Consider the following 57,671-nt stretch of genomic DNA (forward strand, 5'->3'; position numbering starts at 1 on the left):
GAGCGGTGAACGGACAGCATCTGCAGCCTGATAGCATAACTGGCGGGCACCTGGCCGAGCAAAGTGTGGAAGAGCGGCATGTAAAACCCGGCAGTATCACCCTTGAGCATCTGGCAGAGGAAGTATACACGTCCGATCTCTTGCCTGACGGCAGCATAACAGGAGCGAAACTGGCTGAGCAAAGTGTGGAAGAGCGGCATTTGCGTCCTGGTATTATTAAGCTTGAGCATCTGGCAGAGGAGACAAATATCAGCGAACTGCTGCAGGCTGGTAGCATACCGGGGAACAAGCTGCTGCCAGGCAGTGTAGGAACACTGCAATTGTCGACCGATGCCGTCGGGACTACAGAGCTGCAGGATGAAGCAGTGGATTCCGGCAAAATTGCCCCATTCTCCGTACAGTCCCGCCATCTGGTGGAAGAGAGTGTACAGGGCTATCATCTTGCGCCGGGCGCGGTTAGCGCAGAGCATCTGGTCCCCGGCACGGTCAATCCGGAGCATCTTTCCTTCAGACCGGTGCAGACTGCTGGGTCGCGCGAAGCCTTTCAGCAATTTGGCATGACAGCCTTCATGTTCAATGGAGATGCGGAAAGTGTAGAAGTGACGGTGACCTTCGATGAGAGCTTTGGGCACACCGGCTATGTCCTTGTGGCGATGACGAATCAACCTTTCTTTCATGCCTCTCTCAAGAGCCGGTCCTTGCATGAAGCTGTAATCGAGATAGTTAGGCTGCGTGAGAACAGTCAGTTCTACGGCGTCGTTTCCTGGATTGCTATAGGTTCTCCACAGGCTAAACCCGCAGTGAATCAGGTTCCTTTCGATTAATGGATCGATGCATAAGCGCACCAATGACTAGCGCGGCCTCAGGCCGCGCTTTTTTTCATCATCACAGGAGATTCAGGTTCCGTGGCTTTGCCGGAGGATATGGCCCTTTGTCAGTAACGGCATTTGTCCTGTTTTCTGTGCGGATGAGACATTGGCCGTTACCCTGCACGGCGGATGACATAAACTGTGATGTAACCCTCAGCCCGGATAATCAGCCCTGCAAGAAAGGTGGATGTGATATGAAGCCCAAACGTACCTCTGCCCGTCGCCAGTTGCGACCGGCTTCCAAAGCTCGCCGGCGGACGGCCCGCCCGGTGCAGCAAGCTGCAGCAATACCTCCTGTTAATCATCCCGAGCCTTATGTGTCCGTTATCATTCCTGCCATGAATGAAGAGCGGACCATCCGTGGTGTGATTGCTGAGGCCAGGGGGGTTCATTCGCGTTGTGAGGTTATTGTGATTGTGAACGGCTCTGCTGATCGTACGGCGGAGATGGCAAGTTCATCAGGTGCCCGCGTAATCTCCTATGAACAGCCGCTTGGACATGACGCCGGACGCAGTGTTGGAGCAGAGGCTGCTATGGGGGAAGTCCTGCTGTTCCTGGATGGAGATTTTGTTATACCGGCTTCAAAATTGCGTCCTTTCGTGCGGGCTGTAAATGAAGGCGCTGATATTGCCCTGAATGGTTATTCCGGTCCGGTCCGCCAGGCAATGCCCCATCCGGTGGTGCTCTCCAAGCATGCGCTGAACCTTCTGCTCGGCCGTCCGGACCTGAAAGGAAGCTCTATGACCGCTGTGCCGCATGCTTTGAGCCGCAGGGCGCTTGCAGTGCTGGGTAGCGGCCTGCTGTCCCGTCCGCCGCTAGCTCATGCGGCTGCTGTTACGACAGACTTGCGGGTGCAGGCGGTCCATACAGTGGAGGTAGGGAAGCTGAACTCGGTCCGCCGCAAGGCGGGCGGAAGTGATCCCCTGCAGCAGCAGATTGTAGAGGATCATCTGGAGGCGGTATCCCTGCTGCTGGAGCGGCGCGGACACCGGGCCGGCTTCGGCGACGGGAGCCGGCGGCGTGAGATCGTGAGGTGACAGATGAAGATAAAGTCGAAACGCAGACGGAAGCTTATCGTGTCCGTGCCTGGCAAGTCCGCCTCTCAGCGAGCGGCAAAAGGTGCAACAGCGGCAGCCAACAGGAGGAGTCCGCGGCGCAGCAGCGGCCGGCCCGCTGTGACCCGCAGACATGGGTCTCGCAAGACGGGGAGATGGCAACGGAACGGCACGCTGTCGGTAATCATCTCGGCACGTAATGAGCAGAAAACGCTGCTGCCTTTGCTCAAGCAGGTATCGCGGCTTCAGCCTATGGAGATCATTGTTGTACTTAACGGGTGCATTGACAACAGCTTCCGGCAAGCCCGCCTTTCCAAGGAGGCGATGATCATCCATCTTCCGGATTCTGCAGGCCATGATGTCGGCCGGGCCATAGGCGCGAAGCTAAGCAGAGGTGACATCCTGTTGTTCCTCGACGGCGACATGGTGATTCCGGCACCGCAACTTGCTCCCTTCCCTGCCGCCGTAGACAAAGGAGTAGATGTTGCCCTTAATGACCTGAATTCGCTGCTGCCGCCGTTCCGGCTGAGCGACGATGTGACCCGTAGCAAGATGTTTCTGAATCTTGCTCTGGGCCGGGGCGATCTGGGCGTTAGCTCTATGACGGCCGTTCCTCATGCGCTCTCCCGGCATGCGCTGGAGAAAATCGGCTTTCAGGAACTAATGGTTCCTCCTAAGGCTCAAGCACTCTCTATCCTGGGAGGTCTCCGGGTGGAGCAGGTGGGAACGGTCGATGTCATCAAGCATAATCGGCTGCGCAGAACCAACATTGGAACGGGCAACGCTGTGGAGCAGCTGATTACCGGAGATCATGCCGAGGCGCTGCATGAGGTGCTCTCCCGTCGGGACCCCGGCAGTCTTGTACCGGAAGAGGTCTTTTGGGAGAAGCGGCGCCAGATGGCGATCTGGAGGAATGGGTTATGACGCGAACAAGTATTATCATTCCGACCTACAACGGACTTGGCCTGCTGCGGACCTGTGTGGAGGCCATCCGGGCCTGGACGGATACTCCTTATGAAATCATTGTCGTAGACAACGCCTCACAGGATGGGACCGCAGAGTACTGCCGATCTCAGAAATTGGCGTTCATCTCTTTGCCCGTCAACCGTGGCTTCCCCGCTGCTTGTAATCTCGGGCTGCAGCTGGCTTCCGGCGATGAAGTACTGCTACTGAATAATGATGTAGTTGTCTCCTCCAGATGGCTGACCAATCTGAAGGCGGCGCTGTACAGTGCGCCGGGTATCGGGATTGTCGGGCCAGTGACGAACTATGCCAGTGGCCGGCAGCAGGTCAAGACGGAGTACACCGACTTGCCGGGGTATCATGAAGCCGCGAAAATCGCGAATGTCCCCGATCCCCGCAAATGGATCAGAACGCAGCGGCTGGTGGGCTTATGCTTTTTGCTGAAGCGAGAGGTGCTGAATTCTGTGGGACTGCTGGATGAGAGATTCTCACCAGGACATTATGAGGACGATGACTACTGCTACCGCGCTCGTCAGCAGGGTTACCGGTTACTGATTGCTGGAGATTGTCTCGTACACCATGAAGGAAGCGCCAGCTTCAAGGAAGTATACGATAGCGGCTGGGGTGATCTGGTGGAACGAAACCGCGGCAAGTTTATAGATAAATGGCAGGTGGATCCTGCGAATTTCATGTGAGGTGCAGACCCGAAGACTAACGACGTAGATAAAGAGGAGGAAAGTAAGTGAAGGGAGTCATACTGGCGGGCGGAACAGGTTCCAGACTTCTACCGCTGACCCGGCTTATGAACAAACATTTGCTTCCGGTCGGCAATTATCCTATGGTGTGCTACGGTATAGACCGGCTGCGCCGAGGGGGGATCACCGATATTCTTCTGGTCATCAGCAAGCAGTCCGCCGGGTTGTATACGGATTTTTTGGGCAGCGGTGCCTCTTTTGGCGTCTCTCTGACTTATAAAATTCAGGAAGCCGCAGGAGGCATCGCGGAAGCCCTGGATCTTGCGGAAGGATTCATTTCTCCGGGAGAACGGTTCGTGGTTCTGCTCGGAGATAATCTGTTTTTGGACGATCTTACCCCTTATGTAGATAGCTTTCTCAAACAGTCCGAAGGGACCGCCAAAGTGCTGCTGACACCAGTGGAGGATGCACGCAGATATGGTGTTCCCGTCTTTGATGATAAGGACCCTTCGTGGATTGCCTACATCGAAGAGAAGCCCAAGCGGCCAAAGACGAATTATTGCGTGACCGGTATTTATATGTACGACTCGGACGTATTTGATATTATCCGGCGGATTGCTCCCTCGGGGAGAGGCGAGCTAGAGATCACTGATGTGAACAACCTGTATGCCGCCGACCGCAAGCTGAGCTATGATGTGCTGAAGGAATGGTGGAGTGATGCGGGAACGTTTCAGTCTCTGCGCGAGGCCGGGGAGAAACTCAAGGATACATTGTAATGAAGCAGTGGAGTGTTCCGGGAAGTTACCGGACACTCCTTTTTTGGTTAAATGTTGCATGGTCGCACATACTATTTTCAATTCATCATCTAGAGGAGGAACAGTATGAAAGCGGCAGTTACCCATGCATTTAAAAAGCCTTTGGAAATCAAGGAAGTCGGATTGCGTGATCCGGACCCCCATGAGGTGGTCGTCAAAATCCATGCCTGCGGCGTATGCCACACTGATCTTCATGCCGCGAACGGGGACTGGCCAGTCAAACCTAAGCTACCTTTGATACCCGGACATGAAGGTGTTGGCGTAATTGTGCAGATCGGCACGGGCGTTCATCATCTGCAAGTAGGGGATCGGGTAGGCATTCCCTGGCTGTATTCTGCTTGCGGTCATTGCGAATTCTGCCTGAGCGGACGTGAGACGCTGTGTTTGCAGCAGCAGAACGCGGGATATTCGGTCGACGGCAGCTATGCCGAATATTGCATTGCCCATGGCGATTATGTCGTGAAAATCCCTGACGCCATCGATTTTGTGCAAGCAGCACCGTTGTTTTGTGCGGGTGTGACCACTTATAAAGCCCTGAAGGTATCCAAAGCCCGTGCGGGGCAATGGGTGTCGATTGTGGGTGTGGGGGGGCTAGGTCATCTGGCTGTTCAATATGCCAAGGCTATGGGCCTCAATGTGGTCGCGGTTGATACTTCTGAAGAGAAGCTGGAGCTCGCAAAGCAACTGGGGGCTGACCTGGCGATCGATCCGAGGAATGATGACCCTGCAGAGGTAATCAAAAATAAATTGGGCGGGGTCCAGGCCAGTATTGTCACGGCTGTGAACAAAAAAGCGTTCGACAGCGCCTATTATTCCCTCAAACGGGGTGGCACGCTAGTTCTGGTGGGATTGCCACCGGAGAAAATGGAGGTGCCTATTTTCAACACGGTGCTGGATGGGACAACGATTGTCGGCTCGATTGTCGGTACGCGACAGGATCTGGAAGAGGCTCTGCAGTTCGCGGCGGAAGGGAAAGTGAAGGCGATCACAGCAGTCAGGAGACTGGAGGAGATCAATGAGGTCTTCTCAGAGCTGGAGCATGGCGAGGTTGACGGGCGAATTGTTCTATCTTTTTAAGATGCGGGATTGTATGACAAGTAGTCAGGATCCGGTCTTTGCTATGTACTATTTACGAGAAACGGGAGTTGTCCTTTTGGGGCAGCTCCCGTTTCTTTTGGTTACCCGCAGCAGTTCTGGCGAAGGATCGAATCTCAATTCTGCGGAGAGTTAAACTCCCCGTTTGCCAGGTATTGCTTGCGGTATTTTAGGGGCGAGGTTCCGGTCATAGCTTTAAACACTCTGCCAAAATGAGTCAGGTTACCAAAACCGGTGTGCTCGGCGATTTCTGAAACGGTTAATGTGGAGTCCTGAAGCAGAGAGCGTGCTGCTTTCAGACGGGTATTATTGACATATTCAATAAAAGTAAAGCCAGTTGTGTCTTTGAACGTTCGGCTTAAATGGGAGGAGCTTATAGAGAACTTGTCCGCCATATACTCCAGAGACAATGGTTTGGTGAAGTTCCCGTTAATGAAGTGGGTGATTTGCGAGATTTTCTTATGGGTCCGGTTCGGCTGTACAAGATGTTCATGGTGACCCGAAAGATTTTTGCGCTGGATGAAGATTAGCAATTCCATTAACAGGAGTCTTCGATAGACGTCGTATCCCGTAGGTTTTTGAGTGTCTTCATGGAGCATTTTGCTGAATAGATTCTCGATAAAGATCTGGTCGGGGCCGCTTAATTTGATCGTATTGGTCTCGGATTGAAAACAGAGAGGACGCCTGGTGGAAGAGAGCCGTTTACGAAAAGATCGTGCAGGAACTCCCTTTGAACAATAAACTCAATCTCTCGTACATCGTATTATGTACATTAACTAATCTGTGCAGGTCATAGACGTTAATGAATAATATAACCCCGCCGACGATTTGATAGGTTCTGTCTTCTATGAAATAGTATAGCTCGCCGGACACTAAGTAGAGTATTTCATAAGCATCGTGATAATGAGTGGTAGGCATACTGGTAACTCTTTTTGACTCACGGCTAATGTAAAAGGGATCTGATTGATAAAAGTTGATTTCCAGGGGTGTCATCTCCAATCCTGCGGGAATGATCGAGAGTAACATCATGATCCATACCTAATTTCATCGTATCACGTTTGTTAAAGGATTGATCAGGATGTAAATTAAATAGCGGTAAAAGTAGAAAATCAATAGCGATATCAAAATATGCAGAGATAGAGTAGAAAACGATGCGCTATAGTACATATGAATCTGAATACAGAAGGGGGAAGAGTAGCAGGTCTGGGCGAAACTGAAAGTTAAAGCGCTTAAACTATTATCTGCGAAAAGAGGGAACGACATTGCAAAAGAAGGGTCATTTGAAAAGAAGACTACACCAAACCATTACTTTATTGCTCGTACTTGTGCTGCTGCCATTCCAGATTGCAGATGCTTCACCTGAACAAGAGGCTGCCGGTTTAGCGGCAGTACCTGGTGTCCAGACCATTGCCGAATGGGCATTTGATAAAGCCACTGACCGTATGGGGGTATTCTCGGCTACGTACGGAATCTATGAGGCGGCGTCTACTTTTCGCAATGTAGGCGGTGTGTCCGAGGCTATGGATACAGGCAAAAAAGCAATTAGTTATCAGGGCTGGGACCAGGGCAACGGGAAAAAGTATTGGCTTGCTACCGTGTCTACAACCGGATTCAAGAATATCACCTTATCCTCTGAGCAGAATTCGTCCGGATCAGGTCCGCGTGATTTCAAAGTGCAGACGAGCCTGGACCTCCAGACGTGGGAGGATGTGCCGAATACGAATCTTAAAATGGTCGTATCCAGTTTTGATTGTCCGGGTGCTACCTGCAAATTGGTGAACAAGCCCCTTCCGAACAGCAATGATCAGGAATTATTATATATTCGCTGGATCGTCAGCGCTGATACCAACACCAAGGAGAATGACGATGGCATAGGGAGCTCAGGCTCCAGCAGAATTAGAAACATCAAGGTATCCGGCGAGCCGATCCCGGGCCAAGAAATCGTCATTCCTACCGTCGATCTTGCCCAGCTGCCGGCCGATGGCGCAAGGAATGTAACTGTTGACGCTCCAATTGAGATCAAATTCAACAAGTCTATTACCCTTGAACCGGGTTATACAGTAGGGCTTGTAGATGAGAACCATCACCAGTTGGACTCAGCGTCCTTGGAAGTTGTGAACAGCGACACTCTGCGGGTTAACCATTCTTCTTTGACGTATGGACAATCTTATACGGTAACGGTTCCTAAGGAGCTTATCAAGGGTAAAACGGATCTGGTACCGCTGGCCCGGGATATTTCTTGGAGTTTTAGTGTACAGGATTCACCATTTGCTCCCAAATCGATCAACATGACGTTTAACGGAGATCCAAAGACAAGTATTGCCTTAGCCTGGTACACGGATGTCATGACAGATACCGTGGTACAGGTGGCAGAAGGTCAGAGTAAATACAGCTATACAATAGAAGATATCAATCCGGCGAAAAAATATGATTTTATCGTCAAAGCGGTCGGTACGAGAATTAATTCCGATCCGGTTGAAGTCAGCACACTTCAAGGTCCGGTCGAGTCGGAACCACCTTCAGCGCCTTCAGAGTTAAAAGGAACTGTGGTTTCTCCTTACCAGATCAACTTGAAATGGACGGCTTCGGCTGGTAATATCCAGGCCTCAGGCTACAACATCTACCGTAATGGCAGCAAGGTAGGTCAGGCGGAGGGAATCACCTATAGCGATACCGGGTTAACGCCGGGTACGGCCTATAGTTACGTTGTAAAGGCCTATAATGCAGAGGGGATGGAGTCGCTGGCGAGTAATGCCATTCAAGTGACGACCAAGCCGGCATCCACTGGAGAGGGTGTCCATAAGGCCTATCCACAGCATACGTCTTATGTGGCAGGTTCGATTAAGCCGAATCATCTGACACAGGCCGAATTGGATGCTACAGTGGGCAGATTATACAACGAGTGGAAGGCAAAATATTTGAAACAAAATCCGTATGATCCAGACCAGTACTATGTGTGGTACAGTGATGGCGACTGGTTTGAGGATAATGAGATCACTGTATCGGAAGCACATGGCTACGGGATGCTGATTACCTCTTTGCTGGCGGGTCATGACCCAGAGGCCAAGAAGTATTTTGATGGATTGTATCGCTATTTCAGAGCACATCCAAGTGAAATTAATCCTGATTTAATGGCCTGGCAGCAGGCGGATACCGGCAAGGAAATTATTGATATTAATGGCGCGGATTCAGCAACCGACGGCGATATGGACATTGCTTACGCCCTCCTGCTTGCCGACAGCCAATGGGGTAGCAGCGGGGAGATTAACTATCTGTCCGAGGCCAAAAAGGTTATCAACGCTATTATGGCCAGCGATGTTAACCATTCCGAGTGGACGTTAAAATTGGCGGATTGGGTTAGCGACAATGACCCCATGTTCGGCAATGCGACACGTCCTTCCGATTTTATGCTGCAGCATCTGAAGGATTTTAAAAATGTGTCCGGTGATGTCAACTGGGACCGTGTTGCGGATAAGACGTACAGCATTATTAATAGTTTGTATGAGAATTACAGTCCGAAAGCCGGGCTGTTGCCGGATTTTGTATACAAAGATGATAAGGCTGGGCAATACAAACCGGTAAGCCAGAAGAAATGGGATACGCCGGATGGATACTTCCTGGAGTTTGAACATGACGGAGATTACAACTATAACTCTTCCCGTATTCCTTGGCGGATCGGTACGGATTATCTCCTGACAGGCGATGCCCGGGCCAAAGGCCAGCTCAGCACACTCAACAGCTGGATTCGGGGGACCACGGATAATGATCCTAAGAAGATTGTTGCGGGATATAAGCTTGACGGCACGGAAGCCATCAATGATTATGCGGATATTTCCTTTTCCGCGCCCCTGATGGTTAGCGCCATGATCGATTCATCCAATCAGAAGTGGCTCAATCAATTATGGGATTACAATGCGGCTGTCTCTACAGAAGATGATTTGTATTTTGGGAATAATCTGCGGCTGCTAAGCATGATTGCGGTATCCGGCAATTGGTGGACACCAACCATCGTGGATACCGAGGCTCCCGTGGAACCGACCATAGAGAGAGCGGAAGCGGTATCCAGCTCGGCCATCGATCTGAAATGGACACCTTCCACGGATAACATGGGAGTGACGGGATACAAGATTTACCGCAATGATGTAGAGATCAAGACGACAACGGCAACAGAGTACAGAGATAGCGGTTTATCCGCAGATACCTCCTACAAATACTATGTTATAGCTGTTGATGCAGCAGGGAATACGTCCAAGATCACAGGCAATAACACCCGTCTATACCGACGATCAGAGCACTAACTTGCGCTGCACCTTCCGGCACCGCTAGGGCTCCTGCCGCATATGTTGTAGCAGGGCGTTTGAGCAAAGGAGACATGAAGGTGCAGAATAAAATAACAAAAGTGCTGCAGCACATGGCCCACACGCACGAACAGATGGCGCGGATCCTCGACGCCGAACGTCACGTGGTTGTCCGTATGTCGCAAATCATCCACGATTTGCCGGATGCAGAGCCTGATTTTGGAGGAACCAGCGGTCTGATCGAAAGCTCGGGTCAGGTCAACAAGAATATCATTTCGTATCTCAATGCCCTGGCTGATCTGGAAGAAGCGATGGCGGAAGGGGTCGGCAGAGTCATCAAGGAAATGAATGGGCAGGAAGAAGAGTAGGCGCAAGGAGTAGGAGGCTGGTGATGAGCAGGGAGAAGGCTTTTCTACAAATGCTGGAGTCGACGGCAGTGATTCAGTGGAACGTCGCCATGATTCTGGAGGCGAAGGCTGTCGAGGCAGAGAAGGTAAAGCAGTGGACACAGCATCATATCCACGCGAGATCGTTCGAAAGCCACGAGGAACAGTTGAAAGAAACCCTCTCCATTCACGAGGTGATCGTTGAGATGGTCGAGGGGCTGACCAAGCTGGAGAACGGACTTTACAGCAATTTGAAGGCTGTGCTGGGCAGTGGTGAGGAAGAAGGCGGCGGAGAAGGGTTCTCGGGCGGCGACGGGTTTGATTTTGGGGACCTGAGCAAATGACCGGGGGCCGTCTATCGGAGCATGCCGTCAAACTGGAGATGATCCGCTCCATTTCCCGTAGCCAGGCTGCGTTGGCCGCCATACTGGAGAGCATCGCCGAATTGACGGGGCATTCCGAACTGACGGCCCGCAAGCTGAGCGACAATATCCGGATCTTAAGCGGGTACCAGAGCGCCATGTGCCGGATGATGTCCGGCATTTCGCTGCACCGGCCTAAACGGGGAACTCCTGCAGCGCCATGGCTGAACAAGACTAAGGCGTGTGTTGGAGGAACCTCCAAAGTACATGGAGTACAGGAGGAATAAAGAGAATGAAGAAAAAGAGCAGCAGAAAAGTGCGTTTAGGCACGACAACCCGCAGACGGCGCAAATTGTTGCTGTCGCGGAAGGTCAAGGTCCGCAAAGGCCTTGCCCGTAAAACCCGCAGAGGACTGATCCGTAAAGGGAAGACCCGCAAAAGTCTTGTGCTGCGCAAAAAAAGAAGACTTCGGCGCCGCCGCATCCTGCGGAGAAGAATCATCATTGCCCCACAAGCTAACGCAGCACCTCCAGTGGGTCCTAACGATGCACCACAGGTGATTCCGCTCCCCCCGGATCTTGGCGTCTCTCCGGAAACGCCGCAGGGAGACGCCTATCAGCAGGGCTACACCGAAGCATACAACGTGGGGTTCGACGCCGGTTTCGCCAAGGGCTTCGAGGACGGGCATAAGCTGGAATTCAAATAACCCAGAAGTGCAGCAATCTGGGGCAAGAAGGAAATAACATCCGGTCGGGAGGAGTCCGTCCGGATGTTTTGCTATGCTCTTTTTTCCGCAAATCCCCTCCTCAAAGTGGACCCGAATATGATAGACTTCTTGTCAGGGTCTCGCTGAAGGGATCGAATTTGGATGGAAGAAAGCAGGTGCACAGGTGAGCAATGGGATTCGAACTGCACATAAGGAAGAGCTGGAAGAAATCATGAAGCTTATTGCCAAATGTGTGAAAGTTATGCAGGATGGCGGAAGTGACCAATGGGATGAGCATTATCCCAATAGAGAAGTTATAGGAACGGACATTGAGCGTGGTACCCTATACGTATACGAAGACAATCATGCCATTGCGGGAATCCTCGTACTGGATGAAAATCAGGCGGAGGCCTATAAAACGATTACTTGGGAGCAAAACCAGGGGCCTCATTTGATCATGCACCGTTTGGCAGTGCATCCCGAGGTGCAGGGTAAGGGGATTGCCCGGCAATTGATTGCTTTTGCAGAAGAGCTGGCATTGCGTAACGGGTATACAAGCATTCGTCTGGATACCTATGCGAAGAATACTAGAGCGTTGGAGATATACCCGCGGCTGGGCTATCAGCTTAGAGGCGAAATCTCTTTCCCGAGCCGTACCGCGAATTTCCCGGTATTTGAGAAGGTGCTGATTGCTACGGAGTAAATCTATGTTAGATATGTTTGATATCATCGTTTGATGGGATCAGATAATGTTATATATGTTATTTAAAATAACATATATAACAGATTTACTCGTTATTTGTAGAATTAGAATATAAGAACCATAAGAAATACGAATGTTTATGTTATTTTAATTAACTTTTAATTGACATGAATCATGTCTTTCTTTTATGATTGGCTTATTCAAGGGACTGAATCGAATAAGCCTTTTTTCGTATATCCTTAATAATGGGTTTAAGGGTCTCTACTGGAAACCGTAAATTTCCGGCTACGAAAATATGCTGCGGCATATTTTTGTGGCCTTTTTGTGTTACAACTGGCTCTCAGGTATTCAGCAATTTAACAAGACAAAGTAACTTGGCTAAAGGGGGAGAATGTAGTGGCAGACATCCTGATCAGAAATGCAGAGATTGTAACCATGAACAGCTCGGAGGACATCATCACCGGTGATATTCGAATCAAGGGCAGCCTGATCGCGGAGATCGGCAGTGGGCTTACACCGCAAGCGGGCGAGACTGTAATTGATGCCACTAACCGTACGGTTATCCCTGGCTTTATTCAAACGCATATTCATCTGTGCCAGACGCTGTTCCGCGGCAAAGGGGATGATCTGGAGCTGATGGATTGGTTGCGCAAGCGAATCTGGCCGCTGGAGGCTGCGCATGATGAGGAATCGTTATATTACTCTGCAATGCTGGGCATTGGCGAGCTGATCTCCAGCGGGACTACGACGATTGTGGATATGGAGACGGTGCATCATACGGATTTTGCTTTTCAGGCCATTGCGGCGAGCGGCATCCGCGCCTTGTCCGGCAAGGTGATGATGGATCAGAAGGGCGGGGATGTGCCCGCTGCCCTGCAAGAGGATACAGCATCCTCCTTACAGGAGAGCGTGGATTTGCTGGAGAAATGGAATGGTTATGGAGGCGGACGGATTCAGTACGCTTTCTCCCCGCGGTTCGTCATTTCCTGTACCGAGCCGTTGCTGACGGAGGTGCGAGACCTGTCTGCCCGTTATGGGGTTAAGGTTCATACTCATGCATCGGAGAATCTGGGAGAGATCGAGATAGTGCAGGCTATGACTGGTATGCGGAACATCGTCTATCTTGATCATTTGGGTCTGGCTAATGAGCGTCTCATTCTGGCGCATTGTATCTGGCTGGATGCCGAGGAGCGGCGGATTTTGCGGGAGCGTGGTGTGCATGTCAGCCATTGCCCCGGCTCTAATCTGAAGCTGGCCTCAGGCATTGCGGATACACCGGGCATGCTGCACGAGCATGTCTCTCTGAGTCTTGGTGCCGACGGTGCTCCTTGCAACAACAACCTGGATATGTTCAATGAGATGCGCCTGGCTGCCATCATTCAGAAGCCACAGCATGGGCCGACGACTATGGATGCGAGAAGCGTGTTCCGCATGGCTACCATTGGCGGGGCTAAGGCAGTAGGGATGGAAAGTAGTATCGGCAGTATTGAGGTGGGTAAAAAAGCTGATCTTGCGCTGCTGAATCTGCGTAATTTTCACACGTTCCCGTCCTATGATGTGGACCCGATCTCCCGGATTGTGTATTCTGCTACCCGTGCGGATGTGGAGACGACTATTATTGACGGCGAGATTGTGATGGAACGTGGGCTTATGAAGACGATGGATAAGGAAATTGTGCTGCAGGAAGCCAATCGTTCTATTAAAAGACTGCTCAGCCGCACACCCCTGGGCTGAGTCTCGCCGGATTGACCTTGATCAATCCCAGCCGCTATAATTTGCGTAGACAAACGCCGGAAATTACGCGCCGCGGATTGTTATAGACTTCGTCCGCGAGGGGCGATGAACAAGGAGTCTTACCAGTGCTCAAAGAAGAACGGCAACAAATCATTCTGGATATGCTTGTCAAGGAAGGGAAGCTGGTGGCGGCCGAGCTCAGCAGCCGTCTGAATGTGTCCGAGGACACCGTGCGCCGCGATTTGCGGGAAATGGACAATGCGGGACTGCTACATCGGGTACACGGCGGTGCGCTGCCTTCATCCCCGACATTGGCCAGCTTCGGAGATCGCGAGCGGCTGGGTGCAGAAGCGAAGATGTCTCTGGCTCAAGGTGCTACTTCGCTGATCCGCAGCGGTCAGGTCATTCTTATGGATGGCAGCACAACTACGCTGCAGATCGCCAAAGCCATCCCAGCGCATATCTCGGCGACTGTGATTACGAATAGCCCTCCGGTAGCTGTGGCCCTGGCTGGTCATCCAGAGATTGAGATTACGATGCTGGGCGGTAAGCTGTTCAAGGACTCCCTGGTGAATCTGGGTCCGGCTGCGATTCAGGAATTACAGCATATCCGTGCTGATCTGTGCTTCCTTGGAGTGTATTGCATTCACCCCGAGTTCGGCATTAGTCTGCCGCACAATGATGAAGCTTTTGTCAAAAGAGCTATGATCGCTGGCTCGTCGGAGGTGGTTGCACTGGTAACGCCTGATAAGCTTGGAACCTCAGCGCCGTTCATCGTCGCCCCAGCCTCGGCATTGACTTGCATGATTACGTCAAATGAGGTGCCGGAGAACATCCTCCTTCCATATAGGGAACAGGGAATTACCGTCATTCAGTATTAGCAAGACCGGGATACTGCGACACTCACAATCTCCAGATTGAACATGCACCTATGGGGTGCTCTGTCTTAACTAAAAACGCCTGCCGGAGACTGCAATCCACAAGGGATGCTGCTTCCGCCAGGCGTTTTCTATGGTTTATTCTGAACTGCGGCGAGTTTCCTGTTGAGAAAATCGCGGCTTCCCGGAACTTCTCGTTCCTCCAGGCCGTGCATAATCAACGGCCCTTGGTATCCGCACCTGAGCAGCAATTCTATATAGTGCTCATAATGTATCAGACCCTGTCCGGCCGCGCCAAAGCGGGTGCCGGCTTCATCCAGCACATCCTTGGCGTGAGCGAGAATAATGTCCTCTCCGAGCAGATGGAAGGCTTCCTCCAAAACAGCCGAAAGTTCCTGTGGCCTTCCGGCCGGGTACAGATTAGCGGCATCCATAATGATTTTGAGCCGGGGGGATTGCATTTCGTCCAGCAGGCGGCGTGCTAGCGGGGCGGAGGCTACAACATTAGCTGGCTCAGGCTCGATGGCAAGCTGAACGCCCTGCTGCTCGGCGAGCAGCAGCGCTTGCTCCAGTGAGGCCGTCAATGCACGCCAGGCTTCGGGCGAAGCATTGCCCGGATGATAAGCCCACATACTGCCAGCGTCCAGTGTGCCGGTACACAGTGTGATTACGGATGTACCCATGTCCCGGCACGCTGCGGCCAGTACGGCGAGAGAGGTCAGACCCTTTTCCCGTTCCAGCGGGTCGGGATGGATCATATTGAAGGTGCCGGATACGGCTGACATCCGTATTCCCCGTTGTTGAAGCTCTTGCCCGATCCTGCGCGCTGTGGCCTGAGAAAGTTCATCCGGCAAGGAGGGCAAGCCGGCACAGGACATGTTGAACTGGATTTCAGTGAAGCCGAAGCTGCGCACAGTATCGAGCACTTCTGGAAGGGTGGCTCGCTGAAAGGTTTTGGCGAATATCCCGGGATTCATTAGACGCCTCCAGTAACATCGGCCAGCAGGATACGTTCTCCGGTCTGGGCGGACCGGGCGATAGCGGCCATGCCTCGCATCGCGGCAATCCCATCCTGGATATCCGCTCCCTGAAGAGGGACTCCGTGGAGAATGGTGTCTGCAAACCCTTCGGTCTGCAGCTTATAGAAATGGGCATCTGCGCCCAGCGGGCGGCGGGTGACGCCATCCCTGGCAGAGAAGACCTCGACATCGCTGGATTTGAACAGCCATGGATTGTAGGTCTTGCCGGTGACGCTGCCGTGCTCCCCATAGATCTGAAAGCCCTCGTGCCAATCCATGCGCACAGCAACGGTAAGATCAAGATGGCCCATGCTGCCCTCGGCGAATTCCACGGCGACGAACCAGCAGTGGGCGCCGTATTTCTGCACATGTCTGGCTTGGACAGCCAGGAGCTCCCCGCCCAGATAGCGGGCGGTGTCCAGCAGATGGCTGCCATGTGTGAGCATGTAATAGCGCTGCTTGTCTTCCTTCGGATTGCCTTGCGGCTTCAGCGCTCCGCTGCCGCTTACAGGCAGCGGCATCACGTTATCCGTGACTGTATAACGGTAAGTAGAATCGCAGTACCAGGCTTTCAGCGCCAGCATCTGGCCCATTTCTTCACGGATGAACTTCCGGGCATAGGCAATGCCGGGGTCAAAACGTTTCATATGGCCGACCTGAAGCAACAGCCCGCTCTCCTCGGCTTGCCGCGCCAGCGCCTGACACTCCTCCACAGTCACGCCAAGCGGTTTTTCCACCAGCACATGCTTGCCTGCAGCCAGCGCTTTAGCGGCCATGGGAACGTGAAACTGATCGGCAATGCCAATGATTACGGCCTCCACCAGGGGATCGGCAAGCATTTCATCATAATTGTAATAGACCTTCCGAGGGGAATGGATAGTAGCCATGGCATCTGCCAGTTCTTGCGAGATATCGCAGATGGCGTATAGCTCTGTATTACGCCCTCTTCGGCAAGCCTCGAAATGAGCAGCCTGGGAGATTGGTCCGCAGCCAAGTACCCCGATGCGCAGCAGCCGTTCTTCTTTGAGCATGAGAATTCCTCCTGATATTGGGAATAGTAGTTACCAAGAAGTATATGTGCAAAAACGTGCAATATCAATTAAAAAAACGCATTGATAACAGCGATCCATTTTGAAATAAAAACAATTATTGCTATACTAGTGAAATCTGCTATTTTCCAAGCGGAAAACAGGAATCGAAATCATGTTCAAGAGTTAGAGGGGATGTTATGTACAAGGAGAAAAACGGGCCGGTATACGCCCAGTTCTATATGGTATCAGGGCTGCTGCTGTTGAAGCTGCTGCTGCTGAGAGTGTTGTTTTTTGACAGGATCGCCTGGGAGTGGGTAGCCGCCGATGCCGCTCCGGTGCTGATGCTGATGGGGGTGCTGGCTGTAGTGATTCCCCGGCGTCTGAAGTCTGGGGTCTTCTGGACATTCAACATTGTGCTGTCACTGTTGTTCTTCGCAAGTAGTGTGTATTTCAACCATTTTGGATCGGTACCCACCTATCTGGCTCTATACGAGCTGAATCAGGTGTTCCAGATTAAGGAGAGCGTGGAGTCGACGATACAGATTATTGACTACCTGTTCTTTCTAGATATCGTGGTGTATGCCCTCTACCGTGGGTTACACAGATGGCTGCGGGGTTCTGCCTATTCCCAGGAAAGATATGTCTCATCTAACGCCCGCAGAGTTCATCTGATTGTGCTTCTGGTATGCGTAATTGGTGGCGCCTGGTTGTCAGGCTATACAATCACGAATGCGAAAGGGATCACGAATGAATTGGTGCAGGCGGAGAGCGCCGGATTCATCAACTATGAGATAGTGGCTGCGATCAAGGCTAATGCTGATAACGGTCTGATCGGAACCGGGGATATCAAGGAGACCGTCGGCAAAATTAAAAACCTGGAAGCTTCCTATCCTTACCGTGATCAACCGCTCGGGACGATCCCTGATCTGTTTGGCTCACAGAAAGGCCGCAATGTCATTGTGATTCAGATGGAAGCCTTTCAAAACTTTCCGCTGCATCAGTCGCTGAATGGTCAGGAACTGACGCCGGTACTGAACAAGCTTGCGGATGAAGGATTTTATTTTCCCCATGTCTATCAGCAAATTGGTCCGGGGAACACGTCCGATGCCGAGTTCATGAGTAATACGTCTATCTATCCCATTGCTACGCTAGCGATGTCGACCGGGTTCGGGGATCGGGTGCTTCCCAGCCTACCCCGTCTTCTGCGCAGCAAGGGCTATGAAGCATATACGTTTCATGTGAACAAGGTTGGCTTCTGGAACCGGAATGAGCTGTATCCGGCATTGGGTTTCAACGGTTACTATGACAAACAGAGTTTCAAGAATGATCACTTTAACGCCTTTGGCGCATCGGACGAGCAGTTGTACATCACCGGCGTGGAGAAGCTTGCTGAACTAAAAGCCAAGGGAACACCTTTTTACGCACAAATGGTTACCGCCTCCAGTCACCACCCATTCAAGATTCCCGATGCCTTCAAAAAAATCAACATCGAAGGTGATTTGAAGGACACTATGCTGGGCGACTACTTGACGGCAATCAATTACACAGACTACGCCATTGGTACGCTGATTGAAGGCCTGAAACAGAACGGACTGTGGGACAATACGGTGCTTGTTATGTACGGGGACCATTTCGGGCTGCAGCCGAAGGATGTCACGCCGGAGCAGGTGGAGCAGGCACTAGGGATCAAATATGACTCTAGGATCAGCCGCTTCAACATCCCGCTTATTGTTCGAGTTCCCGGTATGGAGCAGGGGCAAGTGATCAACCGTACCGGCGGACAGCTCGATATTATGCCGACGATCGCCAATCTGCTGGGTGTCTCTTTGGAGGGAGAGGGCTTTACCGCCTTTGGGCATGATCTTCTGAACATTGACCGCAATGTGGTAGGGATGCGTTATTATCTGCCGACAGGCTCATTTTTTAACGATGACATCATGTTCGTGCCTGGAAAAAGTTTTCAGGACGGCGAGGCCATCTCGCTGGATACACTGGAGCCGGTGACGGACTTCAGCAAATATGAGACCGACTATGATTATATTCTTCAACTAATGGGCTTGTCTGATGAATATGTGAAGCTGCTTCCGCAGCGGTAAGGAGAGATTATGAGAAGATTAGGCCGCCCAGAGACGGTGGTGACGCTGGTCGGACTGGGGATTATTATTTCGCTGTTGTTCTGGGGTCATTTCATTGGAGTGGCTGACAACGGAGATTTCCTGCGCATGATGAGCACTACCGGTCTGAATTACTACGATGCGAACGAGTCGTATGCCGATCGTTTTTTCAGCTTTAGCCATTCCCGGTTCTCGTATGAAAATCTATTTAAGGGCTTCTATCCGTCCTCGCAAATCGTGCTGGTACTGATTCCGCGGCTGCTCGGTGGATTGTTTCACGGAAGCTTCTTCGATATTCGTTTGTTAGGTGCAGTGTACGCTATACTGCTGCTGGCAGCATCCTGGCTACTTGTAAAGCATAACGCCAAGGGCTCATATCTGACAGGGTTGTTGCTGGGTGCCGGTATTCTGTTTGTCTTTTATGACATCGGATATCTGGCGTACTTCAACTCGTTGTATGGCGAGCCGGTATCCCTGGTGTTTATGCTACTGGCCTTTGCGCTGGGTTTAAAGCTGACATCTATGGAAAAGCCGACGCCCAAAGTGCTGACCTTGTTCTTCATCGCCGTCGTTTTTCTTACCTGTTCCAAAATCCAGAACGCGCCGATCGGGATTGCCTTCGCGCTTATTTTTCTACGGTTCTCCTTCCTTAAAGGGGAAGGGAACTGGCGAAAGCTGGCGCTGCGCTTCTCTGCCGCGATCTTCGTGGTATCGGTTGTTCTGTATGTGGCTGCGCCGAAGGATCTGAAGCATATCAACCTGTACCAGACGGTTTTCTTCGGGATTCTTAACGAATCGCCGGATGTGCGAGGTGATTTGCGGGATCTGGGATTACCAGAGCGGCTGGAGGTGCTGGCAGGAACGAATTATTTTCAGAATGATACGGCTATCAAGCAAAATGACCCCTCGCTGGGACCAGACTTTTACGACCGGGTATCCCATAAGGATGTGCTGTTCTTCTATCTTAAGCATCCAGATCGCCTGATTAAGAATATGGAATATGCAGCGAGTAACAGCATGGCCATCCGTCCGTACTACCTCGGGAATTACGAGAAGGCGGAGAACAAACCAGCTGGAGCTTTATCCTACACCTACAGTACGTGGAGCCAATTCAAAAACAAACATATCCCGCACACGCTGACCTTCCTGTCTATATTTTACGCGGTGTACTTCGCCGTGGCGCTGTTACAGTATTTCCGTGCCCGGGAAACCCGGAGCCGGATGGCGGGGGAACTGCTGATGCTGCTGGGGCTGATAGGCATCTTTTGCTTCCTGGTACCGATCTTGGGCGACGGTCGGGCCGATATCGGCAAGCATTTGTTCATGTTCAACGTGAGCTTTGACATGATGGTTGTTGTGATGTTTGGCTGGGTGCTGCACCGGTTGACCCGGTTCTGGAAGCGGAGATAAGGTTAAGTTCGTTCCCCGTAGTTTCAATTGCGAAGAGTAGTTTATTACGCTTAAGTATAAGGTCGCTTACATGCGAAAATAGGTTTATTGGAGACACTTTAAGGGGTGCTGCCCTTTAAGTGTCTTTTTGTTATACGCCCGTCATCTTAACAGTAGAAAATGGATGTATATTCTCAACTAACGGCATTTTTGTACCTTATATTTCTTAATTAAAGGTAATTTAGGGAAATAGGAGCATTATTGTATCTTATTTTTAAAAAAAGTGCCTTGAAAGGCCTATAGTGGAAGATTTAACGTACAATATTGCACTTAATTTCCAAATACCCTTTGACGCAGACTAATTAGGGTACAAAAATGCCGTTAATTTCACTTCGGAGCTTATTATTATAAACTTTTTTTCTAGGCCTCGCCTTATATAGCAATCTATCATTTTCCCGCTTCAAATCCCTCAGCTCAGCTTCAAATCGCTCAGTAGTTTTTAAACTCCATCCGTCTGAAAAAACTTACTCATCATCCACGAGCAGTTCCCGCAGCATTTTCTCGCGGTCGTTCATGAACGCTTTGGTCACAGTGAAATGTTCAGTCTCCTCCAGCGTGACCTTGCGTATTCCCTCACTCTCCAACAGAAAGATATCCGCACCGGGATAGGACATAAGAATGGGTGAATGAGTCGCGATAATAAACTGCGAGTTCAGCTTCACCAGTTCATGCATCCGTGCTATTAGTGACATTTGGCGTACCGGAGAAAGCGCAGCTTCCGGCTCATCGAGGATGTAAAGGCCACGGCCGCCGAAGCGATGAACAAATGTGGCGAAAAAAGACTCGCCATGGGATTGCTCATGCAGTGATTTACCGCCATACGAATCTTTGATCTGCGGCGAGGGAGCCAGTTGCTCGTCCAATTCATCTATATATGAAGCGACATTATAGTAGCTCTCCGCGCGCAGGAAGAACCCGTCTTTAGGACGCCGGACGCCGCGGGCAATTCTAAAAAACTCGTAGAGCGACGAATGCGAAGCGCGGGTATTGAACGAAAAGTTCAGGGTCCCGCCTTCGGGATTAAAGCCCCAGGCAGCAGCGATACCTTCCAGCAGTGTTGATTTTCCGGTCCCGTTTTCCCCTACCAGAAAGGTAACGTGCTTCTCAAACACAAGACGCTCCAGATCACGTATGGCTGGCAAATTGAAGGGGTAAGAGCCGAAAGAAGGAACTTTATCCCGAAGCAGCTCCGCGTGTCGTAAATACAGCATGGTATTGGCGTTATGCATGCATGATTACCTCCCCATAGGCCGAATCAGGCGGCAGCACAGTATTCCTCCTGAATCTGGTGATCCCTTTATTATAGCAGTTTGGCAGGAGTGGATACATTCTGCATTGGTGTGTGCCAAGCCGGGCCAAAGACAGGGGGCATCTGCCAATTTATGCGTGCTACAGACAGATGTCCATGAGGCGGGTGCTGACTCCGCATATAGTACACTGTCTTGAGAATACAACAGGGCAGGGTGAAGGCCGTGACAGCTAAAAATAGAAAGGCGCATAACCCCGAATACCTTGATGGTTACCACGAAGGATATCGTCTAGGGTTATGCCAGGCCGTGCAGCGCTTGAACCCGCCGAAAGCGGAGGCATGCCGGCCATTTAAACTCATGTATGTACCACAGGGTTTCGAAGCTATTGATACTGGTGTGAGGGAAGCTTTGCAGCAGCTCGTCAGCGAATTGGTGGTTAGCACGCCTGAAGCTATGTATGAGACTGCGGCGCGAGAGCGGCCGGAAGCGGTGCTCGTCATGAACGGGCTGCATGTGTTCCCGGAGAACCATCTGGAACAGATTGCCGCCATACGGGGGCTGGGCATTACAGCGGCGATCTGGTTCGTGGATGATCCTTATTTTACAGAGGACACTGCGGTCATTTGGCGGCATTACGATCATGTCTTTACGCATGAACTGGGTGCTGTGGAATTTTATCGCTCCCTTGGAGCGGCATCTGTACATTATGTGCCCTTGTGTGTGAACACCGGCATGTTCCATCCCCGCCGCACCGGGCCTCAGTACAAGTACGATATCGTATTCATCGGCAATGCCTTCCGCAACCGGACAGAGCTGTTCGACCAGCTGGCTCCTTATCTGAGCACCAAGAAGGTATTGATTGCCGGAGGATTTTGGGAACGGCTGGGCCGTTATGATCAATTGGCCCCGTTCATTAAGGATGGGTTTATCCCGCCGGGAGAAACGGCGAATTATTACAGTGGTGCTAAGCTCGTCATCAATATTCACCGGCCGTGGAAGAACGGACAGGATAACCGTAATACGCACCAGCTGCCTTCCCGGTCTATCAATCCGCGCACCTATGAGATCAGCGCCTGCGGAACGATGCAACTGACGGATGTACGGGAGGATCTGGGGCGCTTTTATAGCCCTGGCTATGACATTGAAACGTTCGGCTCCGCAGAGGAACTGCAACGAAAAATGGACTATTATCTGCATCATGAAGAAGAACGCCGTCAAATTGCGTTACGCGGGCTGTATACCACGCTGCGAAATCATACGTTTACTGCCCGCCTGCCGCAGCTGCTGGATGTTATTGCCCCGCGAAAATAAATCTATTTATGAATAAAGGAGCGAGAAGCTGATGAGCAATAATTTTGTACTTCCTACACCCCCGCTGCCTCTTACACCTGCGGAAGAAGAAAAACTGCGGGGGCGGTTAACCGGCTTCAAGACAGGATATGACGAAGGGTATCTGCGGGGCCGGCTGGCAATTCTCCACGGTAGACCGGAGGAACCGCTGCCTGTGCGCGATATTCACGTCATGTATGTAGCCTCAGGCAAGGGTTATCCTTACTCTCCCCTGGACGAAGCCGCAGTTGCAGCTCTGCAAAAGCTGACCACCCGGGTAACAGTGACAGATGTTCGACAGAACCTGGTGGAGCTGGCAGGGGCAGATCACCCGGATCTGGTGATAGTCTTGGACGGAATGGATCTGCCACTAGAGCAGATTAACGTGCTGAGAGGCTCCGGTATCCGCACGGCCATCTGGCTCACAGATGATCCTTATTACACGGACTTTACTTTGAAAATCGTGCTGCATTACGACTACGTGTTCACTTTGGAGCGCAATTGCATCGATTTCTACAAAGGACTGGGCTGCCAGCAGGTTCATTATCTTCCATTTGGGGTTCACCGGGAGCATTATCATCCGACTACGACACGCTCACCGATCCAGCGCGATATCAGCTTTATCGGCTCTGCTTACTGGAACCGGGTCAACTTCTTCCGTGAAATCCTGCCTGATTTAATGCAGTATAACACGGTCATCAACGGAATCTGGTGGGACCGTTTGCCGGAGGCCCCGCAGTATGGAGAACGGATTGAGATCGGTAAGTGGATGTCCCCGCAGGAAACAGCGCTTGCTTACAGCGGCTCCAAAATCGTCATCAACCTGCATCGGTCCCATATCGATGAGGATGTCAACAACAATTCACTGGGTATTAAGGCCGTTTCTCCGAACCCGCGCACCTTTGAAATTGCCGCAAGTGGTACGCTGCAGCTCTGCGATGCGAGGGATGACATGGGGAACTTTTATAAGCCGGGTGAGGAGATCGAGACCTTTGCCAGTCCGAAGGAAATGATGGACAAAATTCGCTTCTACCTTACGCATGAAGAAGAGCGCCAGGAAATTGTACTCCGTGCCTATGAGCGGACACTGAAGGAGCACACGTACACCAAACGTCTGAATCAATTGCTGACCATTATCTACGGCTGAACGAAGTCAGGCGAGGGACAGGAATGTGCTTTTGCCGGGTGAACAAATGCCGGTGCCGGGAGTAGATTTTTATCAATATACTGAATCACCGGATTTGGCATTTGCCTCTGAAGGAATAGCCTGGCTGCTGGATATTGTTGTACAGGGAAGGGTCCGGTCAATGGAAGAACATTGGCCGGACTCCGGATAACTTTTAGGAGGTGAATGGCCGCTCCCAGCCTAAGGTAAAGGAGCGCCAAGACGCCATGGCCGACAAAGCTACAATCGTCCTCTTTTCTCATGTCTCCAATACACGAAGCATTACCGGTGCGGAGAAGCTGCTGCTCTTCTTCGGCCGTGAGCTGTCCCGTTTTTTTGAATGCATCCTGGTTGCGCCGCATGAAGGGAAGCTGACCAGGCAGGCTCGGAGCTTTGGGCTGAATGTACAGCTTATGCCGATCCCTCTTTTGTATGGAATGTACACTCCGTATGCAGGCCTTCCAGCCGATGCCCGTCAGCTGCAGGAGAGCAGAGAATATCGGGAGCTAACCGACTGGCTGGTCGTTCTGCGTCCGGCTTTTATCATCACCAGCACCTGTGTGCATGTACTCCCGGCCATGGCCGCCAAGTCGCTAGGCATTCCCGTAGTATGGAAAATCTCGGAGGCCATAACGGACAATGAATATACAGGAATCAGTGTCGATCTGATACACCGCAACAGTGACGAGATCCTGGCTATCTCGCATACGGCGGCAGCCTGTTTTCCGCACGAGATGATGGTCGACAAGGTCACGCTGCTTCCCCCGTCATGGAATGATGAAGAGATGATGGTAGCATCCTGGAGCAAGCTGCGGAGCGAACGGAGACTGGAGCTGAAGGTGCAGCCGCACCAGAAGCTGGTCGGTTATATATCTTCCTTCATTAATAAGGAAAAGGGACTGGAACATTTCGTAGATATGGCGGTAATCGTAGCAGCCGCACATCGGGATGCCAAGTTTCTCGTCATCGGGACACCGGGGGATAAGAGCTTCTATGACCGCTGTGTCCGTAAGGTGAAAATGGAGGGCCTCCACTCCCGCTTCCAATTTGTTGGCTACGAGAATTGCCTGCCGGCAGCTTATTGTGCGATGGATGTACTTGTTGTACCCAGCCTCATCCGGGAGGGTTTCGGGATGACAGCCCTGGAGGGAATGTCCTTCGGTAAACCCGTCGTAGCCTATGCTTCAGGAGGACTGCAGGAGATTCTGCAAACTGGGGGCTGTGGTGATTTTCTGGTCCCGGTTGAGAATACCGTGGCACTGGCAGATGCGGTAAAAGCGCTGTTGGCGGAGCCTGGTCATGCCGCCGCCATAGGAGGCAGGGCGCGCGAGCTGGCCGAGGCCGCTTACGGCCCGGCGGCGTATCGCATGCGCCTGCATGGACTCGCGGAGAGGTGGAGCCTCCGCTACTGCAGTTCGCCGCCCGCTGCGATCCCCGTGGCAGCGGCGCCTCCGCCCGGACCTGCGGTCCCGGGCGAAAGCGAGCCCCCTGCCGCAGCTGAGCCGCGGCAGGGAACTTCGCGCCGCGTGTCCCTGCGGCGCAGCAAGATCCGGCGCGGCCGTCTGCGCCGCGCCAAGGACCGGGCGCGCCGGCGCGGGCGCCCGTCCGCCATTCGCCGCGCGTCCCGCAAGCGGCGGTCAAAACCCGCCGCCCGGCGGAAGCGGTCCGGCGGCAAGCGTTCCGGCGGCAAGCGCCGCAGCAGCGTCCGCCGGACCAAGGGCCGCCGCAAGGCGGCGTAGGCCGCGCCAGAGGATGCGCGGTCTCTCCGGCCGGCCGCTTCAGATCCTTGGCGGCCGGAACGGAATTATATACAAGGCAGGGGAGTGAACTCATGAAGGTCATGACGATCTTGGGCACACGGCCCGAAATTATCCGTCTCAGCGTAATCATTCCGCTGCTCGATGAGCACGCGGAGCGGCATGTACTGGTGCATACCGGCCAGAACTTTACCTCTAGCCTCAGCGGCATCTTCTTTGCAGAACTGGGCCTGCGGGCACCGGATTATGTGCTGCAGGATAAACAGGCAGGGCTTGGTGGACAAATGGCCGCTATGTTTGGCGGATTGGAGCCGATTCTGCGGAAGGAACGGCCGGACCGTATTCTGCTGCTGGGTGATACCAACAGCGCGTTGTGTGCGATTCTGGCTGAGCGCATGGGAATTCCGGTAGTGCATATGGAGGCGGGTAACCGCTGTTACGATTTGAATGTGCCCGAAGAGAAAAACCGCCGTGTCATCGATGCGGTTTCCACCATTAATATGCCATATACACAACAGAGTAAAAGACATCTTGTCAGTGAAGGTTTCCCCACGAACCGGATCGTGCTGACTGGAAATCCGATCCATGAAGTGATGACACATTATGAAGCCCAGATTGGCGGGAGTGATATTCTAGACCGTTTAAGCCTTACGCCTGGTCAGTATTTCCTGGTCACGGCTCACCGGGCTGAGAATGTTGACGATCCCCACTCGCTTGAACAAATTATGTCTGGTCTGAATGAAGTTGCCGAGCATTTTGGAATTCGCCTGATCTGCAGCATTCATCCCCGCACACGCTCTAGGCTTACAGAGCAACTCTCGTTATCCATGCACCCACTGGTTGAATTTCATGAGCCTTTCGGATTTTTTGACTTTGTTCATTTGGAGCGGCATGCGCTGTGTGCAATCAGCGATAGCGGCACGGTTCAGGAGGAATGCTGCCTGATGGGAGTACCGACCGTTACCATTCGCAAAACCACTGAACGCCCGGAGACGGTGGATTGCGGAAGCAATGTGGTGTCCGGTGTGAATCGGGACAGCATTCTGCGCTGCGTCAAGCTGATGACCTCGCTTCACCGGGAATGGGAGGCACCGGAAGGCTATAAAGCCCCGGATGTCTCGGCTAAAGTAGTCAAATTTTTGCTTGGAGGGAACCTGCATGTTCAATAATAAACGGATTCTGGTCACCGGCGGCACCGGTTCCTGGGGGCATGAACTGATCCGGCAGCTGTTGCCGCAAAATCCGCGCGAAATCATAGTATTCTCCCGCAGCGAGTCAGCCCAGGTAGCGATGAGCCGCGAGTTTGAGGATGATCGTCTCAGCTTCACTATTGGCGATATCCGCGATAAGGATGCCCTTACCGCGGCATGCCGAGGGATCGACTATGTGTTTCACCTGGCAGCACTGAAGCATGTTCCGGTCTGTGAGGATCAGCCCTATGAAGCTTTGAAGACCAATGTAGTCGGCACACAGAATGTGATTGAGGCGGCGATTACGAACCGTGTGGAGAAAGTCATCTATATTTCTACTGACAAAGCGGCCAACCCGTCCAACTTCTACGGAATGACGAAAGCGATTGGGGAGAAGCTGATCGTGTATGCCAACCTGCTTGGTTCAAACACCCGGTTTGTAACGGTACGTGGTGGCAACGTGCTTGGCACGAACGGCAGTGTTGTGCATCTGTTCATGAAGCAGATTAAGGATAAAGGACAGGTGCGTATTACAGATATGGGCATGACGCGTTTCTTCCTGACTCTGCGCGATGCTATTACACTGCTGTTCAAAGCTTCGGAAGTCAGTGTCGGCGGTGAAATCTTTGTTATGACTATGCCGACCTGCCGGATCGTCGATCTTGCTGAGGTACTGATTGAGGCCTCCGGGAAAGAGGATGTCAGCATTGTTGAAACAGGCATCCGGCCTGGTGAGAAGATCCATGAAATCCTCATGAGTGACTTTGAAAGTATGACAACAGTAGTCTATGACGAACAGTATCTGGTGATTCTGCCAACGCTGGATATGCCGGAACTGAAAGAGCATTACAGCCGTTACCCGCATGTCTCCTTCAACAGCTTCAGCTCCGAGACCAATCTGATGGACCAGGATGAGATCAAGGACATATTGATCCGGGGAGGTTTTCTCCAATGAAGCTGCTTATCCTCGGTGGAAACGGTATGGCGGGGCATATGCTCGTGAATTATTTTCGCCGTCAGGGCAAGCACAGCGTGTTCTATACAACCCGGGATAAACAAGATCTCAGCGGGCTGTATGTGGATGCCGACGATATCGCCGGGGTAGAAAATCTGATCGATATCGTCTCTCCTCATTGTATTATCAATGCCATGGGGGTGCTTAACCAGTTTGCAGAGCGTGATAGAATCGGAGCTTACCATGTGAACGGATTTCTTCCACACCGCCTGCGGCGTGTGGCGGATGAGGTTCATGCGCGGCTGATTCATATCAGCACCGACTGCGTGTTCGAAGGAACACGCGGCGGTTATGCCGAGGACGACACTCCGGACGGGACTTCGGTATATGCGATTACCAAAAGTCTTGGTGAGGTGCGTGAACCGGGGCATTTGACCATTCGCACGTCTATTATCGGGCCAGAAATCCGCTCCGGCGGGATCGGATTACTGGAGTGGTTCCTGGCTCAGACGGGCCAGGTCTCGGGTTATAGCCGGGTGATGTGGAACGGGGTGACTACCCTAGAGCTGGCCAAAGCTATAGATTCTTTGCTGGATTCCACCGTTTCTGGTCTTATCCATCTTGCCCACCCCCAGCCGGTAAGCAAATATCAGCTGCTGCAGCAGATTCGTAAAGCTTTTGACAAGCGGGATGTAGAGATTGTTCTTGAAGATATGTACGTGCAGGACCGTACACTGCAAAGCACAAGACCTGACTTCAGCTGGGATTTCCCCACGTATTCAGTGATGCTGGCGGAGCTTGCGGAGTGGATGAATCCACCGGAAGCGAACCTATGAACAGGCGCAGATTGCTTATCACCGGAGCAGGAGGATTTACTGGACGCCATGCGGTTCGCAGCTTTGCGGCAGAGGGAGCGCAGGTCACGGCAGTGTTGCGACACCCGGGGAATGATGGGGGCTCCAGGGGAGCTGCCCCCATATTCCCGGAAGGCGTTCAGGTACATTACTGCGATTTGAGCGACAGGAAAGCTGTTAATGAAATGATCCAGATGGTCGTACCGGATGAGGTTTTACATCTCGCGGGCAAAAATTCGGTGCCGGAATCCTGGCGTGATCCACTGTTATATATAGAAAGTAATGTAATGGCCACTCTCTACCTTTTGGAAGCCTTGCGGAGCCTGCCTCAAAGTCGGGTTCTGGTGGCAGGCTCGCGCCTCAAGTTTAAGGCAGGCGGGCTGGCCGGACCGCCGCATCCTTACAGTCTCAGCAAAACATTGGAGGAACTGGCGTCACTGGCCTGGGGGACCTTGTTCCGGCAACCGGTGCTAATGGCTGAGCCCTGTAATCTGATTGGCCCCGGTCCCTCCACCGGGTTTTGCTCATTATTGACCCGGTATATTGTCACTCTGGAAGCAGGGGGGAAGCCGCCCCTGTTCAAGCTTTCGTCCCGGTATGACCTTCGTGACTTTCTGGATGTACGTGATGCGGTCAAGGCCTACAGTGTGATTTTGAATAAAGGGGAGACAGGAACGGTATATAAGATTGATTCCGGAAGGCAGCGTTCCCTGGGCGAAGTCGCGGAGCATCTGGTCAGCCGCTCGGCAGTAGCAGTGCCGTTGGACTGGGGCCCAGAAGCCAGTGAAGCACAGGATCAGAACGCGCTGAATCAGACGCAACGAGAGGATTCCGGGGCAGTTGTCCCTGATGTCCAGGCCACACCAGAAGTGAATGTAGCCACGTTAGGTTGGAAACCGGAGATCGGTCTGGAGACCTCGCTCACCGATATCCTGGTCCATTATCGAACCAACGGGGAAGGAGGGTTAGTATGAACAATCCGAAAGTGTCAGTCATTATCCCTTTTTACAATTGTCCATATATTGAACAGGCGCTGCAAAGCGCATTGTCACAATCCTGGCAGCCCTATGAAATCATTCTCGTAGACGATGGTTCGACGATCCATCAGGAGCGGATTACTCCGTATCTCCCCTACATTCACTATCTGGGGAAGAGTAACGGGGGAACTGCCACCGCTCTGAATCACGGTATTCGGCAAGCTACGGGTGATTATGTCGTCTGGTTGAGTTCAGATGACCTGTTCTATCATGACAAAATCAGAAATCAGGTTCTGTACATGGAACAAAATAACTTGCTGATCTCCTATACCAATTTCAATTATATTAACGGGCAATCTCAATTGATTAAGCAGGATGCGGCAGCGGTATTTCCAGACCACCTTGCCTATCTCCGCTGCTTCCTTCAGGGCAATCCCGTGAATGGCTGTACGATCATGATCAAGAGAGAGCTGTTTGGAGCCATTGGTTACTTTGATGAATCGTTGCCCTTCACTCATGATTATGATCTGTGGTTCCGGGCAATACTCAATGGCTATCCTCCGGTGCTGCTGAATCAATCCCTGACCGCTTACCGCAAGCATGAAGGCATGGGTACGATGAAGCATTATGATGCCATTATGGCCGAAGTGGCTGTAACCACCAATCGCTATCAAGCTCCACTTCGTGAACTGATCTCTTCTATGGGAGGCTAATTATAAGAGAAGGACAGGGCTGATTATCGGGAGATTCCTGGAGGACTAAGTGACCCGTGCAGCGTCCTCCGCCTGCGCGGGTCGCCTTTAAGGGACGGCACAGATTCTACGGAGGCCGTACTTTTAAGGTGGGGGAGGTGAGCACATGAATAATAAATCCAGGGTTTCGGTAGTCATTCCCTTTTACAATTGTCCTTATGTGGATCAAGCGCTGGAGAGCGTTCTGGTTCAGAGTTATACCGATATTGAGATTATCGTCGTTGACGACGGTTCTACGGTCCATGTAGAGAAGCTTGCGCCTTATATGGATAGTATTTTATATATCCGTAAGGAGAACGGTGGCACAGCTTCGGCCCTGAATCAGGGTATTAAGGCGGCAACCGGAGGCTATTTTGCCTGGCTCAGCGCTGATGATATATTTCACCCTGACAAAATCAAAAGACAGTTGGAAATGCTGCGAAGCTCCGGTTTGTCCTTTAACCATACGGCATATTATTGCATCAATGAACGAGGGGAAAGGCTGACCGAAGCAGTAAATTTCCCATTTGCGAGCAGAAAGCATTTGCTGGAGACGATGATGACCGGATGCACTGTGAACGGCAGTACCGTACTGCTGGACATGGATATTTTTCGTAAACTGGGACTGTTTAATGAGGCATATTTGTATACCCACGACTATGAGTTGTGGCTCCGGTTGCTGCCCTATTATGAATGGTCTTTCATTAAAGAACCGCTACTTGATTACAGGGTTCATGAGGCCATGGGCTCTGTGATTCATAGTGAGGCGCAACGTCGGGAAATCAAACGGCTACAGGCCAAGTATCGTATGCAGATTCTGCGTTTGCTGCGGAAGGAGGACAGTAAATGAAGCTGACGTTTCCAATTCTGACTTTGTCCAAGGGCGGGGCACAACGGATGTTGGCTGAACTCGCTAACCGTCTGGCCGGATTGGGTCATGATGTGACCGTCCTTATGCCCCGAAACGGGATTGTGGAATACCCTATGATATGCAAAATCATTCATTCCTCGGGTCCGGTGGGCATCAGCGCTGCTGATTTCCCCTTCAGTGACGTCATTGTCTCTAACTATTACAGCACCGTAGCAGTGTCGCAGCAGGCCAGCGAAGCGGGCAAAGGGATCCACACCCGGCTGACGCTCTGCTATGAACCAACTTTTTTGCCGGATAATAACGTGTCCTTCGCCTCCTACAACGTGACGCGCAACCTTTTCGTCCTGTCCCATTGGCAGCAAAGCTTGGTACAACTGGTTCATGGCATCAAGGGCAGGATTGTGCCCATTGGTGTGAATCCCGACTTCTATAATATGAAACTCCGCAGTCAGGGAGGCAGACGGCTCATTGTTTCGACGATCTTGCGCAAGCCTGAAGGGGGGTTCTCCGACCACCGTGAGCAGGCTTATCTGATCCGGCAGTTGAACAGGGTGAAGGAGTGCCACCCCGAGGTGGATATTTACCTGATTATCCCGCCGCGTGAATTTGCCGAGTCAGCGATGCTGCAAGAATTCCTGCATGATCCGGGCTACCATATTCGGACACCCGCCAATGATGCGGAGCTCTGCTACCATTATAATGAGAGCGACATTTTCGTCAGTGCGAGCACGCATGATGCCGGCTCTCTGCCCGGACTAGAAGCAATGCGGTGCGGTGCGGCGCTTGTAACCACCTATGCGGGCGGGAATATGGAATATTGCAGCCCTGGCGAGAACTGCCTGATGTCCTACCGTTATGAAAACAAGCTGGCTGAGGATGTGCTGAGACTGATTGAGGAACCGGAATTGCGTAATAGGCTCGCCCTTAAAGGGGAACAGGATTCGCAGCGTTTTACCTGGCAGCATAGTGCTGAAATATTACAGCGTGAGCTGCTTGAGATTGTGTCACAATAACGAAAAGTCAATTCTTGGCCATAGGCATACAAAAAAGAACCTTCAATCCCACGTCTGTGGAGTGAGGGTTCTTTAAGTTGGATATAGAGTATTGGACGCGATTTTGAGGATTTAAAAAATGGAGAAGAAGTTCAGCATCTCGCGAAAGGACTGGCTGTATTGTCCCGAACCGAAGCTGGCGACCATATGGTCTCTGCCCTGTTTGCGGATGCGGCTTCGCAGCTTGTTGTTATCCATCAGCTCTAGCGCTTCGGTGACCGCGGTGTCGACATCACCCAGCGGATAGAACTTTCCGGTCCGGTTATGCACGATAAAGGAACGGACACCGTCAGAATCTGTACTGAGCACAGGGCAGGTACAGCAGACGGCTTCCGCAACGGCATACCCGAAACCTTCGGTAACGGAAGTGGACAAGAGGAAGCCTCCGGAATTAACAATGGAGGAATAGTATACCGGCATGATCCCGTTGGGGATGTTGGTAAATACACTAAGCCGGTCTTGCAATCCCAGTAGCTGAAGCATCACGTCAAATTTTTCTTGCTCTCCCACTCCGGCCAAGGCGGGATCATGGAACATCCAGAGATGCAAATTCGGCTTATGGCTCCGGAGCTGATAGGCGATCTCCAGATACTCGCGCCAATTTTTGTTGCTCTCCAGCCGGCCGACCCAGGCAATGACCGGGTCGGCTGGCGGATCATTCGGAATATGCTTAAAGGTGTTTACATCGACAAGGTTAGGAATGACAAAGCGCTGCATCCATGGGCAGATTTGCATGAACAGCTCCATTAAATGATCTGTGGGTGGAATCAGGATCGCATTACAGAAGGACTGTAGAAAGGGGACAGCGACTTTAATCAATTCCTCTGCTTCATGTCTTTTTCCTAATCCCTGGGCCTCATAGATGAGGATTCCTCTATAACCGAGCATGCGGAGTCGTTCCAAGAGGGCAAAGTCTGATGTTACGATAATAGCATCATAATAATTGGACCTGATAACTTTGGTGATTTCTTCATCCGTGGAACCGATAAACGTCGGAAAGGCTGCTCCGTTATCCTCGCCTGATCCCGGCATGAGATACAGCAGATGGCATTCAATTCCGCTCCGCTGCAAGCTCTCGCATCTCAGCTTGTTCAGTGTTTCGACCCCTCCGCTGGGTACATAAAACGTAAATAAAACCTTCAACGCTCACCCCTCCTGACTATTTTGTAACGGTATCATCGGACCCTTCTCGAAAAGATAAGCTACTGTTTATAAGATACGCGGCTGTTCCCCAGCGGGTGACGGTGAAAGCCTGTAGTACCAAATCCTTTCAGCATAGCCTGACCGAATTCAAGCCATCCTAACGATTGTTACATTGGACACCCATTACATTTAGAGATGGAGGATGAATTCATGTTGCGATCCAAAATCAGCATGTCTGTTTCCGCCGCATTGCTGCTCGGTATGGTCAGCCTTACCGGGTGTGGTGCCAACAACACAGCAGGAAACGCGGTTCATACGAAAAGTGTCCGGGGAACACATGATGGCAGGCTGTCCGTAAATTCGGTGCGCGGAGGGAACCAAATCCGCAACTACGACAAATTAGAAATGAGTCAGAAGCTGGCTGACCGTGTAGCTTCCTTGCCGGAAGTTCGCTCTGCCAATGTTTTGCTTGCTGGCAGGTCTGCGTATGTTGCTGTAACCCTTGACCGTTCGACTACCCAGCCGAATGCCTTGGGAACAGGGCGTTACGGGACACGCTCTACAACTCATGGACTAGGGAATGGCAGAACGAATGGCTCTACTGATGGTGGCATGTATGGTTCCAGCAGAACAGGTCATTACGGGACGCGATCTTCATCCACACCACATGGACTGGGGAATGGCAGAACGAATGGCTCTACTGACGGTGGCATGTACGGTTCCAGCGGAACTGGTCTAGGTGGGAGTGCCTACAGTCCAGGGCTTGGTGCAAAAGGAACCTACAACCCGGGTCATGGAACAACGGGTACCGGTAATGGTGCGCTTGGCACAGGACGCAATATGGCCGGCGTTGGTGGAACTGGTGCGGGTGTAGGTGTAGGAGTAAACACTAATCGTGGTTATGGAATGCAAAGCACAGGTACAGGGTCTTATAATGATCGTGGAATAACTGGCCTTGGCACTACGAACACAACAACACCAGCCCGAAACACCAAGCTTGAAGAAGATAATGTGACTCAGGCGATCAAGGATAAGATTGCTGCCGAAATCAAAAAGACCTCACCGAATATTGATGCCGTATATGTATCCGCCAATCCGGATTTCGTAGAACGCTTTAACGTATACGCTGAAGAAGCACGCGCAGGACATCCCCTGAAGGGCTTTGCGGATGAATTCCGTAAGATGGTAGAGCGCATTTTCCCGACTCGTAGTTACTAACTCATGGTTAGTATGTCTGGAGAACTCCCGGATTAATCGTCATTTTTTACCTGATCGGCATTAAAAAGCAGCAGTCCTGTTCGCCGATGCGTTCCGGACTGCTGCTTTTTGTCATTTAACTTTGCCGCTGCTGTTTGCGGCCGCGAATCCATACTTCTTGTAGTTGAAGCTTGTCGTCAAGCAACAGAATATCCGCTTGCTTGCCGGCTTCGAGCGAGCCGATTCTTTGTTCGAGACCCAGCGATACGGCCGGCGTCAAGCTGGCTGCACGGGAGGCTTCCTCCAGACTCATTCCAGCTTGCTGAATCAGAAATTGGAAACCGCGAATCATTGTGAGCGTGCTTCCAGCTAGAGCGGCTGGATTATCACGGAGAGTGGCGATGCCATCTTTAACAATGACGGGCAAATCACCAATTTTATATTCCCCGTCACTAAGTCCGGTCGCCGACATGGCATCTGTGATCAGCAAGAGATTACCGTCATTCTTTAACCGGGATAGTAGTGTCACCATGGCAGGATGGACGTGAATCCCGTCGGCAATAATCTCTCCGCGTATGCGTGCATCGGATAATACGGCTCCCACCGTTCCCGGCTTGCGGTGATGAAGCGGGGTCATCGCATTGAACGTATGCACAGCATGATTTAATCCGGCGTCCGCAGCAGCAATAACTTCTTCATAGGTTGCATCGGTATGACCGAGAGCGGCCGTGATCTCATGTTTGCGGAGCCAACGAATCGCTTCCAGCGCACCTTCACGCTCGGGTGCCAGTGTGACCTGGCGAATCATCCCGGGATAGGCGTGTTCCCAGTCTTCCAACCAGTCAATGTTAGCCGGGGCAATATGCTCCGGATTTTGGGCCCCCATCCATTTGTGGCTGATGAACGGACCTTCCAGATGCACTCCGGCCAACTGCGCATAAGGCATTTCTTTGGAACGGTAAGCATGTACTTCTTCCAGAACACGGTCAATATCAGCTTTGGCAGCCGTCATCGTGGTAGCCAGCATGGTTGTTGTTCCCTGTGTACTGTGGAACTTCGTAATGGCGTCGATGGAAGCTTCATCGCTATACATAAAATCATATCCTGCTCCGCCATGAACGTGAACGTCCACAAAGCCTGGGAGCAACAATTCATTGTCATGGTGACTTGCTTCCCAGTTGGCATAGGCTGTTGGCAGGTCATGGGCTTCACCGGCATAGAGAATTCGCTCTCCAGAGATCGCAAGCACGCCTTGTGGAATCAGACCGTTCGGAGTCAGCACTTTACCATACAATAATTCGCCGTTTGTTGCCGTTATTTCAGCCATTTTCCTGCACCTTCATCCAGCAGCACGACTACGTTCGGGTGACTTTGCAGCAAGGAGGCCGGACACTGGGTCGTGATAGGGCCTTCAATCGCATCGCGGATCGCCTCGGCTTTCTCCTCGCCGCGGACTAAGAGGACAATTTGCTTGGCTTTCAGAATACCGCCAATTCCCATTGTGACCGCCTGACGAGGCACATCCTCCAGGTTATCGAAGAAGCGGGCATTGGCTTCCCGTGTACCTTCCAGCAGATCCACCACATGGGTGCCGCTGCTCAGGCTGGCATCCGGTTCGTTGAAGCCGATGTGACCGTTGCTTCCAATGCCGAGAATCTGCAGATCCACCGGACCATTCTCTTCCAGCATCCGGTCATAGGCAGCGCATTCTGCGCTAAGATCGGAAGCATTGCCATCCGGTACATGTGTCCGGGACAGATCAATATCAATATGATTGAACAGGTGTTCATTCATGAAGCTGCGGTAGCTCTGCGGATGACCTGCAGGCAAGCCTACGTATTCGTCAAGATTGTAAGACGACGCCTTGGTGAAGCTCACCAGGCCTTTTTTGTGCATGTCTACGAGCCGGGCATAAACGCCTACTGGCGAACTTCCGGTAGCCAGGCCGAGTACGGCTTTAGGGTTGCTTTGCAGCAGACTTGCAATCAGATTGGCACCGGTTTGTGCGAAATCCTCTTCACTTTGAAATTTTAAAATATTCATCAGGATTGACCTCCTCGTTTATGACGGTAATGTTGGACATTCACATAAGATTGCTCCAGCTTGGGAATATAATCTGTAAATCGCGTACTGACCATTCCGGTGAATAAAATATCGATGATATGCAGCTGTGCAATGCGAGAAGCCATATCGCCCCGTCGCATCCCCTTCTCCAGTGAGGAAGAGAAAAGCGGGATATCGGCCAATGAGGCTAGTGTGCTGCTGCCGTAAGAAGTTAGGGCGATAGTACTAGCTCCACCTGCACCGGCACAGTTCAAGGCGTCAATCGTTTCGGGGGTTTCCCCGGAGTACGAGACCGCAAAAGCCACATCTCCCTCGCCCAGCGAGGAGGCAGAAGTAATCTGCATATGGGAGTCTGCGAAGGCTGTGCAGTTCACACCGATGCGAATGAGCTTCTGATAGAAGTCTTGTGCCACGATGGAGGAAGTAGCCATCCCATACAGATCAACACGGCGGGCGCGGCACAGCAGATCTACAGCAGCCTCCAGCCGCTCTATATTAAGCAGCGAAGTGGTATCCCGGATCGAAGCGAGATGATTGTTCTGCATCGCTTCAACAATGGTGGAGAGCGGATTGCCAGCGACAATATCCTGATAGGAAGAGCCGCCTTCCTGTTGCCCCTGATCGCTGCCAGCAATTTCTGCAGCCAGATTTACTTTAAAGTCCGGAAAGCCCTTGAAATGAAATACCTTGCAGAAACGGGTAACTGTTGCCGGGCTGACGCCACATTGTTCAGCCAGTTCTGTAATGCCCATATGGACAATCTCGGCGGGAGAAGCAAGAATCCGTTCTGCGAGCTTGCGTTCCATTTGCGACAGCTTGGTCATCTCATGCTCCAGAGCATGAAGAATTGGGGACATGACCCACCTCCATTCGTAAAATCTGTTTTAAAATTATTTTTACAATTAGTTAATATATATAGAAAATTATTTTCATAATTAGGATAAAACAAAACGATGAGCGTTGCAAGGGCATCTTTATGAATAAAGTGTGGAAATGACAAAAAACCCGCTCGCAACCATTGCGATACGGGTTTCTGAGAGTACTATTAGATGTGTTCGGGCGATTAAGCTGCGGTATGAGACGAGGTTTTGCCAGGTCTGCGGCGCAACATTTCCCACAGGATGAACAGCAGCACGATCAACTGGGGTAGCAGTGTTTCCCACGTCGGGTACAAGCCCAGCCATCCAACTGACGGAAAACCTTCCTGCACATGCGAGGGAATCTTTCCGGCCACCTGAAGAGAATGAATGCTTTCTCCAAGAAAGCGGAACACCAGATAATAAATAAGCACGGTAGCCGTTTTGAAAAAGGCTCCGATGGGAAGTTTTGCACTGAGAGCAATGATGGCATAACCCAGAATGATCAGAATTAGCAGTGCGCTGCCGATCCCGATCAGTAGTGAGGAGGTCTTGATCGCAGGGGCCATCCCTACATAAAAGATCGTTGTCTCTGCACCCTCCCGAAGAATGGCCAGTAACGAGACTAAGAACAGTGACCACAGGTTGCCTTTAGCCAGCGCTCCATCCACCTGTCTGCCTACATAGTTATTCCAGGAGGCCGTGTTTGACTTGCTGTGCAGCCATCGTCCGATGGTCAGCATCATGACTACAGCTGCAAGACCGGTCACGCCCTCGATCATTTCACGTGTGCTCCCGGCTGCCGCTTTAGAAATGGCATAGTAGAGCAGAACCGCCAAGATAGCACTTCCGGCAAGACCGGCCACGGCGCCGGACCAGATCCATTTTTGGGCGCCTTGTTGATTGCCCCGCTTCACATAAGCGAGCAGAGCGGATAGTACGAGAATGGCTTCCAGTCCTTCACGAAGCAGAATCAGAGCCGCATCCCAGGCCGTGTAGTGTGCTTCTCCTGCAAGCGGGGTCAACTCAGCTGTCATCTGGTCCAGCGTGGAGAGTGCCCGTTCCAGCTTTGGCGGATTGGAGAGGAGATATCCCGTTACAGCGGCACTTTCATTTTCGATACTGGCGTAGACCTTAGGAGAAGCAATCTGCACCTGACCTTCGGCCATCGGCCAGACAGTAATGAACTGTTCCATGATCGCTGCGGCCTTGGCACTATCTCCATCGGTAGCTGCGGCCGAGGCCTGCTTGAGATAGGCAATCAGCCCTTCAATGGAAGTATCTTCGCCAGCAGTGTTCGGCGCAGCAACGGCTTTGCCCTGACCGTAATCAGCAAGCAGCTGATACAGCGCCTTGGCTTCGCTGCGGGCTGATTCTTCACGGCGGGGCTCTGCCTGCAGCGCGATCCGCAGCAGGCTCATCTTCGTCTCCAGCATGCCGTAGACGGCAGGATTATCCTTGCGGATGGCGCGCTCCACCGGCTTCCAGCCGCTTGTTAGAGCGCTGTACGCCTTCTCCGCGGCGACCCAGTCGGCGCTCTGCGCCGCATCCCGCGCAGTCTTCGCCGCGGGCAGCAGCTTCTCCGCCGCGCTTCGCCCGGCGGCAGCGGAATCACCGCCGCTATCACCCGCGGCGGTCACATACGCGTCCACGGCTCTGGCGAGCGTGGACAGTGCGCGCTTGGCGGGCTCACCGCCGCCCGCCTTAAGCGTGGACGCCGCTTCCGTCAGCGCGGCGTCTACAGCAGCAGCCGGACCGGCGAGTGCCGGGTCCGGCGTGCCTGCGTTCGCGGTGCGCCACAGCGCCGCGAACGTCTCCACATCGGTGGCAGCGTCGCTCCAGCGGCTCTGCCCGGCTTCGACGAGCGCGCTGCCGACAGGCGGCAGCAGCTCATCGTGCCGGGCGCTGCCTTCCGCCGCGAAGCCTGCTGCTGCCGGGAGGATCAGCAGCATACAGATCAAGACCAGCATGGCGGTTGCCTTAAGCGCCCGCCAGGGATGATGAACAAGAGAGAACATCGGGATAATCCCCTTTCAAGTAAGAAGGCATATGAATAGAAGGCAAGTATAGAGGGCATTTAATATAGGCTCAAATATCGCTGCAAATGCAGTTTACTTATTTTAATGGAACTATCCCTAATGTGCTTGTGTAGTCGGGCTTCGTAGCTTCCGAGTTTTAAGTAATCCCCTTTTTAGTAACTCTCAGGTCAGCCGAGCAGTGTGTCTCCGATAAAGCCGCCTTCGCGGACGCCAGGGAAGCAGGCAAAGACCGCGCTGCCGACATGAACCATATATTCATTCAGGCGGTCATTGCGTGACAGGCGCTGCTGAATCGTCACGAACTGTTTGACGAGATCCCGCTGGAAGCTGATGAATAACAGACCGGCATCAAGCTGGCCGGTCTTGGCATTTAGTCCGCCGGAATAGGAGTAGGAACGGCGCAGCATTTTGACTGTGCCGTCGCCATGAGCCAGGGCGGAATGGGAATCCGCTGGTATCAGCGGTTTGCCGGACGCATCTGCTGCCTTTAGATCAAGCTTGTCGAACTCGTCCCGGGCGCCAATAGGAGCGCCGCTTTGGCGATGCCGCCCGAAGGTCGCCTCCTGGTCGCTCAGGGATGAACGATCCCATACTTCGATGCGGAACCGGACCCGGCGAACCGCCATATAGGTGCCGCCGTTCATCCAGGCAGGCCCGTCGCCGCTACCCTGCCAGACGATCTTGTTCATCTCGGCTTCATCGGTAACATCGGGATTCCCGGTGCCGTCCTTGAAGCCGAGCAGATTGCGCGGTGTTCCATTCTTGGGATCGGCCTCGCCCGTCCGCTGGAACCCTTCCTGGGTCCAGCGCAGCACGGCAGTCCCGCGGGCAATCCGCGCCAGATTGCGGATGGCGTGAAACGCCACCTGCAAGTCATCCGCGCAGGCCTGCACGCAGAGATCCCCGCCGCACCAGGCGGGATCGAGATTGTCGCCGACAAATGGCGGGAGATCGGCGAGCGAGGAAGGCCGTTGCCCGGCCAACCCGAAGCGCTCGTCGAAGAAGGACGGGCCCACGCCAAAGGTGAGTGTGCAGCGGGAAGGGGTTAAACCATCTGCCTCTCCGGTATCGGAAGGTGGCAAATTAGGGCTGTCATTGGTATTGCCGACCAAACGTCCTGTGGTTAGTGCAGCCGCAGCGGTGGTCCATTCCTGTAACAGCTTCTTCACATCGGATAGTTTGGTTGTCGTCAAGTCGAAAGCTGCGAAGTACAGGAAGTTTTGTGCAGGTGTAAGAATGCCAGCCTGGTGGTTGGCATAGAAAGGGATGGAGGAATCAGCCTGCACAGGAGCGACCGGTGCCTTGGCAGCTGTTCCTCCCCTCGAAAGCAGACTCCCCATGGCCCCGCCGCCCAGCAGAAGGCCTAGCCCGGTGGCGCCAGTAAGCCGCAGCATATCGCGGCGGCTTACTTTTGTATCCAGCAGTTTCTGGCTGGGCTCTGAATTTGTTGTTGGAGTAGGTTGCTTATCCTTATCGTGTTTGTTCATGATGATCACACTCCCAGAATAGTCCCCATGTTAGATAGTGGCTCTGCTAGCGCATCGAGGTTCTGGCTTAATTTGCGGACTTCATCTTCCTTCAGTTGTTGATAGGAGACATAGCCGTCACCGGATTTGAACGGTGCCAGCTCTGCTTGCAGCGCTGCAAATCTTTCACCGATCGTTTGCTCAAGCGCGGCATCTTTTTTGGCCAGCTCCGGTTTGAGCAGCTCATATATTTTCTGTGCGCCCTCTACGTTGGCGACAAAATCGTACAAGTCAGTGTGGGAATAGCGTTCTTCCTCACCGGTAACTTTGGAGGAGGAAACTTCATTCAGCAGTTCAACGGCTCCGGTAACGAGCAGATTGGCATCAATCTCTACCGTCTCCACTTTTGCCCGCAGCAGCTGTGCATCCTTGAGTAGTTGGTCTGCGGTCTCCTCGGATCCAGCTGTGGTTTTATCTTCCCAAAGAGCCTTCTCCAGCTTGTGGAAGCCGCGCCATTCCGCAGGATCGACATCATTCTCACGGGCGTCAATATGAGGATCCAAATCACCGAGCGCTTCAGCAATAGGCTCAATCCGCTCATAATACATCCGGGTCGGAGCATACAGCTTTTTGGCCTCTTCAATCTGACCTGCCTTCACGGCGCCCGTGAACTTCTCCGTTTCTTTGACGAACAGATCACATTGCTCGATAACAAACGTGCGGTATTGTTCGATGGCTGATGTAAAGTCTGCAGCCTCAGCCGTTTTAGCGGCATCAGCAGTCGCTGCAGGAGCATTGGTTGCCGTGTTGGTACCCGCTCCATTTGTGGATTGGGCCGTGTTTCCATTGGTATTATTACTTGCGCAGCCGGTGAACAGAATAGAAGCCGCAAGCAGGCTTGCCGGTACAGCATAACTAAATTTCAAATGAGCCACTCCTTTATATATGTGTGTGTGAATGATAATCGTTATCAATAATGCTGGAACAATCATAAGTCTGTGTACTTGGGCTGTCAATATAAAATGTGATATTTCTCATTGTTTAGCATTACAGCCTAAATAAGGCGGACACCAACAGGTGCCCGCCTTTCATTTTGAACAGGGAAATCCCTCCAGTTATCCCTTGATTGCGCCGATTAGTACTCCCTCACACAGAGGAGCGCTCTATCAGTTCATAGTCCAGCTTGCGATGGACGGGCTGGCTTCCGCCATCCCCATGGATCTGCTCATGGATCGTCTGAAAAGCAGCCGCGCCCATCTCGAACAGCTTGTTATCAATTGTGGTCAACCCCAGCAGCTTGCCGATGGGCTGGTTATCAAACCCGATCACGGCGAGATCTTCAGGAATCCGGATGCCCTGTTTTCCGGCTTCAATCATCAGGGCGGCTGCGACATGATCCCCGGCGACGATGATAGCCTCTGGCCGTTCTTCCATCGCGCTCAGACGATGCAGTAACGCTGCACCATGCTCTTCGTTCAGGCAATCAAATATCATCCATTCTTCATGCAGCGGAAGTCCGCTCTCCCGGTGAAAGTCCCGGAACGCAGACTGACGGATGGAGGAGGAGGAGCCATGTTTTCTTCCGTCACAATAGCCAATGGAACGGTAGCCTTTATCGGCCAAGTATTGCAGACCATGGCGGAAGGCGGCGTAATGTTCGATATAGACAGAGGAGAAGCGGCTTTCCCCGCTGTTCTGGCAAGTGACGATAGGTCCATATGCTGTATATTCCTCGATAACCTCAGGCTTCAGGGAGGTGGATACAATAACCACACCATCGATTTCCTTGTTGCGCAGCATTTCCAGCACCTTGAGTTCTTCTTCAGGACGGTAGTTAGTTTGGCACAGGACCAGTCTGTATTGAGCCAGCAATGCTTCCTGGGCTAGTCCCTCCATAATGATGGAGAAATAATAGATACGGATTAGCGGCATGATTACTGCGACTGATTTAGTACGTCCGGTGATCAGATGCACAGCGTTCATATTCCGGCGATAATTTAACTGTTCTATGGTATTCAGGACCGCATTCCGTTTGTCGTCGCTGACATAAGGATGATTGTTAAGCACACGCGAGACGGTGGTTACAGACACTCCGGAAATTCGGGCGATTTCTTTAATATTGGCCATCCGCAAGAAAGCCTCCTGAAGTGGATATTGTAGTGATGCTCTTATTCTACCACATGATTTTTACTCCCCGAAAATAAAAGGCTTGCTCTGGTATCCATTTCATATTTTACACTGAGGATGCAACAGCATTACCGGACTAAATCGGCGTGACCGCAAGGGCGTGACGAACCGGTAAGGTTAATGTTGCTGTTTTTTTGTTTAGCATAAAGCACAACAAAAAACCTTCTCTCACCTGATGGGTGAAAGAAGGCTTAAACGCGTCACATTCGACAGCACGGTAGCTATATTTTCAGCTCCCCAAGCTTAATCAGCTCGACAACCGCTTGCGAACGGCCTTTTACGTTTAATTTTTGCATGACGTTTGAGATGTGATTTCTGACGGTTTTTTCGCTGATAAACAACAGGCCAGCGATGTCGCGCGTAGTTTTATCCTGAACAAGAAGTTCAAAAACTTCGCGCTCGCGATGCGTTAAAAGAAATTTGCTATGATGTTCGTTCCCTTTCAATGGTGTCACCCCTCCTTGCTCGGGTTTGTTTGGTATAACAAGGTAAAGGGATACAGTCAAAACCATACTATGTATGGGAGATGTTAATGGTGACGTACCCGCTCTAAAATAGGCGGTAGCGGATACAGCAAACCATTTGGTACCAAGACATGCACGCATACAAAAACAAACGACGAAATAAAGAGCCGCCAAATCGGAAATGACTTCCGGTTCGAACGGCTCTGAAGATAAGGATTTAATGAAACTTTATAGTCTTGATCCGCGCTTCTTCTTCGTAAGTGAGCGGACTTGGCGATTGTGGATTGTGCATTTGGCGACTCGTTGTAAACTCGATGCTCTGGTAGTCTTCTCCCCCCGAAGGCATCCCCGGTTGCCAAAATTCAAACACCCATTTTTTAAGTTCCTTCAGACCTGTCAGCATATCCATCATCCTCCTTAGGCGATGAGCTCAACGGTACTTTGTATATTATGTTTACGCTTTCATTATAGCATAGAATGATGCAATAAAGTGCGATGTCCACTGGATAGACACAATATTAAATGGAGAAATTATAATTAATATGGGTTTGTGTTCGATGAGAAGAAAAGTGTCTCCTACAAAGAGACACTTTTTGTGTAAGTCAGAATGGATAATCGGATAATATAACATTGTCTATTGAGCCCCTGTATTTTACGGTAAATCCCAATTAGTGGGCATAAGCTTCCGGCTGTCCTGCTGACCGCTTCAGGCGCTCGAGTTATATTTATAATTACAATGACGGGTTGTTCTGGGATCATGCTACTATTTAAGTATATTAACAAAAGGAGGTCTATCATGAAAAAGATTGGAATGCTGACGCCGTCATCGAACACGGCTGTTGAGCCTGTAACCGCAGCTATGGCGGCTTCCTTAAGCGAGGTTTCTGTCCATTTTACCCGTTTTAAGCTCACTAAGATCATAATTGGTGACAACAAGCGTGGGGAATCCGATACAGATACATTGTTGGAGGCTGCATCTTTGCTGATGGATGCTGACGTAGATGTTATTGCTTACAATGCTACTTCCGGGGGATGGCTGGGCGAAGAATCGGATCAGGCATTATGTGACGCGATTACCAGACGGACCGCCAAACCTGCCACAACTTCAATACTAGCCCTGCTTGAAGCTATGCGTCTTTATAAAATCAAAACCTACTGTTTAGTTACACCCTTGGTTGACGAGGTGACGAAGCAAGTGATCGAACAGTATAAAAATCAGGGATTTGAGTGTACAGGTTACCGCAATTTTAACATTAAGCTGAACAAAATGAGCAGCGAGATTACGGATAAACAAATTATAGAGGCGGTAAAAGAGTCGTTCATTCCTGGAACGGATGCGATTATCCTGTCAGGGACAAATATGCGTGCTGCCCACCTGGCAACCCCGCTGGAAGAAGAATATGGGGTTCCTGTGTTCGATACCGCGGCGGTAACTTTATGGAAGACTCTCCGATTAATAGGGGCCAACAATGCAGGAATTTCGGGATGGGGACGAATTTTAGAGTAACACAGGAATAACAAATTTCGGGTCCGAGAAGGGCGCCCCAGAATGGGGTGCGCCCTTCTCGGACCCGTTTTTTAATAACGCATATTTAGATGATGTTGGATAGTTGTTGAATGAATTGAGAATAGGGGGAATCTGATGGAAAGATCATCCGGATCGTCCGGGACGGATAATTCTCGCCTAGGCGGTAGACGGAGAAGGGTACCGTTTCATGCTGCAGCAGAGTGGGCAGCTCTCCGGTTCCATAGAGACTATGGAAAAATTCCATTGTATCGTACAAGAACGAACTGGGACAGATGGTGTACCCCTGTCCGTCGGAAATCATTTTCAGAATGATGCCTGTCTCGTTAATATTGCAAATATCCTTAGGGATATTTCCCATCAGCTTAAGCATGGTTTCATTAATTAAGGACCGCAGCTGTTGATTGGAGAAGAAGAGGTAAAACGTCTTTTCCAGCAGGGTATTCATGCTCTCGGGATTGTGAAGACAGAGCGGTTTTTCGTTTTTGGGGCCAAGGAGCAGCATCTCATCTTGCATAATGGAGATAGATTCGATTCCAGGTAGCTCCTCGAAATAAGGGACGAACCCAAAATCAATATCTCCAAGAAGAATTAATTCGATAATGACTTCGTTGGAGTCCGATAACATATGATACTTCAGGTCCGGATCAAAGCTGCGCAAGTGGTTCATGATAGGCTTGAACATGGTCCATCCCAGCGGGGTAGCAACACCAATCTTAATGTTGCTGCTATTATCGTTGAATGAATCGCTGAAGTCATCTTGCTCCGGATGAAGCAATTTAATCAAATCGATCAAATTGGAATGATCTTGAAGTTTGGACATGGCCTTAATTTGCTGAATGGCTTTGGTGGCGTTATGAATAATTGATGCTCCTTGCTTGGTCAATTTTACCCCGCTCCGAGTACGCTCCAGTAAGACAAACCCTAATTCCTGCTCCAGTTTTTTTATTCTGATCGTTAACGCGGGTTGAGAGATATGAATTACCTTAGAGGCTTTCGATATACTCTTTTCTCGGGCGATTGTAAGCAAAGAATGCAGATCTGTTAAGTCCATAGGTTCACCCTCCCCATAAGTCCATGTCATTAATGTTGATGCGGTTTCCATTAAAATTCAATAGAGAAAGTTTAACGAGATGCTATTATTAATGTTATATATTCTAACATTTTATATAAAAATAATATCACTTTTAATTTTGATATGCTAATAATTCGCGAAATTTTAGTGTTTAGGGTGTTATTTAATTTTTTTATTATTCAGCACTTGATGGATATGCTAATGTTTTGTCAGGAAGTTTAACATTGTTAACGTCATTAAACTTCAAAGCTGACATGAGGTTGTGGGGAGGAGATTTATAGAGATGAAGAGGTTATATGCGTTGACTGGAGCGGAACAAGCGAAATTAATACGTGAACGCGAAGTGTCGCCGGTTGAAATTGTAGAGCAGGTATTTGACAGAATTCATAGATTAAATCCGGTACTGAACGCCTTTTGCCAGTTGGAGGAAGATCGTGCTATGGCGGCTGCGAAACAAGCAGAAGAACAAATTATGAACGGAGAAGAGGTTGGACCGCTTCACGGCGTTCCCTTCCATGCCAAAGACTTGGTGCTGACGAAAGGGATTCGCACTGCTTTTGGTTCGAAAGCCTTTGAGAATTATGTTCCGGATGAAGATGACATTAGCATAGAGCGTCTGAATAAGGCCGGGGGCATTATCATTGGGAAGACGAATGTACCAGAGTTTGGTTATCGGGGCATTAATAAGGTTTTTGGAAATATCCGCAATCCTTGGAATACGGATTTAACCCCGGGTGGTTCCAGCGGTGGTTCTGCTGTTGCAGTCGTGACGGGCATGGGTTCACTCACGGTCGGCAGTGACGGCGGCGGTTCTATCCGTAATCCTGCAAGTTTGACTGGTGTTTATGGATTCAAGCCGTCCTTTGGCCGAGTACCCTTATATCCAGGCTGCCGTGATCCGAAATTCCCGGGAGGAAGCAGTTGGGAAACGCTCGAAGTTATCGGACCCTTAACGCGTACGGTGGAAGATAGCGCACTGATGCTTAGCATCATGAGTGGACCGAGTCACATGGACAGACACAGTCTTCCGGGTAAGCTCGACTTTCTGAAGATCATACAGAATAAAGACATCAAGAACCTTCGAATCGCCTGGAGTGTGGATGCCGGTTATGCGACCGTTGATCCGGAGGTGCGGCGAATTACCTTAGAGGCGGTGAAAGTATTTGAAGATCTGGGCTGTCATGTTGAAGAGGTACATCCCGGCATTTCTAATCCATCTCAAATCTTCGCCGGATTGATCGCCAGAGATACTGACTTCGCCGGGCTGCGAAAAATGGCGAAAGAGTATGGGGAGTACATGGACCCTAATTTCGTGAACACCATCAACCGGGTGTGGACTGATGAGCAGTTGACCTCAGCGGCGATGGATAGACAAGCCATTAACATTACAATGAGAAGATTTATGGAAAATTATGATTTGTTTATTGTTCCCGCGCTGTTTGCCCCTGCATTCAAGGTCGGCACTTACGGCCCGACAGAAATCGACGGTAAAAGTGTACCGGACAATCACTGGTCTTCCTTTAATTGTCTGGCTAATATTACCGGCTTCCCGGCAGCTTCACTTCCTGCCGGCTGGACGGATACCGGACTTCCGGTCGGCTTGCAATTGATCGGCGGGCATCTGGCAGATGATATCGTCCTCCGCGCTTCCAGCGCATTTGAAGAGGCTCGTCCATGGTTGCCTCAACTGAATGCACTGATTGAACGTTACGACAGATAAACAAGATATCGTTAGAAATAAAATGTCTGAATATGCAAAAGGAGGGTGCGTAGATGGCTCTCTATATCCTGCGCAGATTGTTTTATATGATTCCTGTTCTTATCGGGATAGTTTTCATCACGTTTTTTCTCACCAGAATACTGCCGGGGGACCCTGCTTTGATGATTGCGGGTACAGAAGCTCCCGAAGAGGTTTTGAAGAAGCTCCGCGGCGATATGGGTTTGAATGAGCCCTTGTATCAACAATTTTTTCATTATGTTATTCGACTGTTTCACGGGGACTTCGGTTTTGCCTGGCATACGGGCCACAGCGTCTTTTCCGACTTTTATACGCGCCTGCCGGCTACCATTGAACTGACGCTGGCCAGCTTCATCATTGCGCTGGCTGTTGCACTCCCGGTCGGAATTATTGCCGCAACTAAGAAAGAATCAATCGTCGATCATATCTCCCGGGTGTTCTCTCTTATCGGTTCTTGTGTTCCGTCCTTTTGGCTGGCTCTGATTCTGATTTATGTGTTTTACTCCAAGTTAAACTGGTCCCCTGCACCCCTGGGGAGATTAGGAGACAGTGTCAGTCCACCGACTCATTTGACCGGTTTGTATGTTATCGACAGTCTGTTGACATGGAACATACCGGTATTGGAGCAAGCATTGGCTCATCTGCTGTTGCCTGCAATTGTGCTAAGTACCGGAATGATGGCCATTATCTCACGTATGGTCCGGTCGAGCATGCTGGAGGTGATCAGCCAAGATTTCATCCGCACAGCCAGAGCAAAAGGGATTTATGAACGCAGTGTTGTGATGAAGCATGCGCTTGTTAATGCGTTGCTTCCAACGCTGACCGTTATCGGAGTGCAGTTTGGTCTATTACTTGGCGGTGCTGTGGTGACAGAGACGATTTTCTCCTGGCCGGGCGTGGGCAGTTATATTACCGAATCCATACTTGCGACGGACTATGCACCGATACAGGCATTCACCTTAATGAGTGCCTTGATAATCAGCTTTACCAATTTGGCGGTAGACGTGATTTACGGATTGATTGATCCGCGTGTCCGCTATGATTGACGATCTTCGGGACAAGGAGATGAACTTATGGAGAAGATAGCAGCAACTGCCCTGGTTTCCCAGTCATCCAGTGAACAGGAACGCAAGTCGGTGGGCATCATCCGGTTGCTTACAAGCAATCGCCTGTCAATGATCGGACTGTTGCTCATTATCGTTTGGATTGCCCTGGCTCTGCTGGCGCCGCTACTATCCCCCTATTCTCCTATCGAACCGGATGTGGCCAATAAACTTACGCCTCCGAGTGTATCCCACTGGTTCGGGACGGACAATTTCGGACGGGATATATTTACTCGTATTGCATACGGGGCCAAGTATACCATCTGGTCCGGGGTGGCAGCTGTAGCGATCTCCTTCTGCGTGGGCACCATTCTCGGTGCTATTGCAGGCTACTACGGCGGTGTTCTCGGCAGCATCATCATGCGTGTGATGGATATGTTCTTGGCGTTCCCCGCATTGGTGCTTGCTATGGCGATTGCTGCCTCGATTGGTCCGGGCTTAACCAGCGCAATGATCGCGGTAAGCGTCGTTGGTATTCCTGAATATGTCCGTCTGATGTACGGGCAAACCATGCTTCTGCGGGAAAAGGAGTTCGTTGAAGCGGGGCGGGCCATCGGTTTGAAAAATTCGGTTATTTTGTTTCGCCATATTCTTCCCAATGCGCTCGCTCCGCTAATCGTAAGAGCCACGCTGGGCATTGGTTTTGCAATTCTTATCTCTTCCAGCTTGAACTTCCTCGGACTAGGCGTGAAACCGCCTATTGCGGAGTGGGGGGCCATGATAGCTGAAGGCCGTCAGTACATTGTCTCAGGGGAATGGTGGATTGTTTCATTCCCGGGACTGGCCATTGCAACCTCCATTTTGGGATTCAATTTAATTGGAGACGGCTTGCGGGATGTGCTTGATCCCCGGCTTAGATCCAGTAGCGGCAACAAGAAGAACGATTAGAAATCTGACAATGGATAAGGAGAGAAGACCATGAAGAAGTGTTGGGTAGGATTTATGGCTCTTATATTGGTTTTGGCGCTAGCTGGTTGTGCCTCAAGTCCAAGCGGTGATGCCGCCGCTTCATCAGAGCCAGCCAGCGGAGGCAATAACGGCACAGCACCCACAGCGCTTACTGTTGCATGGCAGGCAGTGGCGAGTACACTTGACCCTGTTAACGCTACGTCGGACGTTCTGGCCGTCAACGCTTACGACCGGCTGGTAGGCTATGAAGTTAATCCTGGCGATGGCGATTCCGCCAAGGCATTCAAACTGAAGCCGATGCTAGCGAAGGAATGGACGATCTCCGAAGACGGCTTAACCTATACTTTTAAATTGCAGGATAATGCCAACTTCCAAAGTGGAAATCCCGTTACGGCTAATTCGGTTAAATTTTCACTGGAACGAATGAGAGATTCTGCAACGGGGAGTTTCACTTACAGCTTGACACAAATTGCTAGTATTACAGCCCAAGATGAGAAAACGGTTGTCCTCAAGCTGACCAAGGCGAACCCGAATCTGCTGAAAATGCTTGCGATGTACTGGTTCTCCATCCTTGACGATAAGCTTGTTAAAGAAAAAGGCGACGCCTATGTCAATGATCATGCGGTCGGCTCCGGTGCCTATAGCATTGAGAAATGGGATCCGTCGAGCGAAGTCATTTTCAAAGCTAACAAGAACTATTGGGCAGGAGCTCCTAAGATTGAACAAGTTACGATGAAGTACATCAAAGAAGCCTCCAATCGTCTCATGCTGCTGAAGAACGGTGACATCGACGTCTCGGTTGAACTGCCTCCAAAGGACTTGGCAGACCTTAAGTCTGCTACGAACCTGACGGTTCATTCCAACAGCAGCAATCGGATCTTGTTCTTGGCAATGAACATGAACAAAGAGCCTTTCAACAATCCGAAGGTACGTCAAGCGCTCGCTTATGCCACACCCTATGATCAGTTAATTAAGGACGTCATGTTTAATGAAGCGCGTTCGATGAGAAGCTCCGTTCCAAGCAACACCCCCGGCTACACAGACGACGGGTATGCGTATACTTACGATCTGGACAAGGCGAAGCAACTCTTGACCGAAGCGGGGTATCCGAACGGATTCAGCTTCGATCTGACAATTGGTTCAGGATATCCGGACTGGGACGACGATGCTGTTCTGCTGCAAGCTTCTCTAGCAAAAATAGGCGTTACTGTGAATATTAAAAATGTAGCCCGTCCGCAATTTCTGGAAATGCAAAAACAAAAGTCTATGGATGCTTACATCACCAAATGGACTTCGATGGTATACGACCCGAGCTGGCATTTAGGATTGCTGCTGGACAGCAAGGGAACAGGCAACTTCAATAACTACAGCAATCCTACTGTTGACGGGCTGTTGAAGCAAGCGAGCGATGAACGAGACAATGATAAACGCATGGAACTGTATCACCAGGCTCAGAAGATTATTACGGCCGATACCCCTTGGCTGTATCTGTATCAATACAACCGCATTGTTGGCGTCAGTAACAAGGTGGAAGGATACAAATTCTATCCGGACGAATTTATCCGTTTTGCCGACCTGAGCATGAAGTAACAGCAACTCTTAAATCTTCGAGAATTCCACAGGGAGGTTAGCCGATGAGGCCCTTACTTGAAGTAAAGGATTTAAAGACAGAATTTCTTACCGGTAAAGGACCTGTACGTGTCGTTGATGGAGTTGATCTGGTGTTGAATAAGGGAGAAACATTGGGGGTGGTCGGTGAATCCGGGTGCGGAAAGAGCGTGACCTCCATGTCAATTATGGGACTGCTTCCCAAAGGACAAAGTCGTATTGCAGGCGGAGATATTCGCTTTCACGACCAAAGCCTGCTCTCGCTGTCCGTGAAGGAGATGCGGCAAGTAAGAGGCAACCGAATCGCAATGATATTCCAGGAACCGATGACCTCATTGAATCCAGTATTTAAAATCGGCAACCAAATCAGCGAAGCCCTTCGCTTTCATAAAAATCTCAGCAAAAAAGAAGCGTGGAGCGAAGCGGTCGGGATGCTGAAGAAAGTCGGCATCCCCCGTCCAGAACAAATTGCCCGGGAGTATCCCCACCAGTTGTCAGGTGGGATGCGCCAGCGGGTGATGATCTCTATTGCAATGGCCTGTAATCCCGAAGTGCTAATTGCTGATGAACCAACGACAGCACTGGATGTGACGATTCAAGCGCAAATTCTGGAGTTAATGAGGGGGCTGCAGCATGAGCAAGGAACGGCGATTATGCTTATTACCCACGATCTAGGTGTTGTGGCGGAAACCTGTCAACGGGTTGTGGTTATGTATGCCGGACAAGTAGTGGAGGAAGCGGAGGTGGGGATGCTGTTTAAGCAGCCTCTCCATCCGTATACCCAAGGACTTCTTGGTTCTCTCCCGCAATTGGCGGGGCAGAAAAAGCGGCTTGAGCCTATCGTCGGCAGTGTGCCGAGTCCATTGAATATGCCTTCTGGCTGCCGCTTTGCCCCGCGATGCAAATTTCGTACAGATGCATGCCTTGAATATCAACCCCCTCTTCTTGAGGTCGAACAAGGACATAAATGCCGCTGTATCCTATACGGGGAGGGAGAGCAATGAGCGTCTTGCTTGAAGTAAACAATTTAAAGAAGCATTATCCCGTTCGCAAAGGATTCTTCGGCAAGACGGGTGCGGTTGTCAAAGCGGTTGATGGCGTTTCACTGAGTATTAAGCGAGGAGAGACGCTAGCCATTGTAGGTGAATCCGGCTGCGGCAAGTCAACGATGGGCCGCTCGATTCTGCGGTTAATTGAACCGACCGATGGCGAGATCCTGTTCGAGCAGGACGATATCCGAAAACTGAATCCGGATCAAATGCGCCGGTTCCGGACGAAAATGCAGATTGTATTTCAAGATCCGTATGCATCCCTTAATCCGCGGTGGACGATAAGGGAAATATTGTCCGAACCTTTTCGCCTGTATGAGAAGCTTTCGGCTTCTGAGCTAAAGGACCGGGTGTCAGAGCTCATGCAGGTGGTCGGCCTCTCTCCCTATCAGGCGGACCGTTTTCCCCATGAATTCTCTGGTGGACAACGGCAGCGGGTCGGCATTGCCCGGGCGCTGGCGCTCAAGCCTCAATTCGTCGTATGCGACGAACCGGTATCTGCGCTGGATGTGTCCATACGTGCCCAGGTTTTGAACCTGATGGAGGATTTACAGGAGCAATATTCGCTAACTTATATGTTTATCTCGCATGATCTATCTGTCGTGAAATTCATCAGTGACCGCGTCGGCGTGATGTATTTGGGCCGGCTGGTTGAGATGGCGCCTACGGACGACTTATTTCAAAATCCGCTTCATCCGTATACGAAGGCGTTGATCTCAGCCCTTCCGCTTCCGGATACAGAAGTCAAAAGAGAGCGGATTATTCTGAGCGGGGATGTACCCAATCCACAGCATCCCCCTGCTGGATGTGCTTTCCATACACGCTGTCCATCGGCCAGACCGGAATGTAAATCGGTGACGCCGGAGTGGAAAGAAGTGTCTCCAGGCCGGAGTGTAGCTTGTCTACTATATTGAATTTATCCCGAAGGAGAAATGAAAATGAGCACTTATCAACTTGTCGTAAGAGGATGCCTGGTGCTTGAAGACGGTGTGGTAGCGGGCGAGCTCGGCATTAATAACGGCGTCATTGAGACGTTCTCGCCAGAACAGGCAGCTCTGAACGGAGAACGGACACTCGACTTTGAAGATTGCTATATCTTCCCGGGATTAATTGATGCCCATGTACATTGTTATACGAATCCTGAAGAAGGCTTCATTAACAATACAGCCTCGGCAGCCGTAGGCGGATTCACTACTATTCTTGACATGCCTTATGATTCACCTGATCCCATTACTAGCGTAGAACGCTTCAAGGACAAAGTGGCGCTGCTGGAGCAAGAAGCTATTGTGGATGTAGGATTGTGGGCTACCGTAGCGAAAGGAGGCACCTGGCAGATTGGCCCGTTGGCTGAAGCCGGTGCTATCGCGTTCAAGCTGTCCACTTTTGAAGCGGACCCTTACCGCTTTCCGCGCATTCCGGATCATGAAGTGCTTCAGTCGCTGCAGCTTGCGGGGAAGATAGGACTTCCGGTGGCATTCCATGCGGAGAACGGTGAGATCATCGGGCATTTGATCGAGGAATACTCGGAAAAAGGCAACGTGGCACCCCGGGCGCATATGGAGACCCGGCCTCCAGTCAGTGAATCGGTTGAGGTGCTCAAGTTGCTGGAAATGGCCTATTGGACACAGGCGAAACTTCACATCGTCCATGTTAGCCATCCTCGTACCATAGAGCTTATCCAAGCATTTCAGCGGCAGGGCGTGCGGGTGACAGCTGAAACGTGCTACCCGTATTTTTTGAAGGACGTCGGCGATCTTGAACGTCTTGGCACGAAGGCGAAGATGAACCCTCCGCTGCGTCAACCGGAAGATGCAATGAAGATGTGGGAGTATGTCAAGGCAGGCGCGTTTAACATGATTACGTCGGATCACGTCCCATGGGATAAGAGTAAGAAGGATGCGGGTAAGGAGAACATTTTCAAAGCGGCGCCGGGACTTCCCGGTCTGGAAATTATGGCTTCGCTGATTTTTGATCGTGGTGTAGCTAAAGGACAGATGACGCCGGTGCAATATGCACAGCTGCTGTCGCAGCATCCCGCCGAAGTCTTCCAGATCGAAGGCAAAGGTCGGATCGCTCCGGGTTATGATGCCGACTTTACAGTCATTGATCCCCACGCACATTGGGTGATTGACGAGCAGAAGTTTCGGACAAATGCCAAAATCACACCTTTTCACGGCCAAAAGGTACAGGGGAAGATCATTCATACGATAGTCCGAGGGTGTACCGTTTATGACGGAGATGAAGTGGTTCAAAAGCCAGGCTTCGGGAAATTCGTAGCTAATAAAGTGGGGGGTTCCAAATGAGCGATTTGCAAGGTCTTTGTGTCATTACGCTGACTCCTTTCCACGACGATGGCAGTCTGGATGAAGAGAGTCTGCGAAAACTGACAGAGTTCTATATTCATTCCGGTGTTCACGGAATGACAATACTAGGCATTATGGGAGAGGCTCACAAGCTGTCCGAGTCCGAGCGTTACCGGGTTATGGACATCGTCTTGCACCAGACGAACGGGCGTGTGCCAGTGATCGTCGGCTGCTCGGCGCCAGGCAGCGAGTTGGCCGGTGAGTTGGCCAAGAGAGCGGAGGAAGCCGGAGCAGCGGCCGTCATGGTTGCACCTCCTGCCAATTTGAACAATGAAGATATGCTGCTTCGTTATTTTGCAAATGTGGCTGAGAAAATCTCGATTCCGATCGTACTGCAGGACGAACCGGTAACGACAGGCGTTCGTCTGAGCGCGCCATTTATCGCGAAGCTGGCGGAGTGCGTGCCTCAGATCAAGTACGTCAAGCTGGAAGAAGCGCCGACCACAATCAAGATCACTAGCATTCTAAAACAGGCCAATCTTCGTATTTTCGGTGGTCTCGGGGGAATGTATTTCTACGAAGAACTTGAACGAGGTGCGGTGGGTATCATGACGGGCTTCGCTTACCCGGAAATCCTTGTGGAGACCTATAATCTGTTCATAGCGGGTAAGAAGCAGGAGGCGAGAGCGTACTTCTACCGTTATTTGCCGTTAATTCGCTTCGAAGCGCAGCTTGGAATCGGCGGCGTAACTATCCGTAAAGAGACCTTCAAGCTGCGTCAGGCGATTGCAAGCTCACATGTGCGTTTCCCGGGAGCTGCCATTGATCCGCAAACCATGCAGGAGCTTCAGGAGATAATCGCTTTTCTTGGATTGGAACTAGAGTAGAAGCACCAACTGATGGTGATGCTATAAGATACGATTTTCGGCAGGGGGATGAGCATGGACTTGAATTTAACAAGCAAAACGGTATTTATAGCGGCCTCAAGCAGGGGACTCGGCAAAGCCAGTGCGCTGGAGTTAGCAAAGGAAGGCGCCAACGTGATGCTTTCCGGGCGGAACGAGGAAGAGCTGAAGCTTGCCAAGGAAGAACTGCAGCAGGTGGCAGCGGGTCAGGTCGAATATGTGGTATGTGATATTACTAAACCGGAGCAGTTGAAGGCAGCGGTTCTTAGAACGGTTGACCTGTTCGGGACGATAGACATTTTGATTAATAATGCCGGTGGTCCGCCGGCGGGGACGTTCGAAAAATTCACGGATGAAGACTGGACCCGAGCGTTCGAATTAACGCTGCTGAGCTATGTCCGTCTTATTCGCGAGGTACTACCTTATATGAAAAATAGTCGTGCAGGCCGGATTATCAACCTGACGTCCTCTTCGGTGAAACAGCCAATCCCAGGTCTCTTAATCTCCAATACATTTCGGTTAGGCGTTATGGGAATGGCGAAGACGCTATCCATAGAACTAGCTCCCTATAATATTCTGGTCCACACAGTAGCACCAGGACGAATTGCTACGGATCGTGTAAGAACGCTGGATGAAATCAAGGCTAATCAAACGGGTGTTCCGATTGAACAAGTGGAGGCCGACTCCCGCAAGACCATTCCGCTTGGACGTTATGGCAAACCGGAAGAGTTCGGCAAAGTGGTCGCTTTTCTGGCTTCGGAAGCCTCATCCTATATGACTGGCAGCACGGTGCTGGTGGATGGCGGTATGATCAAAAGCATGTAAAAAAAGAAGTTTACGGAAAGTAGGGAGAATATTTGCAACTTAGCCCTCATGAGAGAGACAAGCTGTTGATTACTGTAGCCGCCGATTTGGCACGGAGAAGGCTTGCGCGCGGGTTGAAATTAAATTATCCAGAAAGCATTGCGCTCCTCACATCGGAGATTATGGAGGGAGCTCGTGATGGGAAAACGGTATCCCAGCTCATGGAGCTCGGAACACAAATTCTGAAGCGAGAACAGGTTATGGAGGGTGTACCTGAGATGATTCAAGAGGTACAGGTCGAAGCGACGTTCCCTGATGGCACAAAACTTGTAACCGTACACCAGCCTATTAACGGAACCTAGCATGGATCAGTATAATCACGTCCTTTTATCAAGTACGAATAGAAGGAGGAATAAGATGATTCCGGGTGAATATCGGACACAAGCAGGATGGATTGAACTTAATGCAGGCAGAGCCACTGAGAAACTGATTGTCGTAAATTTAGGTGATCGTCCAATTCAGATTGGATCACATTTTCATTTTTTCGAAGTCAACCGGGCTTTATTATTTGATAGGGAACTTGCATTTGGAATGAGACTGAATATCCCTGCCGGAACGGCTGTGCGCTTTGAACCCGGAGAGGAGAAGCCGGTAGAGCTTGTGACTCTGGGAGGCAATAAGTGCTCTTACGGTCTGAGTGCCATCACTAATGGTCCTGCTGAAAAAGGAGATTTAGGCATTGAAGTTAAGGCCCGTCTTCAGGCATGGAAAGGAGACTGTCATGCACAAGATAGACCGTAAAAGTTATGCAGGTATGTTTGGTCCGACAACCGGGGACGCCATACGCCTTGCAGATACAGAGCTTTGGGCGGAGATTGAACATGATTATACGGTATACGGTGATGAGTGCAAATTTGGCGGTGGTAAAGTCA

Annotated in this window: 57 protein-coding genes and 1 riboswitch (1 of these 58 running past the window's edge); of the genes, 41 read left to right on the forward strand and 16 right to left on the reverse strand. The window is 51.2% G+C overall.

Features of this window, described 5'->3' with window-relative positions; genetic code table 11:
* The 6 genes from HPT30_RS08090 to adhP all read left to right on the forward strand — a co-directional run.
* A partial coding sequence (locus HPT30_RS08090) for a WIAG-tail domain (protein WP_175370902.1) occupies window positions 1-824 on the forward strand: 824 nt, incomplete at its 5' end.
* Between the two features lie 239 nt (window positions 825-1,063).
* A complete protein-coding gene (locus HPT30_RS08095; RefSeq protein ID WP_175370903.1) occupies window positions 1,064-1,906 on the forward strand; it encodes a glycosyltransferase family 2 protein in 843 nt (280 codons plus the stop codon).
* A 3-nt stretch (window positions 1,907-1,909) separates the two neighbouring features.
* Entirely contained in the window at window positions 1,910-2,848 is a 939-nt protein-coding gene (locus HPT30_RS08100; RefSeq protein ID WP_175370904.1) for a glycosyltransferase family 2 protein, read from the forward strand.
* The gene (locus HPT30_RS08105) at window positions 2,845-3,582 is read left to right on the forward strand and encodes a glycosyltransferase family 2 protein (RefSeq protein WP_175370905.1); all 738 of its coding nucleotides are present in this window, start codon (window positions 2,845-2,847) and stop codon (window positions 3,580-3,582) included. Before HPT30_RS08100 ends, HPT30_RS08105 begins: the two co-directional genes overlap by 4 nt.
* A 47-nt stretch (window positions 3,583-3,629) precedes the next feature.
* Window positions 3,630-4,358: a sugar phosphate nucleotidyltransferase gene (locus HPT30_RS08110; protein ID WP_175370906.1), complete on the forward strand. Its 729-nt coding sequence runs from the start codon at window positions 3,630-3,632 to the stop codon at window positions 4,356-4,358.
* 105 nt (window positions 4,359-4,463) lie between these two features.
* Window positions 4,464-5,474 (forward strand): alcohol dehydrogenase AdhP, encoded by a 1,011-nt coding sequence (gene adhP, locus HPT30_RS08115; RefSeq protein WP_175370907.1) that lies wholly within the window; start codon window positions 4,464-4,466, stop codon window positions 5,472-5,474.
* Window positions 5,475-5,608: 134 nt separating this feature from the next.
* Here the strand turns inward: adhP and HPT30_RS29875 are convergent, their stop codons facing one another.
* Complete coding sequence (locus HPT30_RS29875) at window positions 5,609-6,031, reverse strand: helix-turn-helix domain-containing protein (RefSeq protein ID WP_246316988.1); 423 nt, start codon at window positions 6,029-6,031, stop codon at window positions 5,609-5,611.
* Between the two features lie 163 nt (window positions 6,032-6,194).
* On the reverse strand, window positions 6,195-6,521 hold the full coding sequence (locus tag HPT30_RS29880) for a cupin domain-containing protein (RefSeq protein ID WP_312876316.1): 327 nt from the start codon (window positions 6,519-6,521) through the stop codon (window positions 6,195-6,197).
* 251 nt (window positions 6,522-6,772) lie between these two features.
* Between HPT30_RS29880 and HPT30_RS08125 the strand changes: the two genes are divergently transcribed.
* The 8 genes from HPT30_RS08125 to HPT30_RS08160 all read left to right on the forward strand — a co-directional run bounded on the left by HPT30_RS08125 (window position 6,773) and on the right by HPT30_RS08160 (window position 14,562).
* The gene (locus HPT30_RS08125) at window positions 6,773-9,790 is read left to right on the forward strand and encodes a glycosyl hydrolase family 8 (protein WP_246316990.1); all 3,018 of its coding nucleotides are present in this window, start codon (window positions 6,773-6,775) and stop codon (window positions 9,788-9,790) included.
* Between the two features lie 80 nt (window positions 9,791-9,870).
* Window positions 9,871-10,158, forward strand: a complete 288-nt coding sequence (locus tag HPT30_RS08130; RefSeq protein ID WP_175370988.1) for a nucleoside-diphosphate sugar epimerase — start codon at window positions 9,871-9,873, stop codon at window positions 10,156-10,158.
* A 23-nt stretch (window positions 10,159-10,181) separates the two neighbouring features.
* Window positions 10,182-10,520: an alpha-helical endospore appendage domain-containing protein gene (locus tag HPT30_RS08135; RefSeq protein ID WP_175370908.1), complete on the forward strand. Its 339-nt coding sequence runs from the start codon at window positions 10,182-10,184 to the stop codon at window positions 10,518-10,520.
* Complete coding sequence (locus tag HPT30_RS08140) at window positions 10,517-10,825, forward strand: hypothetical protein (protein ID WP_246316991.1); 309 nt, start codon at window positions 10,517-10,519, stop codon at window positions 10,823-10,825. The genes HPT30_RS08135 and HPT30_RS08140 overlap by 4 nt, the downstream gene beginning before the upstream one ends.
* Window positions 10,826-10,830: 5 nt before the next feature.
* Window positions 10,831-11,244, forward strand: a complete 414-nt coding sequence (locus tag HPT30_RS29885; protein WP_246316992.1) for a FliH/SctL family protein — start codon at window positions 10,831-10,833, stop codon at window positions 11,242-11,244.
* A gap of 184 nt (window positions 11,245-11,428) precedes the next feature.
* The gene (locus HPT30_RS08150) at window positions 11,429-11,947 is read left to right on the forward strand and encodes a GNAT family N-acetyltransferase (protein WP_175370909.1); all 519 of its coding nucleotides are present in this window, start codon (window positions 11,429-11,431) and stop codon (window positions 11,945-11,947) included.
* A gap of 209 nt (window positions 11,948-12,156) precedes the next feature.
* Window positions 12,157-12,255: riboswitch (purine riboswitch) on the forward strand.
* 88 nt (window positions 12,256-12,343) lie between these two features.
* Entirely contained in the window at window positions 12,344-13,681 is a 1,338-nt protein-coding gene (locus HPT30_RS08155) for a 5'-deoxyadenosine deaminase (RefSeq protein WP_175370910.1), read from the forward strand.
* Between the two features lie 125 nt (window positions 13,682-13,806).
* Window positions 13,807-14,562, forward strand: a complete 756-nt coding sequence (locus HPT30_RS08160; RefSeq protein WP_175370911.1) for a DeoR/GlpR family DNA-binding transcription regulator — start codon at window positions 13,807-13,809, stop codon at window positions 14,560-14,562.
* Between the two features lie 128 nt (window positions 14,563-14,690).
* Here the strand turns inward: HPT30_RS08160 and HPT30_RS08165 are convergent, their stop codons facing one another.
* Both HPT30_RS08165 and HPT30_RS08170 read right to left on the reverse strand, forming a co-directional pair.
* Window positions 14,691-15,536, reverse strand: coding sequence for a sugar phosphate isomerase/epimerase family protein (locus HPT30_RS08165; protein WP_175370912.1), 846 nt, complete (start codon window positions 15,534-15,536; stop codon window positions 14,691-14,693).
* Complete coding sequence (locus tag HPT30_RS08170; RefSeq protein WP_175370913.1) at window positions 15,536-16,609, reverse strand: Gfo/Idh/MocA family protein; 1,074 nt, start codon at window positions 16,607-16,609, stop codon at window positions 15,536-15,538. Before HPT30_RS08170 ends, HPT30_RS08165 begins: the two co-directional genes overlap by 1 nt.
* Before the next feature lie 197 nt (window positions 16,610-16,806).
* Here HPT30_RS08170 and HPT30_RS08175 point away from each other — a divergent pair, with 197 nt between their 5' ends.
* Both HPT30_RS08175 and wsfD read left to right on the forward strand, forming a co-directional pair.
* Window positions 16,807-18,705 (forward strand): LTA synthase family protein, encoded by a 1,899-nt coding sequence (locus HPT30_RS08175; RefSeq protein WP_175370914.1) that lies wholly within the window; start codon window positions 16,807-16,809, stop codon window positions 18,703-18,705.
* A gap of 9 nt (window positions 18,706-18,714) precedes the next feature.
* Window positions 18,715-20,133, forward strand: coding sequence for a glycan biosynthesis hexose transferase WsfD (gene wsfD / locus HPT30_RS08180; RefSeq protein WP_175370915.1), 1,419 nt, complete (start codon window positions 18,715-18,717; stop codon window positions 20,131-20,133).
* Between the two features lie 503 nt (window positions 20,134-20,636).
* On the opposite strand, the gene HPT30_RS08185 is transcribed toward wsfD, so the two are convergent.
* Complete coding sequence (locus tag HPT30_RS08185; protein WP_175370916.1) at window positions 20,637-21,401, reverse strand: AAA family ATPase; 765 nt, start codon at window positions 21,399-21,401, stop codon at window positions 20,637-20,639.
* Window positions 21,402-21,635: 234 nt separating this feature from the next.
* Between HPT30_RS08185 and HPT30_RS08190 the strand changes: the two genes are divergently transcribed.
* The 11 genes from HPT30_RS08190 to HPT30_RS08240 all read left to right on the forward strand — a co-directional run bounded on the left by HPT30_RS08190 (window position 21,636) and on the right by HPT30_RS08240 (window position 32,264).
* Complete coding sequence (locus HPT30_RS08190; RefSeq protein WP_376767005.1) at window positions 21,636-22,733, forward strand: CgeB family protein; 1,098 nt, start codon at window positions 21,636-21,638, stop codon at window positions 22,731-22,733.
* Between the two features lie 31 nt (window positions 22,734-22,764).
* On the forward strand, window positions 22,765-23,898 hold the full coding sequence (locus HPT30_RS08195; protein WP_175370917.1) for a CgeB family protein: 1,134 nt from the start codon (window positions 22,765-22,767) through the stop codon (window positions 23,896-23,898).
* Between the two features lie 31 nt (window positions 23,899-23,929).
* On the forward strand, window positions 23,930-24,088 hold the full coding sequence (locus HPT30_RS08200; RefSeq protein WP_175370918.1) for a hypothetical protein: 159 nt from the start codon (window positions 23,930-23,932) through the stop codon (window positions 24,086-24,088).
* Between the two features lie 55 nt (window positions 24,089-24,143).
* Window positions 24,144-25,655, forward strand: coding sequence for a glycosyltransferase family 4 protein (locus HPT30_RS08205; RefSeq protein WP_175370919.1), 1,512 nt, complete (start codon window positions 24,144-24,146; stop codon window positions 25,653-25,655).
* A 92-nt stretch (window positions 25,656-25,747) separates the two neighbouring features.
* Entirely contained in the window at window positions 25,748-26,842 is a 1,095-nt protein-coding gene (gene wecB / locus HPT30_RS08210; RefSeq protein ID WP_175370920.1) for a non-hydrolyzing UDP-N-acetylglucosamine 2-epimerase, read from the forward strand.
* Complete coding sequence (locus HPT30_RS08215; RefSeq protein ID WP_175370921.1) at window positions 26,832-27,818, forward strand: polysaccharide biosynthesis protein; 987 nt, start codon at window positions 26,832-26,834, stop codon at window positions 27,816-27,818. Before wecB ends, HPT30_RS08215 begins: the two co-directional genes overlap by 11 nt.
* A complete protein-coding gene (locus HPT30_RS08220; protein ID WP_175370922.1) occupies window positions 27,815-28,654 on the forward strand; it encodes a dTDP-4-dehydrorhamnose reductase family protein in 840 nt (279 codons plus the stop codon). The genes HPT30_RS08215 and HPT30_RS08220 overlap by 4 nt, the downstream gene beginning before the upstream one ends.
* Window positions 28,624-29,646, forward strand: coding sequence for an NAD-dependent epimerase/dehydratase family protein (locus HPT30_RS08225; protein WP_312876318.1), 1,023 nt, complete (start codon window positions 28,624-28,626; stop codon window positions 29,644-29,646). Before HPT30_RS08220 ends, HPT30_RS08225 begins: the two co-directional genes overlap by 31 nt.
* The gene (locus tag HPT30_RS08230; protein WP_175370923.1) at window positions 29,643-30,362 is read left to right on the forward strand and encodes a glycosyltransferase; all 720 of its coding nucleotides are present in this window, start codon (window positions 29,643-29,645) and stop codon (window positions 30,360-30,362) included. The genes HPT30_RS08225 and HPT30_RS08230 overlap by 4 nt, the downstream gene beginning before the upstream one ends.
* Before the next feature lie 145 nt (window positions 30,363-30,507).
* Window positions 30,508-31,230, forward strand: a complete 723-nt coding sequence (locus tag HPT30_RS08235) for a glycosyltransferase family 2 protein (protein WP_175370924.1) — start codon at window positions 30,508-30,510, stop codon at window positions 31,228-31,230.
* Complete coding sequence (locus tag HPT30_RS08240) at window positions 31,227-32,264, forward strand: glycosyltransferase family 4 protein (RefSeq protein ID WP_175370925.1); 1,038 nt, start codon at window positions 31,227-31,229, stop codon at window positions 32,262-32,264. Before HPT30_RS08235 ends, HPT30_RS08240 begins: the two co-directional genes overlap by 4 nt.
* Window positions 32,265-32,375: 111 nt before the next feature.
* Here the strand turns inward: HPT30_RS08240 and HPT30_RS08245 are convergent, their stop codons facing one another.
* Complete coding sequence (locus tag HPT30_RS08245; RefSeq protein ID WP_175370926.1) at window positions 32,376-33,446, reverse strand: glycosyltransferase; 1,071 nt, start codon at window positions 33,444-33,446, stop codon at window positions 32,376-32,378.
* Window positions 33,447-33,656: 210 nt separating this feature from the next.
* Between HPT30_RS08245 and HPT30_RS08250 the strand changes: the two genes are divergently transcribed.
* A complete protein-coding gene (locus HPT30_RS08250; protein ID WP_175370927.1) occupies window positions 33,657-34,664 on the forward strand; it encodes a YhcN/YlaJ family sporulation lipoprotein in 1,008 nt (335 codons plus the stop codon).
* A gap of 115 nt (window positions 34,665-34,779) precedes the next feature.
* On the opposite strand, the gene nagA is transcribed toward HPT30_RS08250, so the two are convergent.
* The 9 genes from nagA to HPT30_RS08295 form a co-directional block, all read right to left on the reverse strand.
* On the reverse strand, window positions 34,780-35,970 hold the full coding sequence (gene nagA / locus HPT30_RS08255; protein WP_175370928.1) for an N-acetylglucosamine-6-phosphate deacetylase: 1,191 nt from the start codon (window positions 35,968-35,970) through the stop codon (window positions 34,780-34,782).
* Window positions 35,958-36,686, reverse strand: coding sequence for a glucosamine-6-phosphate deaminase (gene nagB / locus HPT30_RS08260; RefSeq protein WP_175370929.1), 729 nt, complete (start codon window positions 36,684-36,686; stop codon window positions 35,958-35,960). Before nagB ends, nagA begins: the two co-directional genes overlap by 13 nt.
* Window positions 36,686-37,564, reverse strand: coding sequence for a MurR/RpiR family transcriptional regulator (locus HPT30_RS08265; protein ID WP_175370930.1), 879 nt, complete (start codon window positions 37,562-37,564; stop codon window positions 36,686-36,688). Before HPT30_RS08265 ends, nagB begins: the two co-directional genes overlap by 1 nt.
* A 206-nt stretch (window positions 37,565-37,770) precedes the next feature.
* Window positions 37,771-39,582, reverse strand: a complete 1,812-nt coding sequence (locus tag HPT30_RS08270) for an FTR1 family iron permease (protein WP_175370931.1) — start codon at window positions 39,580-39,582, stop codon at window positions 37,771-37,773.
* A 188-nt stretch (window positions 39,583-39,770) separates the two neighbouring features.
* Window positions 39,771-41,090: an iron uptake transporter deferrochelatase/peroxidase subunit gene (efeB, locus tag HPT30_RS08275; RefSeq protein WP_175370932.1), complete on the reverse strand. Its 1,320-nt coding sequence runs from the start codon at window positions 41,088-41,090 to the stop codon at window positions 39,771-39,773.
* 5 nt (window positions 41,091-41,095) lie between these two features.
* A complete protein-coding gene (gene efeO, locus HPT30_RS08280; RefSeq protein ID WP_175370933.1) occupies window positions 41,096-41,995 on the reverse strand; it encodes an iron uptake system protein EfeO in 900 nt (299 codons plus the stop codon).
* A 220-nt stretch (window positions 41,996-42,215) separates the two neighbouring features.
* Window positions 42,216-43,196, reverse strand: coding sequence for a LacI family DNA-binding transcriptional regulator (locus HPT30_RS08285; protein WP_175370934.1), 981 nt, complete (start codon window positions 43,194-43,196; stop codon window positions 42,216-42,218).
* Window positions 43,197-43,477: 281 nt separating this feature from the next.
* Window positions 43,478-43,702 carry a helix-turn-helix domain-containing protein gene (locus HPT30_RS08290; protein ID WP_019908812.1) on the reverse strand — a complete coding sequence of 75 codons (225 nt, stop codon included), beginning with the start codon at window positions 43,700-43,702 and terminating at the stop codon, window positions 43,478-43,480.
* A 235-nt stretch (window positions 43,703-43,937) separates the two neighbouring features.
* Window positions 43,938-44,123, reverse strand: coding sequence for a hypothetical protein (locus tag HPT30_RS08295; RefSeq protein WP_175370935.1), 186 nt, complete (start codon window positions 44,121-44,123; stop codon window positions 43,938-43,940).
* A gap of 393 nt (window positions 44,124-44,516) precedes the next feature.
* Between HPT30_RS08295 and HPT30_RS08300 the strand changes: the two genes are divergently transcribed.
* On the forward strand, window positions 44,517-45,227 hold the full coding sequence (locus HPT30_RS08300) for a maleate cis-trans isomerase family protein (RefSeq protein WP_175370936.1): 711 nt from the start codon (window positions 44,517-44,519) through the stop codon (window positions 45,225-45,227).
* Between the two features lie 85 nt (window positions 45,228-45,312).
* Here the strand turns inward: HPT30_RS08300 and HPT30_RS08305 are convergent, their stop codons facing one another.
* A complete protein-coding gene (locus tag HPT30_RS08305; RefSeq protein WP_175370937.1) occupies window positions 45,313-46,299 on the reverse strand; it encodes a LysR family transcriptional regulator in 987 nt (328 codons plus the stop codon).
* A 304-nt stretch (window positions 46,300-46,603) separates the two neighbouring features.
* Between HPT30_RS08305 and HPT30_RS08310 the strand changes: the two genes are divergently transcribed.
* The 12 genes in view from HPT30_RS08310 to ureC are tightly spaced (at most 55 nt apart) and all read left to right on the forward strand, a layout consistent with a single transcriptional unit that may run on beyond the window.
* Window positions 46,604-48,040 (forward strand): amidase, encoded by a 1,437-nt coding sequence (locus HPT30_RS08310; protein WP_175370938.1) that lies wholly within the window; start codon window positions 46,604-46,606, stop codon window positions 48,038-48,040.
* 53 nt (window positions 48,041-48,093) lie between these two features.
* Entirely contained in the window at window positions 48,094-49,104 is a 1,011-nt protein-coding gene (locus HPT30_RS08315) for an ABC transporter permease (protein WP_175370939.1), read from the forward strand.
* Window positions 49,105-49,131: 27 nt separating this feature from the next.
* Window positions 49,132-50,049 (forward strand): ABC transporter permease, encoded by a 918-nt coding sequence (locus tag HPT30_RS08320; protein WP_175370940.1) that lies wholly within the window; start codon window positions 49,132-49,134, stop codon window positions 50,047-50,049.
* A 30-nt stretch (window positions 50,050-50,079) separates the two neighbouring features.
* The gene (locus HPT30_RS08325) at window positions 50,080-51,660 is read left to right on the forward strand and encodes an ABC transporter substrate-binding protein (RefSeq protein ID WP_175370941.1); all 1,581 of its coding nucleotides are present in this window, start codon (window positions 50,080-50,082) and stop codon (window positions 51,658-51,660) included.
* Between the two features lie 44 nt (window positions 51,661-51,704).
* Window positions 51,705-52,682: an ABC transporter ATP-binding protein gene (locus HPT30_RS08330; protein ID WP_175370942.1), complete on the forward strand. Its 978-nt coding sequence runs from the start codon at window positions 51,705-51,707 to the stop codon at window positions 52,680-52,682.
* Window positions 52,679-53,641: an ABC transporter ATP-binding protein gene (locus HPT30_RS08335; protein ID WP_066376695.1), complete on the forward strand. Its 963-nt coding sequence runs from the start codon at window positions 52,679-52,681 to the stop codon at window positions 53,639-53,641. Before HPT30_RS08330 ends, HPT30_RS08335 begins: the two co-directional genes overlap by 4 nt.
* A 24-nt stretch (window positions 53,642-53,665) precedes the next feature.
* The gene (locus HPT30_RS08340) at window positions 53,666-55,030 is read left to right on the forward strand and encodes a hydantoin-5-propionate amidohydrolase (RefSeq protein WP_175370943.1); all 1,365 of its coding nucleotides are present in this window, start codon (window positions 53,666-53,668) and stop codon (window positions 55,028-55,030) included.
* On the forward strand, window positions 55,027-55,917 hold the full coding sequence (locus HPT30_RS08345) for a dihydrodipicolinate synthase family protein (protein ID WP_175370944.1): 891 nt from the start codon (window positions 55,027-55,029) through the stop codon (window positions 55,915-55,917). Before HPT30_RS08340 ends, HPT30_RS08345 begins: the two co-directional genes overlap by 4 nt.
* 54 nt (window positions 55,918-55,971) lie before the next feature.
* Window positions 55,972-56,760: an SDR family oxidoreductase gene (locus tag HPT30_RS08350; protein WP_175370945.1), complete on the forward strand. Its 789-nt coding sequence runs from the start codon at window positions 55,972-55,974 to the stop codon at window positions 56,758-56,760.
* A gap of 32 nt (window positions 56,761-56,792) precedes the next feature.
* Window positions 56,793-57,101: an urease subunit gamma gene (locus HPT30_RS08355; RefSeq protein ID WP_175370946.1), complete on the forward strand. Its 309-nt coding sequence runs from the start codon at window positions 56,793-56,795 to the stop codon at window positions 57,099-57,101.
* A gap of 55 nt (window positions 57,102-57,156) precedes the next feature.
* A complete protein-coding gene (gene ureB, locus HPT30_RS08360; RefSeq protein WP_066376705.1) occupies window positions 57,157-57,540 on the forward strand; it encodes an urease subunit beta in 384 nt (127 codons plus the stop codon).
* Window positions 57,521-57,671 carry the 5' end (the start) of an urease subunit alpha gene (ureC, locus tag HPT30_RS08365; protein WP_175370947.1) on the forward strand. 1,565 nt of this gene lie beyond the right edge of the window, so only the first 151 of its 1,716 coding nucleotides appear in the window; the start codon lies at window positions 57,521-57,523; its stop codon lies beyond the right edge, outside the window. Before ureB ends, ureC begins: the two co-directional genes overlap by 20 nt.

Origin of the sequence: Paenibacillus agri (assembly GCF_013359945.1) — a bacterium.
Lineage (GTDB): Bacteria > Bacillota > Bacilli > Paenibacillales > Paenibacillaceae > Paenibacillus_AQ > Paenibacillus_AQ agri.

Excerpts from the sequence above, each read along its gene's own strand:
- HPT30_RS08315 (WP_175370939.1), top strand. The coding sequence starts at position 48,094 with ATGGCTCTCTATATCCTGCGCAGATTGTTTTATATGATTCCTGTTCTT.
- HPT30_RS08140 (WP_246316991.1), top strand. The coding sequence starts at position 10,517 with ATGACCGGGGGCCGTCTATCGGAGCATGCCGTCAAACTGGAGATGATC.
- HPT30_RS08345 (WP_175370944.1), top strand. The coding sequence starts at position 55,027 with ATGAGCGATTTGCAAGGTCTTTGTGTCATTACGCTGACTCCTTTCCAC.
- nagB (WP_175370929.1), bottom strand. The coding sequence starts at position 36,686 with ATGAATATTTTAAAATTTCAAAGTGAAGAGGATTTCGCACAAACCGGT.
- HPT30_RS08285 (WP_175370934.1), bottom strand. The coding sequence starts at position 43,196 with ATGGCCAATATTAAAGAAATCGCCCGAATTTCCGGAGTGTCTGTAACC.
- HPT30_RS08235 (WP_175370924.1), top strand. The coding sequence starts at position 30,508 with ATGAATAATAAATCCAGGGTTTCGGTAGTCATTCCCTTTTACAATTGT.
- HPT30_RS08335 (WP_066376695.1), top strand. The coding sequence starts at position 52,679 with ATGAGCGTCTTGCTTGAAGTAAACAATTTAAAGAAGCATTATCCCGTT.
- HPT30_RS08185 (WP_175370916.1), bottom strand. The coding sequence starts at position 21,401 with ATGCATAACGCCAATACCATGCTGTATTTACGACACGCGGAGCTGCTT.
- HPT30_RS08305 (WP_175370937.1), bottom strand. The coding sequence starts at position 46,299 with ATGGACTTAACAGATCTGCATTCTTTGCTTACAATCGCCCGAGAAAAG.
- HPT30_RS08300 (WP_175370936.1), top strand. The coding sequence starts at position 44,517 with ATGAAAAAGATTGGAATGCTGACGCCGTCATCGAACACGGCTGTTGAG.
- HPT30_RS08165 (WP_175370912.1), bottom strand. The coding sequence starts at position 15,536 with ATGAATCCCGGGATATTCGCCAAAACCTTTCAGCGAGCCACCCTTCCA.
- HPT30_RS08240 (WP_175370925.1), top strand. The coding sequence starts at position 31,227 with ATGAAGCTGACGTTTCCAATTCTGACTTTGTCCAAGGGCGGGGCACAA.
- HPT30_RS08265 (WP_175370930.1), bottom strand. The coding sequence starts at position 37,564 with ATGTCCCCAATTCTTCATGCTCTGGAGCATGAGATGACCAAGCTGTCG.
- nagA (WP_175370928.1), bottom strand. The coding sequence starts at position 35,970 with ATGGCTGAAATAACGGCAACAAACGGCGAATTATTGTATGGTAAAGTG.
- HPT30_RS08330 (WP_175370942.1), top strand. The coding sequence starts at position 51,705 with ATGAGGCCCTTACTTGAAGTAAAGGATTTAAAGACAGAATTTCTTACC.
- HPT30_RS08105 (WP_175370905.1), top strand. The coding sequence starts at position 2,845 with ATGACGCGAACAAGTATTATCATTCCGACCTACAACGGACTTGGCCTG.
- HPT30_RS08250 (WP_175370927.1), top strand. The coding sequence starts at position 33,657 with ATGTTGCGATCCAAAATCAGCATGTCTGTTTCCGCCGCATTGCTGCTC.
- wecB (WP_175370920.1), top strand. The coding sequence starts at position 25,748 with ATGAAGGTCATGACGATCTTGGGCACACGGCCCGAAATTATCCGTCTC.
- efeB (WP_175370932.1), bottom strand. The coding sequence starts at position 41,090 with ATGAACAAACACGATAAGGATAAGCAACCTACTCCAACAACAAATTCA.
- HPT30_RS08195 (WP_175370917.1), top strand. The coding sequence starts at position 22,765 with ATGAGCAATAATTTTGTACTTCCTACACCCCCGCTGCCTCTTACACCT.
- HPT30_RS08310 (WP_175370938.1), top strand. The coding sequence starts at position 46,604 with ATGAAGAGGTTATATGCGTTGACTGGAGCGGAACAAGCGAAATTAATA.
- HPT30_RS08325 (WP_175370941.1), top strand. The coding sequence starts at position 50,080 with ATGAAGAAGTGTTGGGTAGGATTTATGGCTCTTATATTGGTTTTGGCG.
- HPT30_RS08350 (WP_175370945.1), top strand. The coding sequence starts at position 55,972 with ATGGACTTGAATTTAACAAGCAAAACGGTATTTATAGCGGCCTCAAGC.
- HPT30_RS08295 (WP_175370935.1), bottom strand. The coding sequence starts at position 44,123 with ATGCTGACAGGTCTGAAGGAACTTAAAAAATGGGTGTTTGAATTTTGG.
- adhP (WP_175370907.1), top strand. The coding sequence starts at position 4,464 with ATGAAAGCGGCAGTTACCCATGCATTTAAAAAGCCTTTGGAAATCAAG.
- HPT30_RS08175 (WP_175370914.1), top strand. The coding sequence starts at position 16,807 with ATGTACAAGGAGAAAAACGGGCCGGTATACGCCCAGTTCTATATGGTA.
- HPT30_RS08100 (WP_175370904.1), top strand. The coding sequence starts at position 1,910 with ATGAAGATAAAGTCGAAACGCAGACGGAAGCTTATCGTGTCCGTGCCT.
- HPT30_RS29875 (WP_246316988.1), bottom strand. The coding sequence starts at position 6,031 with ATGGAATTGCTAATCTTCATCCAGCGCAAAAATCTTTCGGGTCACCAT.
- HPT30_RS29880 (WP_312876316.1), bottom strand. The coding sequence starts at position 6,521 with ATGATGTTACTCTCGATCATTCCCGCAGGATTGGAGATGACACCCCTG.
- wsfD (WP_175370915.1), top strand. The coding sequence starts at position 18,715 with ATGAGAAGATTAGGCCGCCCAGAGACGGTGGTGACGCTGGTCGGACTG.
- HPT30_RS08135 (WP_175370908.1), top strand. The coding sequence starts at position 10,182 with ATGAGCAGGGAGAAGGCTTTTCTACAAATGCTGGAGTCGACGGCAGTG.
- ureB (WP_066376705.1), top strand. The coding sequence starts at position 57,157 with ATGATTCCGGGTGAATATCGGACACAAGCAGGATGGATTGAACTTAAT.
- HPT30_RS08270 (WP_175370931.1), bottom strand. The coding sequence starts at position 39,582 with ATGTTCTCTCTTGTTCATCATCCCTGGCGGGCGCTTAAGGCAACCGCC.
- HPT30_RS08170 (WP_175370913.1), bottom strand. The coding sequence starts at position 16,609 with ATGCTCAAAGAAGAACGGCTGCTGCGCATCGGGGTACTTGGCTGCGGA.
- HPT30_RS08095 (WP_175370903.1), top strand. The coding sequence starts at position 1,064 with ATGAAGCCCAAACGTACCTCTGCCCGTCGCCAGTTGCGACCGGCTTCC.
- HPT30_RS29885 (WP_246316992.1), top strand. The coding sequence starts at position 10,831 with ATGAAGAAAAAGAGCAGCAGAAAAGTGCGTTTAGGCACGACAACCCGC.
- HPT30_RS08205 (WP_175370919.1), top strand. The coding sequence starts at position 24,144 with ATGGCCGACAAAGCTACAATCGTCCTCTTTTCTCATGTCTCCAATACA.
- HPT30_RS08215 (WP_175370921.1), top strand. The coding sequence starts at position 26,832 with ATGTTCAATAATAAACGGATTCTGGTCACCGGCGGCACCGGTTCCTGG.
- HPT30_RS08230 (WP_175370923.1), top strand. The coding sequence starts at position 29,643 with ATGAACAATCCGAAAGTGTCAGTCATTATCCCTTTTTACAATTGTCCA.
- HPT30_RS08220 (WP_175370922.1), top strand. The coding sequence starts at position 27,815 with ATGAAGCTGCTTATCCTCGGTGGAAACGGTATGGCGGGGCATATGCTC.
- HPT30_RS08340 (WP_175370943.1), top strand. The coding sequence starts at position 53,666 with ATGAGCACTTATCAACTTGTCGTAAGAGGATGCCTGGTGCTTGAAGAC.
- HPT30_RS08320 (WP_175370940.1), top strand. The coding sequence starts at position 49,132 with ATGGAGAAGATAGCAGCAACTGCCCTGGTTTCCCAGTCATCCAGTGAA.